We start from the raw sequence: 57,671 nt of genomic DNA on the forward strand, positions 1-57,671 counted from the left end.
AGACGATTTTGCATCAAATTTTCAAGGTTATGACTAGTCTTGCAGGAAATGGACGATTTGCTCATTTACGCTTTCCTGATGCATGGAATGCCCGAGGCCTTCGGTAGGGATCAAAACACTGTCCTGCCAGGCATTATGTACTTTTTGTGATGCGTGAAAAGGTGCGATCGTATCCAGTTTATCATGCAGGAGAAGGCCTTTTTTAGGGCTTCCCTCTATAAAACGAGAGGTGGAGAATTCATGAATGTGAAAGCCAAAATTTTCAAAGATAAACTGGTCAAACCCCCGCATTACACGCTGGTTAAATCCCAATAATTGCTGATACGATTCAGCTATCTCCTCAAATTCGGAGGGGGAACCTATGGTGACAATTTTTTCTACGGAATCATCGGGATGTTTATGGGCGTAGTAGAGGGCCGTCATTCCACCAACTGAATGCCCAACGGCGTATTTGGGTTCAAATTTATGCGTCATGTGAGCAACACATTCGGTGTAAAGGGGAACGTGCAGGTAGGTGCCGGAGGAGTACCCGTGGGCAGGGGCATCAAAGGCGATAATATGAAACCCGGCATCAGACAGGTGGCCTATCAGGTTCCGCCATCGGAACGTATTGCTCTCCCAACCGTGTATGAGTAAGACTTTAGGGCCGGTGCCTGGCCATTGATAGGTCTGTATATCATGGTTGGCTACGCGCTCCACGCTGTGTTTTGCACTTTTCAAATAAGGTGCCTGCTGAGGTTTCACCCGACCCTTGCGAACTTTGCAAAAAGTATGGAATGCCTGTTTGCCAGCCCATTGGATGCTGAAAAAAGCCAGGATATTGAAATAGACTCCATAACCTTTAATGATCACAGGGCGCAGAAGGTTCGAAAATTTTTGCATGCTTGGGGTGGTAGCGGTATTGGGCTTGAAAGTTTCCCTCAAAAATAGGAAATTAAAATGCCCAAAAGAACAATTCTTCTTTAAGAGGTTGTGGGTTGGATTGTTGATTCAGTCGGGCTTGCGGCCTTGTTCCTGCAGATTTTAATAAAGTCCGGAAATAATCATTCCCAGCCTACCATCATATATTTTATTTTGGCAGCATCCGGAATCTGCACCTCTTCAATAGAGCCCGTGGTGTATCTCAGGTCTTCAGGCAATTCACTCCGGGAGATCGTAAAATACAGATCACTCCCTTTGAGAAGGATCAGGATATTGTTCATGGAGGTTATCACCTTCCGGATTTCATAATGCTTCCGGATTTCCCCGTACGTGCTTTGCAGCCCGACACCTTTCTCCGTTTTAAAACGGGGGTCCAGAATACGGATATTTTCCACAACCGGCAGGCTGTCTGTTGTGGCACTAAGGCTTAACAGGGCTTTCCCTCCTTTTTCGTAAATCTCTATACTCCCTCCGCTGCCCATTTTAAGGCGGGAGGTATCGCGGATAATTGAATCATTCGCGAAAATACTGTCCAGCTGGGATACGGGTGTTTTTTTATGTAACCTCCCAACATGACCCGGGCCAATTTCAAAAGGATTTGCCTTATCGGTTTTACATTGAACCAAAATTAAGGCAGTAATAATTAACCAGAACGTTACAGGTCTCATACAGTATTAATCTTACAAAATTGAAATAAAATATTAGCGAATAACTTTTTTAAGGACCCCGAGAACACCCCTTATAAAGGTTGCGGAAGTGAGTACCTTCACCACGGGGTTTTGCCGCTGATAACTTCTGCGACTGGAAGAGCGGGTGGAAGAGCTTGTTTTTTCCCTTTCTGCAGCTTGCTTTTCCTTTTCAGCCGCCGCCTCCGCCTTTTCAATTTTTTCGTTCAGGATCTCATAGGCGCTCTCCCTGTCAACCACTTCCCCGTATTTGGGGACCAGGCTTGATTTTTTAATTAAGGCTTTCAGTTCTGCTTCGGACAAAATGTCCATACGGCTCATTGGAGCCCTCAGCAGGGTGGCAGCCAGGGGAGTCGGCCGGCCTTTTTCATCCAGGGCGGATATCAGGGCTTCTCCAATTCCCAGGCTTGTCAGGACTTCCTTGGTATCGTAATATTCGGAAATCGGATAATTTTCAGCGGTGAGTTTGATGGCTTTCCGGTCTCTGGCTGTAAAAGCCCTAAGGGCGTGCTGTACTTTAAGGCCCAGTTGCGCGAGGACTTCATTGGGCACGTCTGTGGGGTTTTGGGTGACGAAATATAACCCGATCCCTTTGGAGCGAATAAGCTTAACGATACTTTCGATCTGGTCCAGCAGGGCCCTGGAGGCTTCTTTGAAGATCAGGTGGGCCTCGTCAATAAAAAGGATGAGCTCCGGCTGGTCACTGTCTCCCTGTTCGGGAAAGGTGGCATAGATTTCAGCCAGCAGGCTTAACATAAAAGTGGAAAACAGTTTAGGACGGTCCTGAATGTCGGTAAGCCGGATTATGTTGATATAGCCCCGGCCATCGGCGTCAATCCGTGTCAGGTCATTGACCTCAAAGGACTTCTCCCCGAAAAATAATTCAGCACCCTGTTGTTCCAGTTCGATTATCTTGCGCAAGATGGTCCCGGTTGAACTGGTACTGATTCGCCCGTAGGCTTCTTCAAATTCTTTTTTACCCTCCCCTGTGGCATATTGCAGGACTTTTTTAAAATCTTTCAGGTCCAGCAACGGTAATTTATTGTCGTCGCAGTATTTAAAGACCACGGCCACAATACCCTCCTGTACTTCTGAAAGATCCAGGATCCTTGAGAGCAGTACCGGTCCGAATTCCGAAACAGTTGCCCGCAGCTTAACCCCATCCTGTTCAGATAAGGAAAGTATTTCCACAGGAAACCGCTTGGGTTCAAAGGGCAGGCCAATTTTCTGGTGGCGTTCGTCAATTTTGGGATGCCCGGGGCTGGGCTCCGCCAGGCCGCTAAGGTCTCCCTTGAGGTCCATTAACAGCACCGGAATACCCTTGTCCGAAAGGTTCTCGGCAAGAACCTGCAGCGTTTTGGTTTTTCCGGTACCGGTCGCCCCTGCGATAAGGCCATGTCGGTTCAGCGTTTTCAGGGGTACTTTTATATGGGCCCCTGTAACAGCCTCTCCATCCAGCATGGCAGCACCCATAGTGATGTAGTCCCCCTTGAAGGTATACCCCTCCTCGATGTGTTCGCGAAATGCTTCCGTCTTGCTCATGGCCGATAATTTGGGTCAAAAATAGGGGAATTCCCCTGAATTCTAAAAAAGATGTTTTCACCGTATTACCAGACCGAAGCATGAACTGCTTTTCCTATCTTTGCCGCATGGAAACAGCAGGGGTAATGGAAAAGGTAGAAAAGGGGTTATTTCTTCCCCTTATGGAGGCTTTTTACACCATACAGGGTGAGGGATACCACAAGGGCACTGCAGCTTATTTTATCAGGGTTGGTGGTTGCGATGTGGGCTGCCACTGGTGCGACGTTAAGGAAAGCTGGAATGCAGAAACACATCCTCCCACCGATATTCAGGAAATAGTTGCGGAAGCACGGAAATATTCCGATACCATTGTAATAACAGGTGGGGAACCCCTTACCTGGGATATGGGGCCTCTAACGGAACTCTTAAAGGCCGCAGGGATGAAGATTCACATTGAAACCTCCGGGGCTTACCCGCTTACCGGCCAGTGGGACTGGATTTGTTTGTCCCCTAAAAAAAACAAATTGCCGGTAGGGCAAATTCACTCAAAGGCAGACGAACTTAAAGTAATCGTTTATAATAAACACGACCTTATTTTTGCAGCCAAGCAAGCAGAGCAGGTCAGTAGCGAATGCCTGTTATACCTGCAGCCCGAGTGGAGTGTTCGGGACAAAGTAACCCCGATGATTGTAGACTTTGTTATGAAAAACCCTCAGTGGCGTGTTTCCCTCCAAACACATAAATACCTGAACATCCCCTGATATGAGGGGTGGGAATCAGTAAAGAGGTGAATTTCCAAAAAGATTATCTGCCACCGATAGCCTGAAGGTCGTTGATGCATTCAGCATCCAATACCGGAACCTGGGCCATGCCTTTGGCCGCACGCTTTTCCATTAACCCCATCAGCCCGCCTCCGAACTCCAGTTCGGCCCGCATCAGGCATCCGTCTGTCAAGCAATGATTTTCCGCTGCAGGGTCTTCGTGAGGGTTTACCTCAGGCGTCCCAAGGTCTACCAGCCCCAGCAAGTGTCCGAATTCATGTGTCAGTGTAGCTGCTTCCACATCAGCATTTGTAATTAAGGCAGAGCGGCCGGCCAGTTGGCGGATGGTGCGTTCGTATAAAATCATGGAGGTGTTGCGGTAAACGGCTCCTAGGGTTACCAGGCCGGCATCTTCATCGTCACCGTCAGAAGGGGCATCTGCAAAGTAAATATAGATAGCCAGGGTCCGTCCGTCATTATATTGGGTCCTGTTATCGTTTTCGAGGCTGGCTACCTCCTGCAGGGTGAGGGTTTCCTCTCCAGGGGATGCCAACGCCCGATACTGATATTGCACTTCCAGCTTAAAGGTACGCTCAGCAAAAAAAGAGGTTAACAGGTCTATGGCTTCAGCGGTCGGACGAAATCCTTCTACATGGGCAATTTCTATAAGCAGCCGGTCAAAATTCTCATTGGTGAGGATGTCTGCTGCACTGTCTCCCGTACTTAAAAGGTTGGCAGAGCGATCTATGGGTTCTTCCCTTGGGATATCCCCGTCACTCGAACAATTATATAAAAATAGCGTTGCAAAGAACAATGCTGCAATGGATAGCTTCGCTTTCATCCTGAATTTTTTATAAACAACGTTTAAGATAAGGCTTTTGTTATTTTAATTTTTGCAATCGGGCCAAATAGTCAAAATGTTCGCCCTCTGCTATTAATTCTGCACTGAGGTTGGCCTTTTCCGCTTCGTCGGCCAGCGTTTTGAAGTCTACAAACAGCCACGGAAACGAACTTCCTCTGACCCCTTCATACTCCCAGTTGTATTGTATTTCACCGTAATAGGAAACGTTACCCGGAACCCAGTATCCGCCGTCTGAATCTTCCTCAAAGAGGTAAATGACGTCGCTGGAATCCAACAGGATCTGACCCTTGTCAGGGATTAATGAGCCAAGGTGCCTCAAAAAACCGGAAAGCTCAGCGAGGCTGCCCGCCAGGCCAATCCCGTTCATTAATAACAACAAAGTATCGAATTCCCCTACCTTCAGGTCAAGGATTTTCGAATGGATGCTTTTACGAACTCCGCGATTTACAGCCACCTGTAATGCCTTTTCAGAGCTATCCAGGCCGGTACATTCCAGACCCCGAGACTGCAGTTCCAGGCAGTGGCTTCCGGCCCCGCAGCCAATGTCCAGTATACGGCCCCTGCATAATTGCAGCGCCTGCTGTTCCAGTAATGGCATCTGTTCAAATGTTCTGAAGAAGTGCGAAACGGGAACCGCCTCCCTGCTCCCCAGGGAAGAGTGACTGATCAGTTTCTTTTTCCTGACGCCCTTGTAATAATCTTCAATCGCCTTTCCAAATACCTCCACAGAACGTATTTTTGGGCAAAGGTATATCCAAAACTTCAGCTTCGGAAGCAGGGGACGGGGTTTTTGATCCTAAAGGAAATGAAAGAAAATTTGGATAAGCTGCCGCAACAGGCAGCAGAGAAACAGCAGCAGAACAAGGCCTTCTTCAAAAAATTGCGAAGGAAACCCCCCAGGAAACTCGATTCGCTGATGCGGGAATTACACCAGGCTGAATTCCAACGAACCGATTGCCTGGACTGTGCCAACTGCTGCAAGACTACCGGACCGTTGTTTACTCAAAACGATATCGGGAGAATAGCTTCTCATTTAAAGTTAAAACCCAGCCAGTTCATAGCCGATTACCTGCGGGTAGACGAGGAAGGGGACCATGTGCTTCAAAGCCTTCCCTGTCCGTTTCTGGGAGCCGATAATTTTTGTCATATTTATGAAGTCCGGCCCAGGGCCTGCCGGGAGTACCCTCATACGGATCGCAGGCGGATCTATCAAATTGGGGCACTGACCGTTAAAAACACCTCTATTTGCCCGGCAGCTTTCAGGATCGTTGAAGAAATGAAAAAACGCCTGCCCGGGTATCTCTAAAGACTTGTCAAACAGCATTTCGGAATACATTGTAAATTTGTTATTTTGGATATATGGAAGACTTGTTGAATTATTTTGAAACCATTCCCTCCTTGCACCGCAGCATTATTCTGGTTTCGGGGATAACAATTTTCTGGTTATTGGAAGGGGCCGTTCCCCTTTTTCGCTTTTCTTACCGAAAGTGGCGGCACGCCCTGCCTAACTTTTTCTTTACCCTAACTACTATCATCATTAATTTTGCGCTGGCGTTTCTCCTGCTGAATACCAGTGACTGGGTGCGGGACAATGGATTCGGGATTATCAACTGGATTCCGGACCTGCCGCTATGGGCATATATACTGCTGGGGCTTTTGCTACTGGACTTTTTCGGGGCCTATCTGGCCCATTGGGTGGAGCACAAAGTTAAGCCGCTATGGATGATTCATCTGGTGCACCACACGGACCACGAAGTAGATACCACCACGGCCAACCGTCACCATCCCATGGAGAGCCTGGTCCGTTTTTCCTTTACCCTGATGGGGGTTCTTGTTGTGGGAACGCCAATCGGTATTGTGATGCTGTACCAATCGCTTTCCATCGTATTTTCACAGTTTTCCCACGCCAATATCCGTCTGCCGCACAAACTGGACAAAGCGATCAGCTGGGTGCTGGTTTCCCCCGATATGCACAAGGTGCACCATCATTACATATTGCCTTATACGGATTCTAACTACGGGAATATTTTTTCGATCTGGGACCGGCTGCTGGGCACTTATATGGAAATGGACCGGGAAGCTATCGTTTACGGGGTAGATACTTTTCCGGACCGAAAGGAAAACAACAGTATCAGGGGCCTGCTTAAACAACCCTTTCATAAATATCGCAAGCCAACTACAGGCGGGCAATAATCTAATCCTTACTCAGGGGGTAGATCAGGTATTTGCTGCGTATTTTTTCAAAGGCTCTGATTCCGGGCTCCCAGCTCTTGCGAATTTCTTCTGCTGATTCCCCTGCTTCAATCTGTTTCTGGAGTTTTGAGGTGCCTGCGTGCCTCGTAAAACCGGAGGTGATAAAAAATTCTTCCGTTCCCGAGCGGTTCTGATATGCGCTGATCAGCCATCGGAGGTCCACCGCTTCCGGGGGATCAACGGTCCTCAGGTCCATTCCGAAGCACAGTTTTCCCTCCTGCTTGGGGTATTTAGCCCCGGCATTGGGTTCGGGGGTATAGGTATATGTAAACGTGTTCGGGTCCAGAAATGGAGCTCCAAAGCACTGGAATTGGTAGGGCGTTCCCCTTCCCGCATTAACCGTTGTGCCTTCAAACAATCCCAAACTCGGATACAGGCGGATTGCCTGGTCGTTCGGGAGGTTGGGAGACGGCGGAATAGGGAGGGAATAGGGCACATCCCTTTTGTAATCTGCTATGGGGATTACCTTTAAATCGGTTTTCAAACCGCCTTCCAGCCAGCCTTCCTCATTGATCATTCCAGCATATTCCCCTATGGTCATTCCATAAACCAGTGGGATTTCAGTCAGGCCCAGGAAGGAGCGATGCTCGGCCTCCAAAATGGGCCCGTCTACAAAATGGGCATTTGGATTGGGCCGGTCCAGCACGATAAGCGGAATACCGTGGGCAGCACAGGCCTCCATTACCAGCTGCAGGGTAGCTATGTAGGTGTAAAAACGTACTCCTACATCCTGTAAGTCAAAGAGAACAGCATCCAGGTCCTTCAAATGTTCTGCTACTGGCTTGCGGTTTTTACCGTAAAGCGAGATAATAGGGAGCCCAGTTTTGGGGTCCTTACTGTCCTCGAAGGTCTCTCCGGCATCAGCAGCCCCGCGAAAACCATGTTCCGGCACAAACACCTTTTTCAGGTCAATGCCTGAATTCAGCAAGCTGTCTGCCAGGTGTTTACTTTTGTGAAGAGGGTCTGACGGATTTTTATTCAAAAAAATTACGGAAGTCTGATTGGCAACCAAGCCGATGCGTTTGTTTTTCAAAAAGGGAAAGTACTCAGCGGTGCGGTTGGCTCCCGGGATGGGCGCTGTACCTTTGTCCAGACCGGTTGCGGTTTCCATTTCAGATGAAGTCACTGCAACATCCCCCTGAGCATTTCGGCAGGTCAGCAGGCTTAAAAGAGCGAGGAATAATGTACTTTTGATCACGATTAAATGCGGTTTGGATTGAATTTAGAATTATACATCGCAAAGCGGCTTATCAAAGGTAAGGAGCATAAATTTAGTATTTCGGCACCGATCATTAAAATTGCAATTGCCGCGATCGCCCTGGGTATCCTGATGATGCTGATAGCTCTGGCTACCGGGGTAGGTCTCAAATATAAAATTCGGGAGAAGGTAGCAGCCTTCAATGGCCACATTCAGATCTACAATTACGACAACAATGTTTCTGAAGTTTCGGTACTACCCGTCTCTACACAGCAGGAGTTTTATCCCAATTTCAATCTTACGGATGGGGTAAACCACATACAAGCCGTTGCCACCAAGGCGGGAATCATCCGCACAGCAGACACCTTTGAAGGCATTATTGCCAAAGGGGTGGGGCCGGATTACAACTGGGCCCTGTTCGAGGATTTCCTCGTAAGTGGATCCCTGCCCGATTATTCAAAGGAATTAGGGACAGCTGCTTTGGTTTCCAAAATGCTTGCAGGCCGGCTGGGCCTGGAAGTGGGCAGCAATTTTAACGCCTTCTTCCTGAAAGAGGAAGACCCGTCCCGGGTACCCAATCAGCGCCGTTTTGAAGTGGTAGGTATTTACGACAGCGGTTTTGAGGAATTTGACGGCACCTATATTTTCACTGATATTCGCCATATACAGCGAATGAATAACTGGCAGGCCGATGAGGTTGGGAATTTTGAGTTGTTCCTGGACGATTTCGACCAGATAACGGAGAAGAGTGCTGATATATATGGTAAAACCCTTTCAGATCTGGACACCCAGACCGTCAACAATAAATATTACCAGATTTTTGAATGGATCGGTCTTTTTGATTTTAACATTGCCCTGATTATCGGGATCATGATACTGGTGGGTGGGATAAACATGATAACCGCCTTATTAGTGCTTATCCTGGAACGAACGCCCATGATAGGAATTCTAAAGGCGCTCGGGGCCAACAACTGGAGCATTCGTAAAATATTCCTGTACAATGCAGCTTACCTGATCGGGATTGGCCTTTTCTGGGGAAACGCCATTGGCTTAACCCTGGTATGGATACAGGACAGGTATCGAATTTTTAAATTCCCCAACCCGGAAGAGTATTATATAGATTATATCCCAGTCTATCTGAATGTGCAGACCGTTTTGCTGCTAAACACCGGAGTACTTATCCTTTGCCTGTTGATGCTGCTGATCCCCTCCCACATTATTACCCGGATTTCCCCGGTTAAGGCTATCAAATTCGATTGAAAAAACCGGGATTCCCGCTAAGACTTTCCCCTGACATTTCGATGGAGCTTGTTATCTTTGCGGCACATGGAATACGCAAATAACATATTGGAGACCATCGGGAATACTCCGCTGGTCAAAATAAACCGGTTAACAGCCGGCTTACCTTGCCTGGTGCTTGCCAAATACGAGACTTTTAACCCGGGGAACTCCACCAAAGACCGCATGGCCCTGAAGATGATAGAGGATGCCGAAGCCTCCGGACTCTTAAAGCCGGGGGGTACCATTATTGAAGGTACCTCAGGCAATACAGGAATGGGCCTGGCCCTTGCCGCGATTGTGAAAGGATATAAGATGATTTGCGTCATCAACGACAAGCAATCCAGGGAGAAGATAGATATCCTGAAAGCGGTTGGCAGTGAAGTGCATGTTTGCCCAACGGACGTGGCCCCTGAGGATCCGCGTTCCTATTACTCCACGGCCAGAAGGCTGGCAGAGGAACTCCCCAATGCCTGGTATGTAAACCAATACGATAACCCGTCTAACGCACAGGCGCATTTTGAAAGCACCGGTCCGGAGATCTGGGAACAAACCGATGGCAAAGTAACCCATTTTGTGGTTGGGGTGGGTACCGGGGGGACCATCTCAGGGGTAGGCAGGTACCTGAAGTCTCAAAACCCGGATGTGAAGGTCTGGGGGGTAGATACCTACGGCTCCGTTTTCAAAAAGTACCACGAAACCGGGATTTTTGACAAGCAGGAGATCTATCCGTACATTACGGAAGGCATTGGGGAGGACATCCTTCCCGAAAATGTCGATTTTGACATCATTGACGGTTTTACCAAGGTCACAGACAAGGATGCTGCCGTTTATACCCGACGGCTGGCAAGGGAAGAGGGCATGTTCCTGGGGAATTCTGCCGGTGCTGCCATCAAAGGGGTGCTGCAGCTTAAAGATAAATTTAAACCGGATGATGTGGTCGTAGTCCTTTTTCACGATCACGGAAGCCGGTATGTGGGTAAGATCTACAACGACAGCTGGATGGAACAACAGGGCTTTTTGGAGGCCGATCAGAAAGCGGATACAATAAAAACAACAAACAAATGAAATTTATAACAGGACTTTTTTGCCTGCTGATGGCAATTACTTTGCAGGCGCAAAAATTAAGCCGTACCGAAAGAAAGATTGTTGCCTCGGTAAGTGAAAATGCACCCGAAGCCATCCGCTTTTTAGAGAAAGTGGTGAATATCAATAGTGGAACCCTCAATCTGGAAGGGGTCCGTGAGGTTGGAAGTGTTTTCGGGGATGCCTTTGAAGCCATAGGATTTGAAAGCCGATGGATTGAAATGCCCGAGGAAATGAACCGGGCAGGCCATCTTTTTGCTGAAATCAATGGAAATAAAGGAAAAAAATTATTGCTCATCGGGCATCTCGATACGGTTTTCGAGGAGGACAGCCCTTTCCAGAAATTTGAAAAGATTAACGACAGTACTGCCCATGCCCCCGGGGGGAATGATATGAAGGGTGGAGACGTAATTGTATTATACGCCCTGAAAGCGCTTCAGCAGAATGGCCTGCTGGATGACGCTCAAATTATTGTGGCCTTTACCGGAGATGAAGAAAGTACCGGAAAACCGCTCTCGGTAAGCCGGGAAGAACTTATTAAGGCTGCCCGGCGCAGTGATATCGCTTTGGGTTTTGAAACATCCACGGGCTTTGATATGGCCACAGTTGCCCGCCGCGGGGCTTCGGGATGGGTAGTAGAAGTTGAGGGCCGGCGAGCGCATTCTTCAGGGGTTTTCAGTGAGCGCACGGGCGCGGGGGCCATATTTGAAATATCCCGCATCCTCAATGCTTTTTACGAAGAAGTACGGGGGGAGGAATTCCTCACCTTCAACCCCGGAATCCTGATGGGCGGAACCTTTACGGATTACGATCCCAAAAGCGGAAAGGCCTCGGTTTTTGGCAAAAGCAATGTGGTGGCACAAACGGCCAGTGTCAGGGGAGGTCTGAGGTTTATCTCGGAAGAGCAAAAAGAAAGCGCAAGGGAAAAAATGAGGGAGATCGTTTCCCAAAACCTGCCACAAACCTCTGCCAGTATTTCTTTTACAGATGCCTATCCGGCCATGGGCCCGAAGGAAGCAAACCTGGAGCTGCTCGGACTGCTCAGTAAGGTCAGTCAGGATTTGGGGCAGGGCCCTGTGGAGGCATATGATCCCGGACGCCGGGGAGCTGCAGACGTGTCTTTTGTAGCCGAATACGTAGCCTGCCTGGACGGTCTCGGGACCATGGGTTCAGGAGCACATACCCCTGAGGAAACCGTAAACCTGAACACTATTGAGGCCCTGACCAAGCGCACAGCTCTGATGATTTACCGGCTTATTAACCAGCCTGCAAAATAGTTCTGATGGATGTAAAGCCCGAAAAAATACAGGAACTCCATGCGGGCCATTGGAAATCAGTAATCCACCAGGGAGAACTGATCAGCCTGGAATACCAGGGACACCAGTTTATGCACCCAGCAGAGGAGCCGGGATGGAATCACTCAGACACGGAGATGTTTCCCATCATTGGCCCTACCGCAGAGACAAATTACCGCGTACAGGTACCAAAAGGAAATGCAGTGCAGGATCAGCATGGGCTCCTGAGGGAGTTGCATTATGAGGCTGTCAGCATTTCTGCCCGGAAAGGAGTTTACCGGAAAGAATACAAGGCCGGAACCCTTGTAAAAAATTCAAAGTATCCGGACCGTTCCCGGATTCCTCAGCTGATATGGCCCTTTTCTTTTCGATTTACGAAAACCGTTGAGCTGGGAGCAAACGGCTTGGCAGTCAGCTTTACCATAGAAGGGGATCAGGATATGCCCTATATGCTGGGGTACCATCCGGCCTTCAAAATTTACGGGGGAGAAAACCGGGTAAAGGGCAAGGATCTCGATCTCGGGTTAACTGAGATCTTGGCAGCAGGAGACCGGGCCCTGCAGGTGGCAGACTGCAAAGAATTGATATTGACAGGGAAATACCCATTAAAGCTTGAAACGGAAGGGTTTTCACATTTTATGTTATGGAGCCCGGATGCAGGCATGCTCTGTATCGAACCTATTACCTATTACCCTTATTCGGCCGGCCAGTCCCTTTTGCATGAAGGTTTTGACCATCTGGGCAGGGATAAGGTTACTTATAAACTAAGGCTGGGCCTGGCCCGATAAACTACTTACGGAGGAAAGCCTTATTTTTGAACTAAGAAGAACCGCTTATGAAAATTGAACAAATCTATACAGGTTGCCTGGCCCAGGGAGCTTATTATATTGAAAGCAAAGGAGAAGTGGCCATCATAGACCCCTTGCGGGAAGTGGGTCCTTATCTCAAAAGAGCCAGGGAAGACAAGGCCGAGATCCGTTACATTTTCGAAACGCATTTTCATGCAGACTTCGTTAGTGGCCACCTGACACTGGCCAAAGAAACAGGGGCCCCTATTGTTTACGGACCCATGGCCAATCCCAGTTTTGAAGCTACCATCGCAAAAGACGGGCAGCGTTTTCCACTGGGGGAGATTAGTTTCGAGGTATTGCATACTCCGGGGCATACCATGGAAAGCACCACCTATCTGCTGCGGGATGCTTCCGGAAAACCACATGCTATTTTCTCAGGAGACACCTTATTTCTGGGGGATGTCGGACGCCCCGACCTGGCCCAGAAAGCTGCAGATATGACACAGGAGGAACTGGCGGGTATTTTGTTTGACAGCCTGAGGGAGAAGATCATGCCCCTGCCGAATGAAGTAATTGTATATCCGGCCCATGGAGCCGGTTCGGCCTGCGGCAAGAACATGATGAAGGAAACGGTGGATACCCTCGGGAATCAGAAAAAAGTTAATTACGCCCTGCGGGCAGACATGACCCGGGAAGAGTTTATAAAAGAGGTCACAGAAGGCCTTCAGGCCCCGCCAAAATATTTCCCCTTAAATGTGCAAATGAACCGGGAAGGGTATGAAGATATAGATGAGGTGCTCAAAAGGGGCAGCCGGGCCCTGGACCCCGACGCCTTTGAGGCAGCAGCCAATAAAACAGGAGCGGTTGTGCTGGATGTGCGGCATCAGGAAGAATTTGTAAAGGGACATATTCCGCGTTCAATATTTATAGGGCTCAACGGAGATTTTGCGCCCTGGGTAGGGGCCATGATTGCGGATGTTCGGCAACCCATCCTGTTAATCACACCTGAGGGCAAAGAAAAAGAAACCATTACGCGTTTATCGCGCGTGGGCTTTGACAATACCCTGGGATATCTCAAAGGGGGTTTCGAGGCCTGGGCAGCAGCCGGGAAGGATACAGACCGCATAGTATCTGAGCGTCCTGAGAAACTCAAAGAAAGCCTGATGGCCCATCCGGAGCGGGTCTTTGATGTGCGTAAGGAGGGTGAATACCAGGGGGAACATTTGGAGAGTGCCCATAACACGCCCCTGTCTGAGATTAATGATCACCTGGCGAGTTTTCCGAAGTCGGAGCCATTCTATGTACACTGTGCGGGCGGTTATCGCTCTGTAATTGCAGCCTCAATCTTAAAAAGCCGGGGATACCATAACCTGGTGGACATAGCCGGAGGGTATAAAGCGCTGAAGGAGTCCGGCATTCCGGTTACTGATTTTGTGTGTCCTTCCAAGTCCGGGGGTTAGATATTCCAGTAGTTTTCAGATGCTGAGAAATACATGCGATCTTGCCACTGTGGCTGTATATTTTAGTAATTTCGAAATTGTTAAGAAAATCTAAAATCCTTTTTCAAGAATACACAGCATAATCTTTATCTTTAACAAGAAATAGCATACAAAACATGTTCAAACATTTTTTGGAACGTCTTGGATGGGCCAATATCCTAATGCTTCTGGTAGTCCTTTCCATTATTGTTGTCGCTGAATACCGCTTTTTGAAAGGGGATCAGCTTGAGGCCATATTTATTGGTCTCTGGGCACCCACTATTCTGGGCTTTATGAACTATTTAAAATACAAGGAGTAATCATGGATTTTGTGCTTACCTATTCCATATTTGTCGGGGTCATTTTTGTGCTCTGGCTGCTTTTTGTAATTCGTATGTATTATAAATTAAAGGGCAAGTAAGCAAATCAGTTCAGGGTTGACTCTTTACGGTCCAAGGTTCCCAGTTCGATAATTTCCAGCGAATCCCTTAAAAGGTAAGATTGTAAAATCCGATCCGTTTCAGACGAATGCGTTTGCCATTGGATCCGGGCTTCCAGATCGTCAAGATTGGCCAGGGTGTCGGTTTTGGGAATAAAGGCGTACCCACGGTACCTGTTGTTTCGCACCCAGATTATTGCTTCTTCGTCCCTGTTCCGTCCTTTTTCCCTAATCAGGAATTCTTTGTTTTCCTCTCTGAGGTCTTCCAGGGCAGCTTCCACTTTTTGGTTGTAATCCTCCGGTGACTCTGTTCCCCTGCAAACTCCATTGCATTGCGGGACCCTGAAATGATTACAGACCCGTGCCCCTTCCTGCAGATGGCAGTATTTGGCACAAAGCCCGAAGCGAATACTAAGGGCTTCCAAAAATAAACGGGCCTCGGTTTGGTTGTAAAATACTTTGGGGCTTTGCTGTCCTTTTTGCAGGCGGTTGATGGCCAGATGGTGCACGCCGTCCCGGTCTGCATAACTGAAGAGACCGTAAAGGGGCCTTTGTTTTTTCTGTGCCCGGTTGTATTTGGGGAAATTTGTTTTTATGGCGATGGACTCCATGAGCAGCGCCATAAGTTCGGAACCGGATTGTTCAAAATCTATGCTATGGGTTTCCCGGCACATGAGCTGTTCCCTTTCAGTGCGATCGTAAAAGTGACCCAGCACCCTTTTTTTAAGATTGATGGCCTTACCCACATAAATAATTTCACCATTTTTATCCCTGAAATAATAAATACCGGCCGTTGCGGGAATTTTCAGATAGGATTCCTTTGGCAGGTTAGGCGGCAGGGTAGTTTCCTGGGAACGGGCATTTAAAAAGTGCTGGACCAGGGCAGGGCCTTCTGTTTGCGAGAGCATTTTCTGAAAGAGCAGGGCAGTGGCTCTGGCATCGCCGGCAGCCCGGTGCCGGTCGGTTAGCGGAATATTAAGGCTGGAACAGAGTTTCCCGAGACTGTAGGATTTATATCCCGGAAAGATCCGTCGCGAGAGCCTTACAGTACAGAGTTTTTTACGGATAAAAACCTCACCACACCTTTCAAATTCTTTTTTAACAATAGGATAATCGAAATTAACCGAGTGGGCAATAAAAACCCGGTCCTGGGTAAATTCCATAATAGTCGGGGCCAAACTCTTAAAATCAGGGGCATTCCGGACCATTGCTGTGGTTATCCCTGTCAGCCCGGTTATAAAAGGAGGAATCTCACAGCCCGGATTCACCAGACTGCTGAAAGAATCTGTGATTTGCCCATCGTCAATATTAAACAAGGCAATCTCCGTAATTCGGTTTCCATGGATGCCATTGCCTGTGGTTTCTATATCTACTACTGTGTACACTCCTGAATTTTTCGCTGAAGGGAGTACTAAGTTACAAACATTAACGAGCTGCAACAATTATTCAGGCTGCTTTCCCGCCCGGGAATTTCAGCTAATTTTAATACCTTAACCTTGCCATGCGGAACACCCAGAAAATTTTATTTGATCCGGCCTATCCCAGTATTGAATCACTGCAAGAGGCTGCCAGGCGGCGTATTCCGCCCTTCGTTTTTGACTACCTCGAGGGTGGGTGCAACCGGGAAGTCAACCTCAGGCGAAACCGGGAAGATCTTCAGGCTGTAAAACTAGCCCCCAAATACCTCGCAGATTTCAAAGGCGCCCAACTGCAAACAAGGCTATTCGGTCAGCAGTACAGTGCCCCTTTTGGAGTGGCTCCCATTGGCCTGCAGGGAATGATCTGGCCCAACGCCCCTGAAATACTGGCCAGGGCCTGTTATAAACACAACCTCCCCTATATTCTCAGTACGGTTAGCACCTCGAGTATAGAGCGGATCTCTGAGCTCACCGAGGGCTCTGCCTGGTTTCAGTTTTACCATCCCGCGGACCCGGCAATCCGGGATAATCTTCTGGACCGGGTTGAAGCATCTGGTTGCAAAGTACTTGTCTTACTTTGCGATACGCCAACCTTTGGCTACCGGCCCAAAGAAATACGAAATGGCCTTTCCATGCCTCCCAGGATGACACTCAGCAATATTATCCAGATGGTATCCAAACCACCCTGGCTCCTTGAAACGCTCCGAACCGGACTGCCCCATTTTGCAAACCTGAAGGCCTATATGCCAGCTGGCCTGAACCTCCACCAACTTGGAAATTTTATGGACAGCTTTTTCGAAAAGCGGATGAACCCCGAAAAAATAGCCTATATCAGGGATCGCTGGAAAGGGAAACTGCTGATCAAAGGTGTGAGCACTGTTGAAGATGCCGCAGTGGCTGTAGAATTAGGCCTGGACGGGATTATCGTCTCTAATCACGGCGGCAGGCAGCTGGACGCAGGACCTTCAAGCATAGAAGCCTTTGAACGTATTGCCAGGGAATACGGGGGTAAAATAAGTCTGATGATTGATAGCGGAGTCCGCACGGGCCCGGACGTTGCCCGATGCCTGGCAAAAGGTGCAGCTTTCACCTTCCTGGGCCGAAGTTTTATGTATGGGGTAGGGGCCCTAGGAAACAGGGGAGGGGAGCACACCATCAGCCTGCTAAAAACGCAATTGCGGCAAATTATGGAGCAGATTGGATGTGAGAAGGTAGGGGATTTGCCGGGGTTTTTGTGGCGGGAATAGGCCCATTATGCGGCCGTCTGAAATATGAAAGAAGGGTAATTATCACTCCCTTTATTTTTGTTTTAAAAAATATTTTCTTAATGTTAACCTCTCCCCCGTCTTATTCACCAATGCATAAACATATTCAAATGAAACCACACATGTATTATCTAATCGTATTGTTATCATTCCTGGTGTCGTGCACCCAGGAAGCGGAGGAAACCCCATTAAAATCAGTAAATGCCAGTGCAACTATTGTTGACTCTAGTGAGATTTCCTATGAATTAAACCTGAACAAATGGTATGTTCAAAAAGGCCTGATGGCTTTACAGGAAGAAAAAGAGGTTCTACAGCTCAGGATTGAAAACGGTGAAGACCAGTGGATTGCAAGGATGGAAGAACTACAACAAGAGGAAGCAGCACTGAAAATAGATTTCGAAGCCATCCATGAGAACATCTGTAATTTAATGGAGCAGCAACGCCAGGCCCTTATGGAACGCATGGGAAATGGGGAAGAAGGGCTGGAAGAGGCTATTCAGGATCTTGAGGAGGACATGGTAAATTGTGGAAACCCACCTTATTACGGGGCAACCTTAGCGCTTTTATCTCTCAGACCAAAAAAACCGGGTACAACAGGAGCATGTGACCGGGATGATCCCCGCAACAATTGCATGCCGCCTATCCTTCAGGAGGGCTCCTTTGTCATTACGGCTGAGGAAAGTACCACCCTTGAGATCCGATTTGTGGGAGCAGAGGGAGAAATACTTGCAACTGCGGATCCAATAGGGGAAAACCCTGATTTCCAGGGCATGGTGGATTATCAAATGGCAGTACCCGCTGGGAATGGCTTCCTGGAAGTGGAAAAGGTCTATCAGCATTCCGGTGAAACCGTGGTTCACCGTACCGAAGTTATGGTTGAATAGGACTGAAACAAGAACTTAAGGATCCCGGACTTCTGGTAGTTCGGGATTTTTTTATAGTTCTTGTATTGATACCGATTAAAACAGCTGAATGTATACTACTCTTTGTTTAAGAAGTCTGCTTATATTTCTTTTTCTATCCTTTGTGCTCCAGGCCCAGCAGCCCCCGGAAGCGATGATTGAAACCTATATTGACAAAGGTTACATGTCAATGGAACGTTCCAAGGACAGCGCCTACAGCTACTTCAATAAGGCACTGGAGTTGGCTAAGCAAACAGGAAATAGTACAGCGCAGTTGGATACGTATCTATGGTTACAGTACGCCAACAGCATGTTCTACGATTTGCTGGAGTATGAGAAGAACCTATCGGCCTATAAAAGCATCCTGGATTCCCGGGCCGATTCTATTCAGGCGTTTGAAGAATACCTTGAGCAGTATCTCTACAATAGTGGGCGTTATTTCTATAACTCCAAAAGGTATGGGAAAGCCAAGGAATTTTTTAATGAACTGGAAAAACAGCTGCAGGGGCAAGCAACTACCACCACAGATTCTTACCAGGCAACTTTTTACGTAAATGTATTAAGCTACCTGGGCTCCATATACCGGCATGCCGGAAAGTACGAACTGGCCGAATACGAGTATCAAAAAGGGATATCTTTTGCCAGGGAACACGACGAAATTGTCCCGGGCCATCGCATCCCGACCATCGAACAATTATTGGCTGCCCTGTACAGTGAGCAAAATAATACCACCAGAGCAGATGCCTTGTTGCGCAAGGCATTGAAGAGCTATCAGGATTTTTACAGGGACTCGGACCGGTTCAGGAATAATGTGATAAACATACAACTGAAATTGGGCAGAAATGGACTGAGACAAAAAAATACTCAAATGGCGCTTGAATGGGCAGAGAAGACTTCCCGATACTTGTCAGGCGAAGATCCATTTCACAAAGATGTGCTGCTACTTAAGGCAGATGCCCTGATGGCTGCAGGATCCCACCGGGAGGCATCCCTGATCTATGAGGAGGTTTTAAACCTCACAAGAGATATATATAATTCCCGAAAGCATCAGGACATTGCATCCATATACATTAAGATGGCCGACAATTCTATGGCAGCAGGAACTCATGAAACAGCCCTGGAATACCTGCAGCTGGCTATGAGTCAATTGGATGATGACCCCACAGACGATCTTGTTATTGCTAATCCGGACCAGCTGCTCTCTAAAAAGGTGTACATGAACTTATTGCACAGTCACCTCTCATATTTGGAGTCTGATAGACAAAATGGAGCAACTTCAACCTCCCATATAACCCTGTTCGAAACAATTGATGCGTTGTTGCGGACCTTTGATTCCTTGCGTAAGGAATTTGAAAGTAAACTGGACAAAAGTTTCCTTCTCGAGGAAGTGTATCCGATATTCACAAAAATGATGGGCCTGTGCCATAGCGCTTTTTTAACCGACGGGGATAAACAAAGGTTTTTTGAGCTGGCTCTTCGGGTATCTGAAAGCTATAAGGATATCTTTTTTCTGGATGCCTTGCGTACGGCAAATGCTTCTGATTTTGATGGGGTTCCCAGGTCTGTAACCAATAGGGAAACCGCCTTCAGGTATCGAATAAACGAGCTGGAAAAGGAGTGGTTCACGGAAGGCCAAAACCATCAGAACGCAGAATTACGGGATAGTATCTATGCTTTGAAAGAAGCCTATGACCGCTACCTGGATTCCATTTCTGTTGCCTATCCCAAATATTATAACCTCAAATACAAGCCCTTTAAAGTTTCCTTGTATGCTTTAAGACAGAAAATGACCGGCAATAATCAGATGCTGATCAGCTATACGGTTGCCGGTAATTATTTATACCTGCAATGGGTCAATTCTAAAGGGTTTGATTTTTTAAAAATCCCCTATGGAAGAGACGAAACAGAACTGATCAGTTCTTTTTACAGGGCAATGGAACGGCCCCAACTCAATCAACTCGATAAGCTTGAAAAGATGGGGAAAGAACTTTATAATTTGGTGCTTGCCAATGTTCCCCTAAAGAAAGAAGAACACTTGCTGATAGTCCCGGACGGGGCTCTTTTTTACCTGCCTTTTGAGGCCCTGAGGGATCAGAGAGGCTCCTATTTGTTGGAATCCTGTACGATCAGTTATTCCAACTCCATAAATGGACTTTTTGAAATTGCCAAAAGGGATTCCCTGGATAACCTAAAACTATTAGCCGTAGCTCCTGAATTTTCACAAGAAGGGGCGGGGTTAGCCCCATTGAAATACAATGGGGAAGAGGTTCGTTTGATCTCGGAATATTTTGATTCCCAAAGCCTGACAGGAGAGGAGGGAACTTTGACTCGTTTTCTTGAACAGGTAAAAAACCATAAACTAATCCACCTCGCAACCCATGCATCGGCAAACGATGCATTTCCGGATTATTCGAACCTCGCTTTTTATGGGGATAATAAAAACTTACTGTATGTAAAGGATCTATACAATCTTGAACTGAACGCCACCATGGTTACCCTGAGTGCCTGCCAAACAGGAATAGGGCAGTTGCGTAAAGGAGAAGGAATGCTGAGCTTATCTAAGGGGTTTTTTTACGCAGGGGCACGGTCCTTAATCAATTCCCTTTGGAAAATAAACGATAAATCAACGTCACGACTCATGTCCTACTTTTATGAGAACCTGAGCAAGGGAAAACCAAAAGACGTGGCGTTGAGGGAAGCAAAACTAAAATACCTCAGGACTACTGAAGACCCTTACCTCAGGCATCCTTACTACTGGGCTTCATTTGTAATATCAGGAAATACGGATGCCCTGCTGCAGGATTGGAAACTGCTCTATTGGGTATCGGGCCTTTTGTTGCTTGCAGGATTTGCCTTTTGGAGGTATAACCGCCGAAAGGAGCAAGCAGCTTAATCCAATAAATTTAATATTCGCCTGGCTTCTTCAGACTTATAGTCCGCGGTGTCTGCAAGTGGTTTCAAAGCTTTTTTCGCAGCTTCCGGATTATCGGTTTTCAGATAGGATAAGCCCAGGTACCATAAGGCCCTGTTTTTTAATTCCCCTCCCTCCCGGATATAAGTCTGGAGCATTTCTTGCGCTTCTAAATGCTGATCAAGTGCCATAAGGCCAATTCCCTGATAGAATGCCAAATACGGATCCTGATTCTGCTCCTTCAGGTTTTCAAAGAGGCGGACTGCAGTGGCATAGTCTTCCTTCTCATAAGCGGCAAAAGCCTGGTCTGTCAGGTCTTGCATCTGACTGGCACGTTCGATGGGGTGTACCACATTTTCATAGGGTTCGTAATACTGCACATAGAGTTGCTGCAAATCGGTTTCGGAACTAGTAGTTCCGTCATAGATCCACCAGGCCAGACCCAATAAGACAATGGTTGAAGCGGCAATTAACCAAACTCCAAACGGATTTTTCTTCTTTGGCAAAGGATTATCCGAACGAAGCGAATGTAAATATTCGGCGGCTTCGTTCAGTTCTTTTTTCTGCAGTGCTTGCTGCAACTCTTTCCGAAAAAGGTACTCCTCTCTAAAAGCTGTATCTCCCTCCAGAAGTGCATTAAATTCCTGGAATTCAGATTTTGAAAGGGTAGCCTGAAAATAGCCCAATAGTAACTCTTCCTTAGTCTTTTTGCTCATGAATATGGGCTTTTAAAGTTTTGAGGCATCTTGATTTCTGGCTTTTCACCACATTTTTATTGGGGTATTCCAGGTGCTCCATAATTTCTTCTATGGTAAAACCCCTGTAATAAAAGAGCTTTAGGACCTCCTGGCATTTTGCCCCGAGCCGGGCAAAACCGGCTAATATCCTCTTCTGGAGCGGGTTGATATCTGAACGATGCTGAACCATATTAAACGCTGTGTTATCAGCCTTATCAAAAATATAGTCTTCAGGACTATCTACTTTTTTTTTGTCCTTTCGGTATTGTTCAAATACCATGTATTTTCCGATACTGAACAAATAGGTTTTTAAGCTGCTCTTTATTTGGTCGAGCTTTCCGGAAGATGCTTTTTGGTACAAGACTAAAATGGCATCCTGAAAAATATCTTCCAATCTGTGAAGGGGAACCTCATACCGGTTTAAAAACCTGAAGAAGTCCCCTTTATAGTTTTCATAAATCAATTTTAAAGGGGCTTTATCGCCATTTTTTAAACCCTCTATAAGCTCCTTATCACTCATTTATGTTTGCCTTATGCAAATGTTAACTTCTTAAAAATAAAATTTTGTACCGGATAATGTTTACCTGGGTGTGATTCTTTCACCAATGCATAACTATTAATTCAAAAAGAGATGAAAAGAAGCACTTTGGTAACCGTATTATTCCTACTTCTGTCTGTTTGTACCTCAAACGCACAGTTCTGGAAGAAAGTTAAAAAGAAAGTAGAAAAGGCAGCGGAAGAAACCGTCTTGGATAAATCCGATCAAAAAACCCGAGAGAAAACAGGGCAAGTCCTTGACTCGATTCTGGAAGGCAAGGACAGGAATAAAAGGCGAGGCAAAAACGGGCAAGGAGGGCAAACCGACTTTCCTATGGAAGATGAAAGCCTGGAAGGGGTTTCAGACCAGGATGTTTTTTCTTATTACAGCCGGTTTGATTTTGTGCCTGGAGAAGAAATTAAAGCGTTCGATGATTTCTCAAGGGATGCCCTTGGAGATTTGCCGGCCCGGTGGAATACGTCGAACTCGGCAGAAGTGGTTTCGCTCTCCAACCAGGAAGGGAAATGGGTACAGTTAGGTCTTGGAAAAGGTTCATTTGTACCTGATTTTATGGAGCCTTTGCCGGAAAACTTCACCCTGGAATACGATCTGGTTATTGATTATGATACCAGTCTGGGGGGGTTCAAGCCTGTTGTAATAATGAACATTTCGGACATTGAAAACCCAAATTATGACCTGAATGACCAGACTCCGGGAGACAACGGGGCGTCCTTTATTATATACGGCGGCGTTGGGGATAAAGGGAAGCTGGAATTCTATAAATATGCTGAGGATAACAATCTGGATTCCAGGACACCCAAGGATTTCTCCGATTTGCAATACCAGACCTGGGAACGGGGCAAACTAATGCACATTTCTGTCTGGAAACAGGGGAAACGCCTCAGGGTTTATCTGGATGAGGAAAAGGTGTTTGATCTGCCCAGGGCTTTTGAAGCTTCGGAACTGGCCAGGAATTTCAGGTTCTTTACAAATATTCCCAAGGAGGATACCAACTATTTTATCAGCAATGTTCGTTTTGCAGAAGGCGCCTCCGATATCCGGAGCAAGTTGTTGAACGAGGGCCGCCTGGTTACCTACGGAATAACCTTTGACAAAGGAAGCGCCCGCCTGAAACCCGAATCCCTGGGGGTATTGAAAAAGGTAGGGCAGGTATTAAATGACACCCCGGATATTTCCCTCGAAATTATTGGCCATACGGATGCAGACGGCAGCGATGAGTTGAACATGGAGTTGTCTGAACAGCGGGCAAACGCAGTACTCAACACGCTGGTTAACACTTTTGATGTTAACCCCGAACAACTATTGGCAACAGGCAAAGGCGAGACGGAATTACTCTCTTTTGACGATACCCCGGATGCCCACGCCAAAAACCGAAGGGTTGAATTTCAAATTTTCAGGTAATCGTTATGAAAAAAGGTTTAGTACTCTGTAAACTGTTCTTGGTTTTTACCTTTTTAGTTGCGGGGGCACAGGTCCTTTCAGGCCAAAGGGGTTCCCAACAGGATGTATCAAAAGTTGCTGGGCTTTGGACTCGTGTAGACGGTAATAACAGCCGGGCCGATGGCATGGTTGTGGAAATTAACGCCAAAGGCGGAACCATAATAGATGCGGCCAGGACCAGCCTTAAAAAAGGTGACCTGAAATGGAAAGATATCTCGGCTGCGGGCAAGAATCAATTCAGGCACAGGGAACTAGGAAGCAATTACAGCTATTACGATGCCCGAATGAACTGGAATGGGTCCGATACGCTGTATGTTTCTGTCGGGGCGAGCGGGAGAGGTAACCAGCAAGTTTGGATCAGGAAGGGATTACAATACGAGCTTGCCCCGTTAAAACCCACCACCAATGGAGTTTCTTTTGAAACCATAGAGAGCGAAGGAGTTGTACAACCCCCGGTGTTTGCCTATGGCTTTAAGGGTGAGGCAATCCTTTTGCAGGCCAACAGGACATATCTGGCAAATAACCGGGTGCCAGAGGAATTGAAACAGGTGTTGTTTACCTATCTGCAGAAAGGGCACCTCATTTTGGACATTGAATTCAACCCTTCCGGGGGCTGGATTATTGCCTCCGACAAACAACTGTTTGTCAGAAATACAGGTGGGACGTTCCTGAATAAGGCATCAAAGGTCTATGAAGGCGGTGGGTATGTGGATGATGTTGAATTCAATCCGGAAAACTGGAGTTCAAAAAGGGGCTATCGGTTTACAGATAATAAAGGGCGGCTGTATTCGGATAAGCAGGCGGGTCTTTCCGTTAACCGCAATGAAGAAATTCAGGTTGCACCCGGCCAAAATGAGGATGTTTCAGAAACAGATCCCCCCTTGCAGGGGTCCCGGATCAAATATACCTTCAGATATGACTGGCTGGTTGTATATGAATCCAACGACAGGGGTATACCGGGCATGGCCCTGGACCTTTACGGGCATGGCGATCTCGAATTCTGGGTGTCGCATGGTGGGATAACGGCCCGCCTGGATCGTATGGCTGACTTCAGTTCAGGGACCGATGACCGGTTTAAAGGTGAGGTGTTTAATATTGAACGTGATAATACCGTGTCTTTAAAGTCAGGGGAAGGTATATCCCTGGCACAGAATGAGGTCGTATTGACGATTGACCTTGAGGAAGATTTCAATGGGATTTCCCTGCGGGAATTCGAGGCAGGGGCCTATCTGGATCTTGAAATACGCATGGTGGAAAGTGATCCTCACCCCACACCTTTACGGGTTATTAACCCGGACAAGGACGATGACCGCTTTCCGGTCATCAAAAAGCGCCTATACCTGAACGAAGCAGATATTTTGCCCTATTCCTCTGTAAATGAGGTAAGACGTGCATCCAGCCGGTCGGCAGGAACTGCCAATATATTTGAAACAAGATACCGCGATGACAGGGTTGGTGTATCCTATAGCCTGATCCGTGAAATCTTAGAAGATTGATTGCGGGCCTGGATTTATTACTAACAAGGCCTACCATACACGTAGATTATCATAAATATTAAACGATTCAAAACAATACCTATGAGACTTATATTAATAATACTAGCAGCATCCATAGTTGGATGTCAATCAGAAAAAAAATCAAAACTGGAGGAGGTTCAATCGATCATGTCCAACACCATGTCTGCAGTTGAGCACGCTCAGGATGCCAGGAAGGTTGCAGATCAATTAAAAGATTTAACGCCTCTGACAAATGAAAACCTGAAGGAATGGTTGCCAGAAGAAATCCTCGGGATGAAGCGAACGGGTTTTAAGGTGGGAAATCCGGGTTATATGAACGTTAGTTCCCTCTCAGGCACCTATAAAAAGGACTCCAGGCAATTTAAAGTAGAGGTGATCGATGGTGCAGGAGAGTCAGGAAGTATGCTCCTTTCCGGAATCCATATGGCAAACAGGATGGAAGTAGAGGAGGAAGATGAAAACAAACACATGCAAACAGTGGAGCACAAGGGTATTCGTGCCCAGCAGACCTATTTCAAAAAAAGGGGGGATACCAAGCTACAGTTTGTATTTATGGATCGTTTCGGAGTGATCGTAAACACCAAAGATATTGCTCCGGAGGAGTGCTGGGACCTGGTGGAGGCCCTTTCACTGGAGTCCCTGAACCCATAGTGCTCTGGTATATCCTTTGTTGACCAGAGACTAATTTTATATTTTGCTTATAATTAAAAAACCCGGAATTTCCGGGTTTTTTTATGGATGCTTGTATGGAGGCCTATTCGCTTTCAGTACCCGGCGTATAAATACAATTTCCACCATGCCAGGCACAATCTTTGGATTATTCTTGCCCCCGAATTGTTCCTAATCTTCTTCAGATCTTACACGCGTACCAGCTAACAAGAAGCAATAGAAATTCTTCCCTGAGGGCTGCTCACCTGTTGTCAGTTGTATTGAAAATGGAGGGGCTGGAGGTGTCTAATGACTGCATCTTGAGTGAATTTAACCAAACGTTGGGTAGATGACATTCTGAAAGTCTGAAATGCTTTTGTCGTTATTTGTCACTGATAATACCTCCCTGCCTTTACTTATTAAAAGAAAAAATATCTATAGAAGTCTTTAAGCTGTATAGAATGATGCGCACAGCTGCAGATAATAAATCAGAAAGCCCTGACAGGACCTTTATTCCTGTCAGGGCTTTGAGCTTGACACCTTATGTTTTACGGGGTTGGGATAGGGAGCTAGCGGACTCCATTGGTATCTACCACCCTTTTCTGGTTCTGGTCATAGATATACTCTACGGTATGCTTATAAAAGCGTATCCTGCCGTGGAAAAGGACTGCGCCGTCCAGATTGTCGGGGACCCCCTTAAAGTAGTTGCGGATATACCCGTCGCTCAGGACTTTTCCGGCCTTTGGCATATACTTGTAGTATTTGTTTCCCTTAAAAAACCAGATAAAACTTCCCTGGAAAAAAGCGGCATCCACATTATAGGGTACCCCGGAAAAACCTTCCCGACCGATTGCCCCTACTTTTTTAACCCGGTTGAGATGGTTATCGAAAATATAGAAGCGGTTTTGCTTAAAGAACAACGTTTCATTAGCTCTGTCGTCAACGCACACGGCATCTATACCTGGCGGAACCCCGGGGTATTTTTCATATCCGATTCGGAATTTTTTTAGTTCCTGTACAGGTTCGGGAACTTTGGGAGCACTCTGAATAAAAATGGGGAGCCTAGTAAACCAATTGCCTTCTTTTTCTTTTCTCGAAGGCCATCTGTCTGCAGACAGGTAAACATGCTTATCCTTGACTATATCAATTTTCTGGTTTCGTATTGCATACTGTGACTTTAGCCCGGCATCAAAAGCGGCATCCAGGCTAGGGTATACGCCCGGCCACTCATCTTTTCCAATTCGACCCCTTTTGTCAGTCCTTTTTTTAGTACTGTCGTAACGATAGTACATATCCCCTTTAAAAAAGTATTCTTTTCCATTGGGATGCCTGATGGCGGCATCAACATTTTTGGGCACGCCTTTAAAATATTTTTCACCAATCTTTCCTCTTTGGATAATCCTTCTGGTCGTGGAATTCCATAACAAAAATTCATCCCCTTGGAATATAAAGGCATTTTCGCCCCCACTGACCCAATAAGCGGCATCAATCGGGCCGGTAACCCCCTGGAAATAGTCCCTGCCGATGATCCCTTTTTGTACAACCCGACGCTGTCCAAAGGAGTACCTGTAAAAGATATTTCCCTTGAAAAGAAAAGCCTGGTTCCGCTTTTTATCCGTCATTGCGGCATCCAGATAAATGTCCGTTCCTGCCCAGCTGGGTTTCCCGATTCTGTTTAATTCCAGCAATTCTTTTTTTCCAAAATCATAAGCGTGGTAAAAGACCCTGCGGAAAAAATAGATTTTCCCATTCGGATGGACAAGGCCAGCCTGCAGGTAGTCGATGTCGTTTGCTCCCGGATTGGAATAGTCTTTCACGGTTGAGGTGTCAGCAGCCAAAATGGGGATGGTAAAAAATAAGGCCCAAACCAGGCACACAAAATTCATTGTACAAACCCAGGCATCAGTCTTAGGCGAGTTAAAGCTATCCACAAGGGTGAAGTTTCTTTTTTTCAAAGCTCTCATATGTTAATCTTTTATGGTTACAACCATTTGTGTGAAAGATGTACCCTGGTTAACATATAATTCCAAAAATTAGTTGGGGTTCAGTGTTCTCCTGAACTGCAGTCCTGCGAATACGACTTAATGCCCGGCATAGGTCTTTGGTAGTGAGGAGCGAGGGGGTGCGCTGGCCTTTGAGTAAGTTGGACATGGAAAGTTTTCCAAACAAATATTACATCAAATGGCTTCGCTAGATATGGATTATCAATACTTTATATTTGATCGGAAACATGGTAAGAGTGCAGTTTCCCCTATTTTTTACGAAGACTCCATGTTTTAGATATTCAAGCCAAGTTTCTAAAGTTATCCGGTTATCTGAATATTATTTCGTTAAACCCATAAAATTATAAGGTCAAAATATATTTAGTATATTTTCCCTCAATAACAAACCACTCTGCTCTATTTTGATTGCATATAAAATGAAAAATCACCTATTCCTAATCCTTTTAATACTTTTTAGTTTAACGCTTTCAGGTCAAGATGATCAAATACTCCCGGAAATTGAATATCCGTTTGGTCCTCCCGGATCGGAAGTTAGTAGAGGGGTATTTGGAAGAGATGATCGTAAGGAAGCCAAGGATGTTGAGGGCTATGAAGGTTTTGTACAGGCTACAGCCGCAATGATTCCAAAATCATTAATAAAGAATGATAGGATTTACGGGTTTACCCTGAGGGAACGACTTCAGAAAAAATTTGGTAGCAATAGATTTAGTCGCAATGTAAAATTTCTGGATCAACCATCAATTGCTTCCTGCTCAGGTTTTTTGATAGCTCCCGATATCCTTATAACAGCAGGTCATTGCATTAAGAATCTTGAACAAGCCCGGCAATTTGTATGGGTTTTTGATTATACTAATGATTTGCCGTATGACCCAAGATCCAAATCAATTCCTGCCATCAGTAGAAACATCTACGAGGTAAAAGAGGTACTTGATACCAGACTTGATAAGGATCTGAAGGGTTATGATTACGCCGTAATTCGACTCTCGCGTAAATCGGACAGGCAACCTTATTCCTTTCGTACAAGTGGAAATATCCTAGAGAAAACCCCCGTAAATACTATCGGATCGCCGACAGGGTTACCCCTAAAATTCTCTGAAAATGGCCGTGTTATTGATACCAGTCCTTCGTTGTGGTTCAAATCTAATATGGATACCTTCCCCGGTAATTCGGGAGGCCCCGTTTTCGATAAGTATGGCTTCATAGAAGGAATTTTGGTTCGCGGAGCAATACAATACAATGATGGTGAATATACAGGAGACTTTTATTTCGATAAAAACTGTGAGTGTATTCGAACGGTAGGCTGGTATTCTGCCTATCTCACAGCCGGTGCTCAGGTACACAGAATTACAAAGATCCCTGCTGCATTGGTACTCCTTGCTCTGTATGAAAATATTGACTACTCCATCCAGAATAAATCCATGGAACGTCTTCAATTCTGGAACCGTTATCAATGGATGTACACCCATGATTACACAATAAAAAGAGGTAGGTTCGAAATACAATCATTAAGGATAGGAAATATGGAGGCCTTGGATTTTCTTCTTCAAACTACTAGCGAAAAATTAGAAGACCCCTATGTTGGCCAGATGCTCCATGAGGCTGTTGATAGCAAAAATGCTTTAGCACTTGGAATACTATTGGAGAATGATTTGTACCCAGATGCAGGGGATGCTTCGTACACCCCACTAGTTAAGGCCGTAGAGAACAACTGGTTGCTCGGAACAAAGGTATTATTGAACTATGGGGCACAGGCAAATATTTTACTTACCGGAGACAATAACCTGTTGCACCTCGCTGCGCGAAATGGTAACAAGGAACTTGCCGATCTTCTCATTGATAATGGCGTGTCCCTTCGTAAAAATAATAGAAACCGACAAAGACCTGAAAAAGTAGCCAAAAAGAGCGGTTTCAAAAACCTCTCCAGATATTTGAAAAAGCAACGAAAGAAAAGACGTTAAAAGACTATTCACCAAAAGTAGATCAGCGAAAAATAACACACCAAGTAAGATGAAAGAGTTGTCTAAGGATGAAATCCATGAGCCGATAAGCATAAAGTATACCCTTCTTAAGTTAGTAATGACAGTTAGTCTTGGTCTTAGCCTTGGTTTTGCTGGAGCTCAGGAACGCTATAGAGTAACCTATGATTACGCCTCCGACAATATCCAGTACCTATTATTAGACAAAAATAATAGAGTTACAGACACCTTAGCTAAACCACGCCTTAAACGCCATAGCCTGATCGAAATAAAACTCACTAATATCAATCCTTTCGCCGTACAAGTCGAAACTGACGTAAAGGAGGAGAACCTGGTGAGTACCAAACAGGGGTTTAATTTCAGTTCGCTCCTTGGGGGGATACAGTCCTTCACTGGAAACAATCTTAATTTAAATGTGACGGACCTTCCTGATAATAGCGTATTTAAGAGCTCAAGAGGGGAGAGCCGTGGTGCTGCGGTAAATTCTGATTTCAGGGAGATTAGCAATACGATTACAACTATTTCTGCTATGCGGTCTTCCTTTGTAGCAGACCTGCTTAACCCAAAGCTTGGTAAAAATGCAATTGAGAAGAGACTAATTGACTTGACAAATACCCAGGTAGATGCCAGACTTCCTGATCCGAACCAAAACTTTCATCTCTACCTGGCTCAGTTGGAAAAGACCTTACTTCAGGATAAATCAGCCTTGGAAGCGACTGTAGGTCAGGTTACTCAGGAATTAGAATCGGAAGCGGATACAGTTGTCGATGTTTCGCGAGGTGCCTTAACAAAGCGCCGTACAGCCATTGGAAATCTTGAAAAAGTCTTGTCAAACCTTTCCGCGTCTACCCAGAATAGTACCCGAAACATTGATGAGATAAAATCCCTTTACACGCTTCTGGAAGCCACAGATTTCGAACAGACGTATGATTATGCCATAGAAGCAGACGAGGTAAACATTGAACTAAAGTTTGTTCAAAGTGATTTTTCAGATGAAATGGATAAAGATGGAGAAAAAAATACACTTAAGACTCGCAACATAAAACTCTACTCCAAAGGAGGCTTTAAAATCAACAGCAGTATTGCACTTACCCTCAATAATTTCGGAACCAAGTCTAAAGACTATTTTGTTGATGAAGAAGGTACGATAGGCGCGGACAATAATGATTATTTTGTCCCCAACCTTAGCACCATGATCAATTTTTATCCCTTTTTGGGACAATCCTTTAATATAGGTGGAAGCTTTGGACTTTCGATTCCTATTGGCGGAGAGGACGCCGTAAAAGGAGTCAATTTCCTCTTGGGGCCTTCCCTTTTCTTTGGCAGCAAAAGCCGCCTTGCACTCTCGGGTGGAGTAGCCTATGGTCCGGTTCAGAAACTCACCAATGGGCTTCAAGTTGGTGACACCACCTCTTTTGGAAGCGTCGAAAACTTTACAAAAACCGTCTACGATTTTGGATATTATTTTGGTATATCCTTTAGTCTGTTTGATATTAAATAGAATTTAAAATATGAGAGTTAAATTCATTACCCTTCTTATTACCCTGCTTCTCATCACTTCTGCTAGGGCAGAGAAATACGGACTTATTATCGCAGTGGGCGACTATCCCCAGAAATCCGGTTGGTCCGACATCAGTTCTGGCAACGACGTGCCCTTGATTAAACAGGCGCTTTTGCTTCAGGACTTTAAGGAAGAGCATATCCAGGTTATTACCGATACCGAGGCTACACGTGCCGGTATATTATCAGCCCTGAATGAGCTTAAGTCCAAAGTTAAGCCTGGAGATATCGTTGTGGTGCATTACTCGGGCCACGGACAGCAGATATTCGATGACAATGGGGAGGAAATAGACGACAAGGATGAAGCCCTGGTACCATATGACGCTTTGGTTAGGTATACTTCTAACTATAAAGGGGAAAATCACATACGGGACGACGAATGGGGTAATATTATTGCCCAGTTTCGGAATACATTAGGAAAGCAGGGACAGTTGCTTATTTTGCTGGACAGCTGCCATTCCGGCTCCAGCACACGCGGTGCCAAAGCCCGGGGCGGAGAAGCCACTTTTGCCCCGCCAGACTGGACCCCATCAAAGCAACAGCACAATTCAGGAAGTGGTTTATTCGAGCGAATACCGCTAAAAGATGATGCAGCACCCTTTGTGCTGATATCCGGAGCTTCTGCCGATGAACTGAACTATGAATACAAGGGTACGGGTTCGCTTAGCTATGCCTTTAATCAAGCCATGTCAGAACTCGGATCCGATTTCACTTACAGGCAGTTGTTCTCCAAGATTGCAGCAACCATGAATGTTATTTCCCCACGGCAGAACCCAACCCTGGAAGGGGATGCAGACTTCCTGGTTTTTAATGGGGAATATGTGCGCCAACAACCCTACTATGAGGTTAAACAGATTCCCCGTACGAAGGTGCTTCGTTTGGCTGCAGGCAAACTCCAGAATCTTTTTGACGAAACTACGGTACTGGTCCTTCCAGCCGGTACGCGTGAAGTTACTGAGGATGCCGTTATCTCTAAGGGCGTTATTACCATGGCCAATTATAATGATGCCATTGTCCAGCTCGAAACCCCTCTTAAAAGTAATAACCCAAAGGATTTCTGGGTTTTTGTTGATACTCCATCCTATGGGGATATGTCATTGAACGTCTATCTGGACCAGAGTCTTAAACGTGGGAAAATCAGCAGTAGACTTCAAGAGGTATTTAAGGAATATGGAGTAATTAATACGGTTACAGATAGTCTTCAGGCAGATGTATTTGTTGAGCTTCGGGGGCAGAAAGTTAATGTTGCTACCATAGGGGGGGTTGAGCCCTTTGTGGAAATCTCTGCATTTGATCAACAATTACCCTATGAGGTTAGCGAGAAAATTGCCGACTTTGCACAGGGTTATTACCTTAAAAACCTGAGTCTTAAAAATTATGACTACGAGTTCGAATTTACCCTATTACCCGTGGAATACGATCCTGCGAATAATAAGGTAGGCGAGTTGCTTGATCCCTTCGATTACATAAAGGACTCTGGTGTATTTGAAGTAGTACCAGGAATGGATCATGTAATGTTACAGGTAACCAATAAAGGCAGCCGTCCCCTGTATTTTAGTATTGTGGAAATCAATACACTGGGACAAATAACTCCTTTTATGCCTAGTAATAAATGTACGCTAAATAATGATGAACGTAAACTTCTACCGGGGAAGTCTATGACTTTCAGCTGTGTCTATAGTTTTGGACCACCCTATGAGACTTTGATTCTCAAAGGGTTTGCTACCGCTGCACCCATCAATTTCAAACCCACTGTTGAAACCAGGGGACAGGCGGCTACAAGAGCTGGGGGTAACCCGCTGGATAAGTTTATCGGAAACACTTACGCCCAATCTCGTGGTTCAGAAGGAACGGCAGTGACGGGTAAGATAGATGGCTTTAGTACTGAGTTTGTTTATAAGATTGTAGCAGAATAAGAGCTTAAAATGAGATTTATACTTCTACTTGTATTGATTTGCCTGTCAATTAATGCAAAAGCAACGATTGAAGGTGGTAGTAGTAAGCTTAAACAAAAAGCAGATATTTATCTAATTTCCATAGGTATAGATGAATACGGAGCTCCTTTTGGTAATTTGATGTCCTGCAAAAAGGATGCACAGAGTTTTAGTGAATTTGTAGGTAGTACATATAAAAAATTTCCAAACATCTCAGAGGCTCGGCAAAAGTTCAGAGCCAGTCTTTTTGACACAATTTATAGATCAGTTCTGCTGGACAAGCAGGCAACTTTAGCAAATATTCGCTCTTCGTTTAAGAATATTATAAAGAAGGCACGTCCTCGGGATATATTTATTTTTCAATATGCCGGATACAGTGTTGAAATTAATGGTTTGACCTATGTTGTGCCGTTTGACTTCAAAAGTAATTCGAATGGGCAACTCCTCAAATATGAAAATAGGCCTGAATCTCTTAATAGATCCAGCTTACTTTCTATTTCAGAAGTCGCTGCGTTGATGGAACAAATACAGGCGGAAAGGCAAATTGTCATTTCGGAGGCCGGAGATGGTCCTGATTTTGCGAAGAATCTGTTAGCCTCGCTCTTTGAATCTAACCCTTATGTAGCGGCTGGAACGCAACGGGAGCGGATTATTTTTACTACCAAGACCTATGGAGTGGAGGGTTACCAATGTCCGGGTAATGAACGCTCGAATGGTGGTTTGTTAATGCACTATGTGCAGGGAAGTGGGAATATTTTACAAGCGTTTTATGAATACGACGCCTATGAATATGCGCTTTGGAAGCAGCAGCTGGGCTGTCCGGATAAAAAAAATTATTTAGCAATTTACAGGGAATCAGATTTCAGGAATATATTGGTCAAAAGTTCGGGGTCTTCGCGAGGTTCCAGCTCAAACTCAATTAAAGAAACATCTGAATCGGTTAATAAGGATAAACAAGGAAAGGTCTATGCCTACTGCTTTGCAACAAACCAGTACGACCACAATAGGGAATGGGCCAATCTAAAGAATCCAATCCCGGATGTAAACGCAATTTCACAGGAACTAAGAAGTCGCTATGGGGCAGAGGTTCAAATATTTCTAAATAGTGACCGCAATTCCATTCTTCGGGAATTGTTTGCCATCAAAAATCAGGTAAACCCTCAGGACAAGGTTATTATTCTTTTTGCCGGCCATGGGTACTTCAGCGAGCAATATTCTGACGGTTTTATCGTGGCAAAAGACAGCAAACCGCTCACTGAAGATTTTACTATGGATTCCTATGTTCAAATGGCGGCAATAAACAGAATGTTAGATAATTTATCGTCCAACCAGATATTGGTCCTTTTTGATGTCTGTTTTGGAGCTTCCTTTGATCTCAACGCTCCGGATATAGGCCTGTCTAATTATTCTAATCTGAAAAGGGATGTTTCTCTGGAAGAGTTTTTGAAAAGAAAATCAGAAAAAAAATCCCGGATCTTCCTGGCCAGTGGCCGGTATGAAGTGCCGGACTACTGGAGGGATTCCTGGGATCATTCTCCATTTGCGGATAAGATTATTACCTATTTGAAAACCGAATCTGAATTCATGTCGCCGGGAAAAATATTTTCTCAATTAGAGGGGAATGCAACTGCTCCTATCTTGAAGCAGTTTGGTTCGCATGAGGAGCAGGCAGATTTTTTAGTTCAGGTAAAGGAAGCAACAAGATGAAGTAAAAATGAGGAATCTCTTAATTATGCATGTTGATTTTCGAGGGATACTCAAGGGTAAAATTCTATTGCTGTTGTGCTTACCACTAATCAGTAATGGTCAAGTCTCTGGAAGAGGTTCTGAAGGAACAGATATTAGTAATACAACTGAGGGGGTCAAAAGGGCATTAGTTATTGGTATTTCCGACTACACAGCCGATGCCCTGAAATTGAATTATGCTGATAACGATGCTGCATTCTTCAGGGAATACCTCGCTAAGGTGGAGCAAATCCCTGAAGACCGTTTGGCCTATCTGGAGGATGAAGAAGCTATTTCCATTAATGTCATGCGGGAGTTCAAGAACCTCATGACGCAGAGCGAGGAGGGCGATACCGTTTTTATTTTCTTCGCCGGTCACGGAGATGTGGTGGATGACTTTGGTGGAGAGGAAGGGTTCCTCTTAGCAGCAGATGCCAATGAACATCAGGAGTATTATGGCACTCAGGGAGTAGTGCCCTTATCTATCCTGAACAGGGTTGTAGACAAGATTACAGGTAATGGAGCACGTGTTATACTTGTACTCGATGCCTGCCGATCCGGGTTTCTCTATAAAGAGGGGGCCCAGAAAAATCTTCAGACACTGAACAATAACTTCCAGAATTCCATCAAGTTCCTAAGCTGTGGCCCGGATCAATTGTCTTATGAAAGCGAGGAAATCGAGCACGGTTTCTTTACTTATTACCTGGTATTGGGGATGATGGGTGCAGCGGATAACCTGGTACAGGACAATAACCTTCAGTATTTCGAATTGGAAACTTTCCTGGATAATAGCGTTAAGAACGAAACCAATCAGCGGCAGATCCCTGTGGTATGGAATCAGAAAGCTACTGATGTATTTAAAGCTGTGGACCCTAGAGATAAAAAATTGGCCATGGAACAGATCGGTTCATCCGCAAGCATAAAAGACCTGCTAGCATCACGTGGAGGAACTGAAAATACCAAGACCATGTACCGATCTATTCCGATAGTACAAGAATTCAACCAGGCTTTAAAAAGTAAGAATTGGATTGGTAAAGAGGGAAGTGCGCATAAGATTTTTCTGAGGGCTTTGAGTGACCCAGCTATTTCTAAAGAAGTTAAGGAAAAAATGAAGTACAGCCTTGTACAGCAACTTTCCTTAAGTGCCCAGCTATTGATAAATACCTATTTGGACGAAGAAGAAATTCTTCCCTCCTCTGATTATTTCGTTCAAAATGCAGCTTACCTGGATATCTGCCTGGAATTGTTGACCCCTGAGGATTTCATTTACGATCGCCTGAAGGTGAGTAAATTATTTCTGGAAGGATACGCCCCTATTCGGAGCAGGAATTACTCTGCCTATCCGGAGGCCAAGCGGAAACTGGAGGAAGCCCTGGCCCTGGAGGACAATGCGGCCTATATTCATAACGCACTGGGGATTCTCTATAATTACGAAGAACGATTCAAGGATGCAGAGAAGCATTACCGAAGGGCCATGGAATTGATCCCGAGTTGGTCCTATCCCGTTAATAATTTGGGCAGTAATTACTACAATCAATATCGTTATGAAGAGGCAGGAGATTTATATAATCAGGCGCTGAAGCTGCAGCTAAAAAACGGATCGGCATTAAACAATCTTGGGGCGATCAGCAAGGGTCAGGGTAAATACGCCCTGGCAGAAAGATTTTTTCATAAGGTGAAAGAAACAACGGGTAAGTATAGTTCTACTACCCTCCGTAACCTCGGCAACCTATACAGGGATAAGGGAGACATTGGAAAAGCCCTGGCTTTTCTGGAAGAGGCTCTGGAAAAACACCCCCGTGATGTATACAACTATTACAGCCTGAGTGATCTGCTTCATGATGAAAAAGTTGATACGGACAGAGCTACGAAGTTGTTAGTCGATGCTATTAAACTTGAGCCCTTTTATTCAAGGGGCTTTGCCAAATACGCTGATCTTTTAAGACGCTATCCAAAAGATGAATCCAGTCTGAAAAAGGCAGATAGCCTATACAGGTTTGCAATTTCCAATGATCCTCATTATGAATGGGCCTATGCTGGCAGAGGCTGGTTATATCATAAACAGCAAAAACCAGAAGCCGCCCTCGCCTCTTTTCAAGAAGGTATTAAAACCAATAATCAAAAGGCCAGGCCCTATTATTATCTGGCTAACTTCTACAAAGATGGGTTAAAGAAGTCTCCAGAGGCCGAAAAGTACTACAAGGAAGCCATTGCCAGGGATTCCTTCTATCTGCCAGCCTATAAAAGCCTTATAGGTCTTTACAATGGTAATAATCAGGAAAATCTTTCGCTGGATTTATTAAAGGGATTGTTGAAATGGCAGTCTGATGCACCGGATATATGGAAGTTGCTGGGAGATACCTACTTTGCTCAGGGAGAACAAAGTCAGGCCATTTTATACTACGGTAAGGCACTGGAGGTAGATTCTACTTATGCCCGAGGTTATGTAAATCTCGCCTACAGCCAGCTTCAAGCCGGTAAAACCATGGAGGCTGTAAAATCCTATGGATCGGCTATCAGGTATAATCCGTTTAACAATAAACCGGAAACCTTTGCTTCTCTTCTGCTAACGGAAAGCAGAAAGCAAAAAAGGGCCGGTAACTTAGACATCCACATTGATATTTTAGAGGCAGCTTACAAATTTGACTCTTCAAATGAAACGGGTCATGCCCTTGCTAATGCCTATTACCAGTCTGAACAGACCCTGGCCGCTCTAGAATTAGCAGAAGAATTCCTCGAAGGTGAAATATCCAAAAGCTGGCAAATCAAATGGATGGAGCTAGCCATAAAAGCTGCAATCGAATTATCACAAAAAGATATAGTAAAACAATATTGGACAACTCTCTTGCATATAGATCCAATAGAGAAACCTATTCTCAGGGCATTGGTGTCTTACAGTCAGGGAGATATAACTCAAGCCAAAGAAATACTGAAAACGGCGAATCCCTTAACCCTGCGTCCCCGATTCCTGCAATCCAGATTTAGTAAAACAACCATAGGGATACTTGAAAACTTGAAACAATGAAACATAAAATACTGATATATGTCCTGGCTATATGCTGTCTAGGACCATTGAAAGCTGGAGTTAACCTGAAAAATGGAAATTTCTATGTGTCATATACAGACATCAAAATGGAATTTTATCAGACGGCATTTAAGTCCATTACCAGGACCTACAATTCACGGGCAAGTGAAATTGGCTACTTTGGATATGGCTGGGGTTCTAACCTCGAGGACCGGATCCATGCTTACCCTGATGGAACCCTCAAAGTAAAGGAAAATGGTGCAGGGAGCTCTACTTATTTCACATCAACATTTGCGACGGAAGAATTGCTCCAATACATGATGGATACTATGGTTGAAGTGGCAATAGAACAAGGGAAAATTAGTAATAACCCGGAGGCTATCCTGAAATATCGCAATGAACTCAGGAATTTGGAGTATCGCACCAGTCGTTGGGATTCATTTGTTTCTCAGGGAGTCCTGGAATTTGAACGTGATTTTCCCGAGGGTATGGAATGGGAGAATAATTCCAGCGGAAATCAAAAGATCGTACGTACGGCAAGTGGGTATCAGCGCACTTATGGTTCGAATCGAAAAACAGAGGACTACGATTTGCTGGGCAGGCTTATACGGCTGGATATGGGAGACGGTAATTACAGCAGCTTGTCCTATGAGGAAGGTAACCTCTCTGAGATTGTCAATGCTGATGGATCGCGTATGAAAATCTGGGTTAACAATGAGGGTTTTATTACTAAGATCAAATCAGATAATGGCACGGCAACTTACGAGTACGATGGTAAAAAGCTTATTAAGGCTACAGATGCTTCCGGATGGTATGCCCTGCACGAATATAATTCTGCTTATGATATGACCCGATTTGAATATTCCACAGGAAAATGGCAGAACATGGAGTACGACACTAAACTGAGTCGGATTAAACGAATTGAAACCAGTGGGGGAGATGAAACGCTATACGGCTATCCTGTATTTTATAAAGAAGATGGTAGCGTGGACGATGACCACTACGGTACCACAGTAACCAAGATGGGGTTCAACGGTCGCGAGGTTACAAATTCCTATGAATGGGTAATTGGCACTAATGCACGCGGAAAGCGTTACAGCAAGATTATTGCCACCACCATCAACGGAATACGGACTTCTACCGAGTACGACGAGGTGTGTAACATGCCACTGGTAATTGAGAGGGGGAGGTCTAAAACAACCTTCAAGTACAACAACCGCTGCCTGATGATTGAAAAACTCTCAGCAAGGGGAGATTCGGTTTACCTGCGTTATGATGACAAATGGGATAAAATCAGCTATGTCAAAAACAACCAGGGTGAGACCGAATTCCAGTATGATGCCAAAGGAAACCTGGTTTTTGCCCAAAAAAAAGGAGGACCCTGGGTGCGCCTTAGCTATAATCCCGATGGAAAGATCAGCAGTATGGAACAGGAAGACAAGACCTTGCTGTTTTCATACAACAGCATCAACAAGCCGGCCAGCATTACCATGGAAGGGGTTGGCTCCATTGAGGTGGCCTATGACAGGAACGGGGACATCAAAAATGTCCAAAGCGCAGAAGGACATTCCATGGCCCTGAAGGTTACCCAGGCGTTTCAATCTTTACTTAGCCTTGTTAAGCCAGCGGGTGTAAATTTAAATATGTAGAAGTCCATATTCAAATAATCCTCAATTAACCAACGTCTTGATAAAACAGGTAAAAATAGGCCTAAAGTGGTCACGGGTTATCAGGCGTTTCTTTCTTTTGCTATTCGGGCTTTCGGCATTATATGGGTATTCACAGCAGGATGTGGAGAATTGGGAAAGCTTGCTGAAGGAAGGAAAAACCCTCATGATGGATGGGGAATACCGAAAGGCTACGGAGCGGTTTTTTACAAGCTATAAGTTATTGGAGCCCAATCTGGATCAGGAGCGAACCAAGGCAACCACTTCTCTGTATTTTATGGGTAAGGCCTTTGCGCTTCTAGGAGAATTTGGGCAGGCGCTTAACTATCTTCATGGGGCTATTGAAAATATTTTGATTGAAAAAAAAGGAAAAAGTCATCCTCATTACGGGGAAATATTAAAAGAATATATTCAAATCTACAAGACTATTGGGGATCACAGAAATGCCCTTTCTACGATTATACTCTCAGAATTCAAAATTCCAGGGCTCTCCCCAGATCAACAAAAAGCTATTAATCTGAGCTATACCTATGCCTGGTATAAGCAGGTTAGATGGGGACTACTGGGCAATGCCGGAAATGATTTTGAAAGCATTTTAAAATGGAAGGAAGAGAACTACAAGCAGTTCATTCAAACATATAGAGCATCATCAAGGGTGGAACGAAATAGGATAGAAGGTATAATGAAACCCATCGCAATGGCAGCACAAAAAGCCACAGAATTAAGTAGGCTTAACCAGATGGAGATAAACGACTATTACAGTCCTTTTCAACCTAGGCACTTTTCAAATTCTTGGAGTGTTAATCGTGAAATGTCCGATATCCAAGAAAAATATCCAGATTTTCCATTTCGCCTAAGTCTATTAGTATTTGAAAACCTTTTCAAAATTGAATCTCAAAAGAGAAAGTATCCATATGATCTCTATTCATTAGATCAGATCAAACAGGAATTTATTTCACGTTTCGGTGAAAAACATAGCTTGGTTTCGGAGTTTTTATATTTAGAGGGCCTGGGAAATTTCTATTGCGGAAGTACTCAAAAAGCCGAAGCAAAGTTTCGGGAGGTCCTCACTAAGGTAAGGTCAAAGGAGTCGAAAAACATTCATTTGGAAGCGAAGACGCTGGCCAAATTGGCCGAATGCCTAATTCTGAATAAAAAAGAAAAAGAGGCTTCCCAGATAGGCCTGGAGGCACTAGAGAAATTAGATATTTCCGAAAGCAAACTCTTTCCAAATTATCATCAACAATCCTTTAAAATCCTTATAGAAACAGCATTGCTTGGCTTGAAACATTCTTGGAATGGTAAGAAAATGGATCAGGACCAAAACCAAGATGTGCTACTTGAGTACATTGACGCTGAACGAGAACGAATACATGAGCTTAAAGCATCGGTTCCAAGGGATGTTATTGGAGAAGAGAGCCATATACGATTTGAAAAAGCTTTTGAAAAACTTGAAGCACGGGTTGCAGCTTTTTCGAATAATCAATCAATAAAGAATCACCTTCCCTTGACAAAGGAAGATAATAGAATTATGGCACCTCCTATTGCTTCCCTGCCTCCCATAAGGGTGCCTCTGCCCGACTCAACAAACGTTTCCGATGCTGCAATGAAGGTGAAATCCTGGAAGGAGGGAATGAAACAAGGAGAAAAGTTGATGGATTCTGAAGATTACCCAGGCGCTGCAGATGCATTTTACAAGTCCTATAGAAGCCTGGATAATGACCAGCCCGATTTTACTGAAAAAGCGGTTCCTGCCCTATATCAGCTAAGCAAATCGGTTTCAGAGCAGTGGAAATATGATATGGCCCTTACCTATTTGCATGAGGCTACTCGATTGTTGATTCTCAAAGGAAACGCAAGAATGAACCCCTACTATGATCGTATCATGAAACATTATATAAATCTTTATAAAGTTTTAGGTGATATACATGAGGATTTTGAAAATCTCCTTTTGTCTGTGGTTTCAGCCACTGATTTACGATCTCCGTTCCTGAGTCAGCAGGAACAAAATCGAATTGACGATAGTTTCCTGTATCTCTTCCTTCTACTAATACAGGATCAAAAAAAACTTGCCTTGGATTATCTTAAGAAATTACATATTCCGTCGGAGTTTTTTATTGAAAGAGATGAAGAGCGCTGGCAAAACAGGATATTCAAAATGGGAATAGAACCCTTGGATATGAAAAAACAGGCACTTGAAACTATTTCAAATTATGTTTTTGGTATGGAAATGGAATACTCCTTAGGGGATCCTATAATTGCTAAGGCTCGGGAATTGTTTCCTTTTTTTGAACCGTATTATGAATTTTATCATCATAAGGAAGCAATGATGGCATTGGATAGAAATGTCAATGATGATATAGCCCCACCCTGGGAAATAGTTTTCAATCTAGAAGATAAACGAAAGGGCTTTATTCCAAAAATTGGCCAGAACCATGATTTGAATATTCGCTCCTTAAATTCTTTAGGGAATGTGTATTCAATAATTGGGATGAATGATAAAGCGCTTTCGCTTTATGAAGAAGCCTTACAATTACTTGAGGGAAGTGGATCGCAGAATTTTACTCTGCTTGAGGAACTCAATTTAAATATTGCTAGCCATTTACTTGATTACCGTAGGTTTGAAGAAGTAGGAGCCCTGTTGAAAAAGGTACAGTCCAATTTAATTGACAAAATGGTTAATTCTAGCCCACTTTATGAGGAATATTACACATCTCTTCTGTCGAGGACACAAAGGCTCGAATCGAGATTAAAGAGCGAATTGGGAAAAACTAATAATGTTGAAATGTCGCTTGGTTATTACAATTTCGAAAATCAGAAGGAATATTCGGAAGAAGAAAGAAAAAAGCAGTATGAGTTGTACCAGGAAGAGCAATATGATTGGTCAAGAGGCTATCCTCATCCAATTAACAGAAATCTACATGCACGGGCGGCAGTTTTAATGGGTGTTAAAAGCTACAGCCCGGAATTAGAAGAACGAAAAGAAGAATACATGAAGGCATTGGAAAAGTCGCGTTTGATGGATTTGAGTTGGGCACGGAAAGATTTTGACAAATTGTTACGGTATCTACCTTTTGAAATAAGAAAAGAGTATTTGGAATTACTATTAGAGACAGAAGAGGTCTATGAATACAACTTATCCAAAAGCGATCCGGAACTTGGCAATCTATATAGTATTCTAGCAGAAACCTACGAACGAATCGGTAGCCTTGAACTGGCTCTCCAATACTATCTCAAAGTTAATGACAACCTGATCGCCCAGGTAAAGGAGATTTTTACTTTCAGCAATGAGGAAGAGAAAAAGGACTTTATCGAGAAGCTGTCGGGCAATTTCAACTATCTCAAAGCCGCAGGCTACCGGGAGCAGAAGGACCTCTCACTCAATGAGATCAATCTAAACAATGAGTTGTTATTGAAAAACCTGTTGCTTAATACTTCCCGGGATCTACTAACATCACTTAAAGGACTTAAGGAAGTAGATGTTGAAAAAAAATTAGCTCATTTTGAACAAGTACGTGAATTATGGAGTTCTCAAATGACCTTGCCTAAAGCGGTTCGACAAATCGACACGGACAGTCTGGCGGAAGTGAAAGTCTCCCTTGAAAAATCCCTGGTTAAGATTTATTCTGAACGATTTGGGGAAAGTGTGGATTATACCCGCAATTGGAGACTCATCCAAGATGAACTTGGTCCAGAGGAGCTGGCCATTGAATTCAGCCACTATACCACCAACAAGAAGAAAGAGGCGAGAACGTTTTACCAGGCTTACCTGATCCATAAGGACTGGGAGACCCCCAAACGAATACCCCTGTTTGAAGCCAATAAATTAAAAGAACTGCTGGCCGGAAGTACTCCCAATACCCTCTACAAGGTGCGGGGTTCGGTGGGCCAAAGCATAAAAGTAAACCAGGCCTCCGTGTATGAGCTTATCTGGAAACCCATAGAGGACTACTTGCAGGATATCGAGACAGTTTACTACGCCCCCAGCGGTATGCTGCACCAAATTCCCCTGGCAGCCCTGTCCAGAACAGAATCGGAGATCCTGGGCAACCAGTACGACCTCGTACAACTGAGCAGCACCTCTTTGGTTGGCAGCCTTACCCAAGAGGTACAAACCAATACCTCTTTGCTGGTTGGAGGCGTACAGTACGATTACATGCCAACATCAAAACAAAAAAGCACTGACGCTTCAGAAGGCCTGAGCGTCTTGCTCGAGAGCAAGGCAGGAGCCAACCGCAGCCGAGGGGAAAGCTGGAATTACCTGCCGGGGACAGATACAGAAGTGGAAAACCTTAAAGCGCTTTACGAGCAACGGCAACTTAATTATTCCGCACTATCCGGCCCGCAAGCCTCAGAGACTAACTTTAAAGCATTGAGCGGAAACAGCCCCAATATCCTGCACATCGCTACCCACGGCTTCTTTTTTGAGAACCGGGAAAACACTCTGACCGATCCCGGTAGTTTGGGCAGTTCAGTCTACAAATATGCTAATGATCCACTGATCCGCTCCGGCCTGGTGCTCTCAGGAGCCAATTATGCCTGGAAAAACGGTAACAACCCCTACCAGGAAGAGGATGGGATCCTGACCGCCCTGGAGATCTCTAACCTGGACCTCTCACAGACCGATATGGTTATCTTAAGCGCATGCGAAACCGGTCTTGGAGACATCGAAGGCAATGAAGGGGTTTACGGCCTGCAGCGGTCCTTTAAAATGGCGGGAGTAGACATTTTGGTGATGAGCCTTTGGGAAGTGCCCGACCAGGAAACGGCAGAGTTTATGGGCTTGTTTTACACGCAATGGCTGCAGGACAAAAACGTTAGAGCTGCCTTTTTAGACACCCAAAGACAAATGGCCAAAAAATATCAGGACACCCCTGAAAAATGGGCCGCATTTGTATTGGTGGAGTAGAATATTACAGGCTTTTCATAAGGTAATATCGCACTGCTAAAATGACATTAGAATTTCTCAGATTATATCCAGATTTCCTTCCTGCATCCTGCATACTTTCTTTATAAATGATGTTTTTAGCATTATCCAAAGTAAATAATTGAGTTGTATTGGGAATAACCCTTGTGAAGTAGAAAAAGATATCCGTCCAGTCCTGAATTATCTATATTTCTCTCAGAAACGGTAGCCTTTGTCGTGAAGCCCAGTTAGTTCAGAAGGTTATCTAGAATTGAATAACACTGTTTTAGTCTGATGTCTTTAGCGACAATCTTTTTCTCCTTATCCAGAATAAAATTTTTCTTATTTCTAAGGAAATTTCGCATTGAGTAGTATTCATCTTTTTTTAGAAATACTATAAATTCAGGAATTTTGATCTTGCGCCCATACCTCTCAACAACATTTCTTGGACTGCCATCCGGTAATTGAGGATATAGGGTAACGATTTGTACTCCTCGGTCTTCATAACTATCCTGAATTTCCCCTAAGTGATGCATATCCAATACGTCAAAATTTTCCAAAGAGTCCGATACAGGTAAGTGCAGCAATATGATCTCGCCTTTTAGTGAAAATAATGAACCCGCTGTCCCCATTAGGGTTTTAAATTTGAAGTTTCTCATTTCCTTTCCTATCAGGATGGGTTCGAGTTTGTTTGCAGTGTCAATCATCTTATTCAGCGTTTCTTCAGCTACCCATGGGGCTTCCCCACTTTCATAATACTTTTTTACGATATGCACATAAATAGCATCAAATCCTACGTATTTGGACTCAGCGTATTTGTTTACCTGCATGATGATAAAATTTTTGTAAGCCTCGGTATTGGACTTCATGAATCCGGCGAGCTTATCAATTTCCTTAATTAAGGAATCTGGTTGCTGAGATACCATATTCTCCAGATAGGTACTGATTGTACTGTGCCATTTAGGTGTCCGGAGCATTCTGGTATCCGTTAGGTCAATATTGTCGAAATAATGAGCTTTGCTATAACGGTATCGAAACAGCTTACATTCTTCATCCGAAAGATTTTCGCAAGGGGGTATTTTCACAAATGAGGATGATTTCAATAATTTAGAAACAAATAGTTCGTTATGCCTTTTAAGGATGCTGTTCCTGTATTCTTCAATATTGGATTCGATTATTTTTTTTTCATCTTCTATAGTTTCCTTTTTACTTCCAGATGTGTCCTTTAAAGATTCATCCAGATCTTTTATACTGTAACGTTTTCTTTTCAGGTAATTGATCCAATCCCAAAAAACTCGGTTTTCTTCAGATTTATTGATTACAATGTCTGTTTCTCCTCCCTGATGGAAAGCTTCAAATTCCACTTTTTCTTCATTATTGAGGATGATCTGAAAACTATTTTGATTATTATCAAAGGTTATTAAATACAATCCATCCGGATATTCCCCCTTAAAGGTAAATGACCCATCTACTGCTGTAATGGTTGAGTCCCTGATATAAGTCTTATCCAAGAAATAATAGGCAAGCCTTATCTTATCTCGTTCTCGTTTTAAACCGCTAATTTTACCTTTTATGGTTGTTTCTATAGGTTCTTCTTGATTTTGCTCATTAATTTCTTCCCTCTTTTCAATTTCTATTTCTGAATTTGAATCTGATTTGGTTGAAGATTCTGGTGTTTGCGTAAGCTTAGCCGAAGATTTTTGCCCGGAATTACAACTTACGGTGAGAAGAATAAGGAACAAGGCGTAAATCATTTTCATAAGTCAAGAATTGAATGTTGAAGGTTAATTCGTCTTATCGACCGTAATATACTTTTCCGGGAACCATATAACTGGTTCCTTATGGGATTTCCCATACATGGTAAACCCCAATTTATTTATTTCTTTATCAGTTGCATTTAATATAGTGTAATCTGCCGGGATAGTCTGATTGTGGAAGACCTGGGTCCAGATCAATTGCAGAGCTTCTTCCTCATGATATGCACTTACACCAAATTGGTGACAGGCAAAGAGATTGGGATCAAGCTCAATAATATAATTTTGTAGTTTTTTGGATGCCATATTTGTTTTATTTCAGTACCCAGTCCCATTCAACATTCTCTTGTCTTGCTGTTGGTTTTTGTTTCCCTCCTGTAAGTTCGGTTACGTTTTGATAAATATATTCCCTCAGTTTAGAAATACGTAAATCCCCTAATTCATAAAGGGCATTTAAAAAACTGTAGGTAAACACGCCATTGCCCCAGGCCTCGCTTTCAAATGCAAATTCCCGCCCCCCTGCAGCTGAAATGATATATGAGCCATTCCCCCGGCTGAGGTCATAGAATAACGACTGCATTAATTCAAAACTATTTTGAAGCCCGGCTTTCTTGTTTGATTTGACAACTACTGAACCCTTGGCTCCTTCAGGCAGGTGTTGTTTTATATTTTCATTGGTGAGAGCTACGGTTTCCAGTTCCTCCTCCGAATCGATTTCCCCGCTGTTACAGGCATCTAAGAGCAATAATTTTCGTCGAGCAGGGATACCATCTAGTAATGATTGAATTTCTTCGTAGGAAAACCCTCTTTTTTCAGGATCTTCAAAATTCACGTCGTGGGTTGCGAAATAGAAATTGCCTGCTTCATTAACTAGGCCGTGCCCTGAAAAAGAAAGGATAACAATGTCGTTTATGCTTGTTTGCATCAGTTTGCCCTTCAATTGCCGCAGGGACTCACGTGTAACAGCCTCGTTCAGCAGGGTATCTATAATATCAAGACGGTCAGTAAAGCGATAGGAGAGTTCCGCGCTTGTGCGCCGTACATCTTTATCGGCATAGCGAAGATTCATGGTAGAATCTGCATAGCGGGATACCCCAATGCCGGCATAATGAATACGGCTGGGTGATACCGCGGCGGTATTGGTGATTTTAAAGGCAACCGGATCACTTTCAATCCCGTTTTCGCCGATCCCAACTATGGTTACCGTATTTTCGCCTGAATTGAGTTCGATGGATTTCGTGGTCTGGGACTCATTGGGCTTCGGCTCATGCGATGCTACAGGAACACCATTGATAAATACCTGTAGGCTCTTTAATTTCGAAGAAAAACTCAGGTTAAGGTCGAGTCTCGGATTATTGGTAGCCAAAGGGATGTCCGTACGATTGGTCAAGGTTACCTCCGGCTGTTTCAAAGCCAGGTAATCTGTATGTTCCTCGAAACCGTTGCGTCTAAGGCGTTTCAAATAAGCTTCCCGGTACAGGGCTACCCTGTCCTTTGGTGCAAACCCCAATTTGTCCAGGATGATATCCGGCCGGTTGAGGAACAGTTCATAGTTCAATAAGGGAAATGCCTGCGTGCCTCTTACAAAATGGTATTTGCGAATGTCTTTTTTCGCAGCTTTAAAATAACCTTCCGGCGTAAGCCAGACCAGTGCGGTATTTTCCTCCGCATCTTCAGAAAAGTTTATGGATACATCGAGTTGAAGAGAGGGAATATCCATCACCTTTACTTCGGAGTTGGCCATAAGCACATACAGCTTATTCCCCAGGCGCTCGAAGGACCGGATTTCGGATCTCCCTAATCGGATTTTCTTGATGGGGGATTGTATTTGCGGGTCCCAAATAAAAAGGGAACCTGAAAGGCTTCCCGCCAGGAAGAGGTTCTCGTCTTGCAGGTAAAATGCCCGGCTGAGCCATTCCCGGGCGTAATAATGGGTTTTTTCACCCGTAGAGGCATCAACCTTTATCAAATCATCATTTTTCACAGCCAGATATTCCTTTTCGCTGACAATAACCTCCACGCGTCCTGAGAGTGTGTGCAACAATTCCATGGAGGGGATTTCGTAAATACGGGTTTTGGCATTGTTTCCCAGTAGTGAATCCTGCTCATAAAGGGCCAGCCGATCTTCGGATCCCATAAAGTACGCCTCATCAACGATATGATCCATGGTTTTCTTTTCTGCCCTTCCATTAGGAATGTCTATCAGGTACAGGTCTACTCCGGCCTTTCTTAGAATATCCCACTTATAAGCCAGGGCATAGGTGCCCTGCGGAGAGCGAATGGTCTTGTTAGGTCCGGGGAAACCTGGTTCCTTCGGGAGCTCAAATGCCTGACTGGTCCATACAGGATTCTCCAGGTCGCCTGGATCACAAATTGAAAAGTCTACGTATGGCCGCTCCCGGTTTTCAAAGTACATATTTGTTTTGGTGAGCAATACCTTGTCGTTGAAAGGCCCCTTGAGTATTACACTATTGTAGAAGGATGGGATTTCTCTCAGGGTTTCAAGCGTACTCTGGTCGATGACGTATTGATTGCGGAATAATAATCTCCCAGAATCGGAAAGGGATAGATCTGCTTTTTCAGTAAACTTACTTTTAATAAGGTTCCAGGATAGGTGTTCTTTAAGATTAGGGTCATAGGTCTTGAGGAATTCTCCATCGGCATAAGTGATTCCTTCAGCTGTATGAAAAAGAAAGGATTCACGGGGTAGCTGAAAGCGGTCTTTAATTTTTCCCTCCCGGTAATGAAAAGCCGCCACCTCCGCGCTATCGGCAAAAGAGTTGGCTTTCCAGGAGATCAAATAGGCTTCGTCAGCCCCCGTTAAAATTTGGATCTCCTGTTCGCTGTCATATTCCAGAATCCTTTTGGAGAGTCCTCTACGGCCCATAATGTTAAGGCTTTGATCCGACTTATAGGCGACCTTTCCAGATCCTAGCGAGATGTACCAGGGGATCTCCTCAGAGCCAGGTATCTGATCAATCTTTCCGGTTTTTGGATCCCAAAATTGGATGGGGCCATACCGCCTGTCGTATTCTTCATAATTTGGTTTGAGGTTATAATCTGTCTGGTTAAAAGTAATAGTGCCAGTATTGGAGTCGTATTGAAAGTTAATAAGATCGCTGGCGTAAAATTCTGCTGAATTGTTATTGTATTCTTCCTTGAATTCCCAACCTCCATTTTTTGAATACGAAATCCTCCAGATGCGGGCCTCTCCATCATTGCAAATCCAATCTTTATTCGCTAACTGAAAACATCGAACGGTACTGCCAAATTCGGCAGTCCCGATATCTATATTTTCCCCATCTCCAAAACCCTCTCTGAACGCTTTGCTGTGCATTTGACCACTTTCAATATCCAGTAGATGGATATTGAAATCAGAATATGATTTTTGGCTGAAACTTTCAAAAATTAATACATCTTTTTCAAGACCTGGAAAGGCTGCTATAATTTCGTTTTGGAAAGGGTAGGCATGCAGTTTGGAACGGCTTGGCAGATCCCACCAGCTTAACCATTTCCCCGAATTTACCAGCATGGTTTTCTTATCCTGGAATAGTTTTATTCTGCCTCCTTCCAGGCGATTGTTCTGGATAAAGATCTCTTCCGGGTTAAACAGGGTGTCCTGTTCCCGGAAATCTTCAATTCCAGAATATGTGACCATATCCTTTAACGAGTATTTATAAAATCCGTTTTTGCTATTAGGATTCAGTCCAATGTCAGATTTCGGGCCATAAACTATTATGTCGTTGTCGTTTATTCTGAAAAAGCCCTGAATTCGGTCAAAGGGGGTAAGGTTAGACCAGATCTGTGTATTTAGGATCTCCTTTCCATATACTCTTTCTTCAATCTGCCGGTTTGAATTGCTCCAAACGCGATCACCAATTATGCGGTGTCCAATTTCGAGATCCTTCGGCAGGCTCTCGGCTTCGGCTAATGGTTTGACCTTAAAAATGGAAATAGTTTCATTTGGCATTTTAGAAAACCTTCCATCGAAAGTAAGGGCAAGATAGGTGCCTTCTGAATTGAATTCCAAATCTTTTGGAACTCCTTTCAGTAAGCATGTTTCCTGTATTGCCATATCTGGTAGGTTACGTATCTCCAGGCTATATCGAAGGCTGTCTGGTCCCTTTGGTGAATGGTGGTAGTACACCAGGGCTGCTAGATTATTGGAGGGAGCTACTTGTATTTTTCGTATAATTCCTGAGGCAGGTTTTGAAATGTTTTCAGGGTAATAGGTGATTTCCCCTTTCATGGGTATAGGATATTGATGCTGTACCTGATTATTATTGGGAATAAACCATTGGTTGTATCCGTAGAGATAGTGTTTTTGATCGGTGGCAAAACTGAGATAAACATTACCAGGAAGCTTATTTGGCATAGGTTGCTTTGCCTTGAGGTCGTATACGATAATAGAGTCTTGGGGATATTCGTTGGAGTCGAAACTTAACCGAAAAGAGCCTTCATAAAAGGAAAACTCTTTATACTTAGCTAAGAGTGAATTTGGATTTGATTCCACGTATTTAAGAGATTCAATCCCAAAATTTTCCATCTGAGCCACAGGTAGACTATCCTTGATTTGGAATTGATCTACGTCAAGGAGATAGATGTATTTATTATCAGTAAAAGCAATCTCCTTTTTGTCTGCTCTTAATACTGCAGCGGAGATCGAATTAGTAGTTTCAATAAAATCTTCCTGACCATGAATGACAAGGCCGGATGCCAAAAGAATCAGGAAAAGTCCCTTTTTAAAGACAGAGTCCATAGGTTTCACAAAGAATTTTTTCGATTTCCGATTCGTTTAGACCCAGTGACTTTAAATCTGTTTCTAGAGGCTTCATATCCTCTTTATATTCATGGTAGATATTGCGATCAATGAGGTTAAAATTCCAATGGTTGATATTCTTGAAATTGGGATAGGCTTCTTGGGTAATAGCCCATTTATACTGCTCACCCTCTTTAAGCAGGGTACTTTGCCTGAATAGATTAATTTGAGTTCCTGAAACTTCTGCTTTCAGAATCAGATTATCTGATGAATCCCACAAAAAAAAGAAAGATGTTTCCACTACCTGAATTTTCCAGCGAAAATTAATTTTTGCTGATGCGATGCTCGCGCTATCTGGGGGAAAAAGCATTGGAATGTCTCCTCTGAATACCCCACCTATTATTGCTGCATTTTCACCATTTCTAATAAACTCTTGCCAGAGGTACCTGAAGTACTTTGTGGTAAGTCCTGACTTAGGTTTTTGTAGGGGTAAGTCCAGTATCTTCTGTAAGTTAAATCGGCCTGGATTATCCACCTTGTAGGCAGCACCTTTCTTATCTATCGCAGTTAGTTCCGCTCCCTTCTCAAGTACCAAAGCGTCCATTTTCCTTATAAATTTTCCCTTTTCGGCTCGTATGATTGAGCCTTGAATGCTGGAAAACATAACATTGCCCTGGGTTTTGAAAATGAGCAGACTATCCTGAGGTTTAACTGAGAACACACTGCCTAACAAAAGCATTAATGTTATAACATACTGCTTTTCCATCCGAATTTCTTGTTTAAATATTCAACCAGATAAACATAGAAGTCAATGAACTCAATACCAAATACCGCAAGAATTACAACCGGTAAGGTAACCAGGTATACATTGATGTTTAGAAGCAATAATCCAATATAGACTATGACAGCTGAAACGCCCAATTGGATGACCTTTACCGTGATGTCGTAAGCGAGATTACTTCTTCTGTAAATACGCATTCCAATATAAACTGTAAAATAGGTAATTATAAACGCGAGAATATAGGTCCAAAAAGGGGAAACATGCTTTATCTGTAAGTGGTTTTTAAGCATGTTCAAAATATTAGCATGTATAACTACACCAAACATATCCGGTACGGAACGCCCAATAAATATTGGGTTCAAAGGAGTGAAGTGCTTGTCTTCAATATCAAATTGCGAACGTTTTTGAGGTCCAAGATATCCAAGGATAACTATGGATTCCTCCATGGTGTTGATCTTTGGATTTTCGATGATTTCTTCTAATGTGTAGTTCATAAAAGAATCCTGATTTCCTATCCATTTAATAGGCATAGGCCTTTTTAGTTCTTTCTCAGGGTAGGCCTGGTCTATCCAACCAGCTTCCATCGCTAGCCTTACTGCGAATGAAAACTCGGTACTATCATCTGTTTTTCTTACTCCTTGAAACTCCCGGATTACGCGAGAGTATTCGGTGCTCAGCTCTAGGTTGATATAACCCGATTCCATTAATGGAGTTTCAAAATATGGATGATTCTGTACTACGCTATCGCTTTCCCTGTAATAGGAGTGAACTATGGGTATATCCCCAGAGAAGGAGTCTTTGAGCAGTGAATCTAATAAGGAGGATCGCCTTTCTTTGAATATGATATCAAGACCAATAGCAGCAGGCTTCAAAGCCTTGATTTTATCTATGCCTGCTGCGATTTCAAACCTGTTGGCCTGATCGATATTAACCAAAACGATTTTGGGATTGTATTCTTTCTTGTTCATCCCCTTTGCATAATATATGTCTGTGAAACGGAAATCCTTGAAAGTGGCTTCAAAGGGATCCAGTATAGAAAAATTCACAAAAAGAATGTATAGGAGACCTGTAAGTATAAAGGTGAACACAGTGGCGAAAAATGCGTCCTTAGATAGTATGGGTAAACGCAAGGACCTCATAGTCTAATCATTAGACAATTTTTCTATAACTGAAGAACCATTGCTGATGATGGCATCTTTGTTATCACTGAGTATCCCGGGCAATTTATCAATGTATTTGCTTTTACCGTTTTCGAATTCCTGCAATTGAACATGAATTTCCATCAAACCAAATTTGGATTCATCTGAAATGTCAGATTCTATGGGTAGGTCGTAATACCAGGGAGAAAGAATAGGTTGCTCAATTTGATTTTTCAAACCGTATTCCAGGTCTGTAAAAGTGTATTCCTGTTCGATCAATTTCTGTCTCACAGGGCTACCATCCCTATCTCTCCATTGGCCTTCTATGGATATGGCAATACGGACGTTCAAATCTCCTTTGCCGTATATTTTTGTTTTGCTAAAGAGTACATTTAGCTCATTGAAGCTCAACCGTGAGACCCCCGGGTTTTCCGGATCACTTATGATTTCAATAACAGCGTGGAAATTCATCAGATCGTCTTCGGGCATCCTTTTAAAATCTTCAAACGTGTATGCTTTGGCAGATCCTCTAGATTTTGGAAGTTCGTCTATATCTGCTCGAATAACCTGCTCCAGACGGTTCAATGTGGCGGTCTCTTCGGGCCGGCTGTACTTTTTTAGGTGGATTTCACTATAGGTTTTTTCCACATAGCCCAGGTCTTTATTATAATAGTCAGGTATAGAAATGGATTGTGTATAGTTGGAGTTCAAGGATTTGGCAGTGCTTTCCGCTAGCAGGGTTGCACCGTAAAAAAGACCTTCCAGTGCGGTTTCTATTAGACCACCCCTGGTTTCCGGTTGGGTCATTTCTATTGTGAAGCTTTCTTCGGCCTGAATGTTTGAGCGCTTGTTCACCGAACAGGATGCCAGAAAAAACAGACCATACAAAGCAATGATAATTCTTTGCATGAATATGAAAATTTTTATGGGAATATAGCATTAATATATCAAAATAACTTTTGTGCAATAATTTTGCAAGTGAGCGGTACCAAAGTCTGATACTCCAATTGCACGTTTTATTTAGCCCAGCAATTACTACCCCTTCCTAGGATAGAACCCACTAGCTGCTAATATTTTATTCATTCGCAGGTAATACTATTAATAAAACTTTTGTATTTACATCGTATATTGAAGCCTTACAGATCCTAATAAGTTTTTATGCGCTGTTGGAATTGCAGTATACTTATTTCTGAACCATGTAACTTTTGTCCGAATTGCGGTGCGGCTTTAGAACTGCAAAAGTCCCAGGAAAGTGGTAGGGTTCCAGGTAAACAATACAAAACAGGTAATAAGGTCTGGATTTTAGCACTAAAATTATTTCTTGTTAATTTATTCATGATCGCGGTACTGGTTTGGATACTTTTTATAGCCATCGATTATGAGGTTATTGATTTATATTTTGTACTATTTGTTTTTTCCGCTGTAATTATTCGAATTGTTGCCGTTAGGTATATTAAACGACAAACCTTGCATTTCGATAAGAAAAAGTCCAAATGGATATTTTTTGCGGCCATTCTACCTTTTACCTCTCTCTTTCTAGTTGGATTGCAGCAAGATCGAAATAAGCGTGTATAGGTCGGGATGACATACAATCAATGATGATAGTGTTGTCCTATTTCTACGTGGTGCTGGTGTTCCTTGGAAGACTACTTATTCTAATAAATACAGGGCTTCTTTTTCCCTATCCCAAACGTAGTATTTTGGCTGGCAATAATTAAAAAGTTATGATCCTGGTAAATTGTATCCTTGCATGTAACTATTAGCACTGAAAAGGCAAATAGAAATACAATTATCGAGAAATAACGTACCATCTCACCTTAAGTTGAGGTAAATTATTCGGCAGATAACAAATATGTGTATTCTCTTTTTGTTAGTCTTCACAACCAACAAAGAATATTTGATTTTCTCCGAATTCTCTATTCTCATTCAGGACTCTTAGTGCAGGTTGACCCGTTGAACAATTGACGTCTTCAACAGTTACAAAATACTCCCCTTGAACAGTGCTGCCCCTGTAAAGTCCATTACACAGACAACCTTCTTCTTCTGAACAAGAAATAAAAGTAAGGCCTACCGTGATTAAGAAAATTAGTGAAAATTTAATTCGTGCCATGGGCAAAAAGATCATTCAGTTTAAATCCTAAGAAGCTGAAAGATAAAAATAAGCAGATTAATAGGTTTTTAATGATCTTGAGAAGTAGAATTTCGAGAAGGATATTGGTGCGATTCTCTACTATTGATTTTTTTGAAAAGGAGATTACTCCGCTTCGCTCCGTGATCTCCTTAACTTCAGTCCTGCGAATACAAACCCCGGTCGAACGTTCGGCAAAGGTCCGGTTGACCTTTGGCAGTGAGGAGCGAGGGGGTGCGCTGGCCTTTCAATTTTACATGGGAGATTACCTCACTACGTTCGGTGATCTCCTGAGTTCCAGTACTGCGAATACAAACCCAGCCTTGCCGAAGGCAAGGCGGTTTTGTGTTTCCCATTCGCTCGCTTGTGCAAGCACAGACTCGCTTATGGAAACACAAAACCCCGCCGGATTCCCGGCGGGGTTTGTATTCGATCGTGGAGCCGGGGAGATTCGAACTCCCGTCCAAACAAGCAATAACGATGCCTTCTACATGCTTATTTCCTGATTGATTGTCGGTGTGCAACTGACCAGAAACCGCCTATTACACACTTAGCTTCTTTGGTTTTATGCCCCTGCCGAAGCTACAGAGGCACTATGTTGACTTTTATGGTGCCCCCGGAAGGGTCGCCGTCAACAAGGGCTACCCGGGGACATTTAGCATTCCCGCCTTGCGGGACTAGGCCAAGACTTACTGTAATTCAGTCTTTTAGGCAGCTAAAGCGTAGTTAGACTCGCCATTTAAAAATGGTGAAATATGAGATTTACGAGCTGTATCCCAGCGCTCGGCATGCTTACATAGCCATTGGTCTCGCTGTCAAAACCAGTCGGCCCCATATGTTAAAGAACGTTTTAAGAAGGGCAAAGTTACGCATTTATCCTGGTATGCCACGGGCTTTAAATCCCTTTGTTTAATGTTTGCGTACCCTCACAATTCCTCTTAATTTTGAGCAAAATTCATACCAAATAAACTTTATGAAAATCGGCCTCATCCAGGAACGCAAAACTCCCCCGGACCACCGGACAGTGCTCTCTCCGGCTACCTGTCAAAAAGTCCTGAAACAATTTCCTGAATTAGAAATTTTGGTAGAACCTTCCCCAATCCGGGTATTTAAAGATGAGGAATACGAAGCACTTGGAATCTCAGTTACCCCGGACATGCAGCAATGTGATGTGCTTTTAGGTGTAAAAGAAGTACCTGTGGAAGCCCTGATTCCCGGGAAGAAATATTTCTTTTTCTCCCATACCATCAAAAAGCAGCCCTACAACCGCGGTCTCCTCCAGGCCATTCTGAAAAAGAATATCGAACTCTACGATCATGAGGTGCTCACCAATAAATCTGGCGTTCGCTTGGTTGCCTTCGGTCGATATGCCGGAATCGTTGGCGCGTATAACGGGTTCAGGGCTTTTGGGCTAAAATACGGTACTTTCTCACTGCCCAAGGCGGAAGCGCTTAAAGATCAACAAGACCTTATTTCCCATCTGAAAAATCTGAAACTCCCGCCCGTGAAAATATTACTTACCGGAAGAGGCCGGGTAGGTAGTGGGGCAAAAGAAATGCTGGATGGGATGGGCCTAAAGCAGGTAAACGTACAAGATTACCTGGAAAAGGAGTTTGAGGTCCCGGTTTACTGTCAGATCGATGCTTCCTATTACAACAAACGCAAGGATGGGGTACGCGGGAGTAAAGCAGACTTTATTGCAAACCCGGAAGCCTATAAGTCAAACTTTTTCAGATTCGCCAGGGTCACAGACCTTTACATTGCCGGGCATTTTCATGCCGATGGGGCCCCCTATCTGTTTACACGGGAAGACGCCAAACACCCGGAGTTCAAAATACGGGTGGTCGCAGATATCAGTTGTGATATTGATGGCCCCGTAGCTTCTACCATCCGGCCTTCCACTATTGAAGATCCTGTCTATGGGTATGACCCCATAACAGAATCGGAAGGAGATTATAAAAAATCAGGGGTGATCGCCGTAATGGCGGTTGATAACCTGCCTGCTGAACTCCCAAGGGATGCCAGTGAAGGCTTTGGGTCAGCCTTTGTAAAACACGTTATCCCGGCTTTCTTTAATGGAGATGCAGATGGGATCCTCCAAAGGGCCCGGATGACTTCGCAGGGCGAGCTCTGCCCGGACTATAGCTATCTTCAGGCTTACGTGGATGGGAAAGAATAACCTGCTTATTAAAGCTTTACACTCCATTCGATAACCGGATGTTTTTTCGGGGCGCTAAAGGCTCCCAGGGCTCTGAGTCTCAACTGCAGGGTCTCTGTCTTTTCAAGGGTTTTTATATTGAGTGTATACTGTTCTCCCGCGGGAATTGTAAATACGGGTGAACTGCTGT

40 protein-coding genes and 1 other RNA gene (1 of these 41 cut by a window edge) are annotated in these 57,671 nt (G+C 44.2%); 23 read left to right on the forward strand and 18 right to left on the reverse strand.

Annotated elements, in window-relative coordinates:
- Window positions 1-33 precede the first annotated feature (33 nt).
- The 3 genes from ACT6NV_RS10040 to ACT6NV_RS10050 form a co-directional block, all read right to left on the reverse strand.
- Window positions 34-882: an alpha/beta fold hydrolase gene (locus ACT6NV_RS10040; RefSeq protein WP_445384318.1), complete on the reverse strand. Its 849-nt coding sequence runs from the start codon at window positions 880-882 to the stop codon at window positions 34-36.
- 161 nt (window positions 883-1,043) lie between these two features.
- A complete protein-coding gene (locus ACT6NV_RS10045) occupies window positions 1,044-1,589 on the reverse strand; it encodes a hypothetical protein (protein WP_445384319.1) in 546 nt (181 codons plus the stop codon).
- Between the two features lie 33 nt (window positions 1,590-1,622).
- Window positions 1,623-3,149: a helicase HerA-like domain-containing protein gene (locus ACT6NV_RS10050; protein WP_445384320.1), complete on the reverse strand. Its 1,527-nt coding sequence runs from the start codon at window positions 3,147-3,149 to the stop codon at window positions 1,623-1,625.
- A gap of 107 nt (window positions 3,150-3,256) precedes the next feature.
- Between ACT6NV_RS10050 and ACT6NV_RS10055 the strand changes: the two genes are divergently transcribed.
- Complete coding sequence (locus tag ACT6NV_RS10055; protein ID WP_445384321.1) at window positions 3,257-3,889, forward strand: 7-carboxy-7-deazaguanine synthase QueE; 633 nt, start codon at window positions 3,257-3,259, stop codon at window positions 3,887-3,889.
- Window positions 3,890-3,932: 43 nt separating this feature from the next.
- Here the strand turns inward: ACT6NV_RS10055 and ACT6NV_RS10060 are convergent, their stop codons facing one another.
- On the reverse strand, window positions 3,933-4,730 hold the full coding sequence (locus tag ACT6NV_RS10060; RefSeq protein WP_445384322.1) for a hypothetical protein: 798 nt from the start codon (window positions 4,728-4,730) through the stop codon (window positions 3,933-3,935).
- A 40-nt stretch (window positions 4,731-4,770) separates the two neighbouring features.
- Window positions 4,771-5,478, reverse strand: coding sequence for a class I SAM-dependent methyltransferase (locus ACT6NV_RS10065; protein WP_445384323.1), 708 nt, complete (start codon window positions 5,476-5,478; stop codon window positions 4,771-4,773).
- A 78-nt stretch (window positions 5,479-5,556) separates the two neighbouring features.
- Here ACT6NV_RS10065 and ACT6NV_RS10070 point away from each other — a divergent pair, with 78 nt between their 5' ends.
- Complete coding sequence (locus tag ACT6NV_RS10070; RefSeq protein WP_445384324.1) at window positions 5,557-6,057, forward strand: YkgJ family cysteine cluster protein; 501 nt, start codon at window positions 5,557-5,559, stop codon at window positions 6,055-6,057.
- A gap of 53 nt (window positions 6,058-6,110) precedes the next feature.
- A complete protein-coding gene (locus ACT6NV_RS10075) occupies window positions 6,111-6,944 on the forward strand; it encodes a sterol desaturase family protein (protein WP_445384325.1) in 834 nt (277 codons plus the stop codon).
- Between the two features lies 1 nt (window position 6,945).
- Here ACT6NV_RS10075 and ACT6NV_RS10080 read toward each other — a convergent pair whose 3' ends face one another.
- Complete coding sequence (locus ACT6NV_RS10080) at window positions 6,946-8,202, reverse strand: exo-beta-N-acetylmuramidase NamZ family protein (RefSeq protein ID WP_445384326.1); 1,257 nt, start codon at window positions 8,200-8,202, stop codon at window positions 6,946-6,948.
- 18 nt (window positions 8,203-8,220) lie between these two features.
- On the opposite strand from ACT6NV_RS10080, the gene ACT6NV_RS10085 reads away from it, so the two are divergent.
- The 6 genes from ACT6NV_RS10085 to ACT6NV_RS10110 all read left to right on the forward strand — a co-directional run bounded on the left by ACT6NV_RS10085 (window position 8,221) and on the right by ACT6NV_RS10110 (window position 14,450).
- The gene (locus tag ACT6NV_RS10085) at window positions 8,221-9,462 is read left to right on the forward strand and encodes an ABC transporter permease (RefSeq protein WP_445384327.1); all 1,242 of its coding nucleotides are present in this window, start codon (window positions 8,221-8,223) and stop codon (window positions 9,460-9,462) included.
- Between the two features lie 66 nt (window positions 9,463-9,528).
- A complete protein-coding gene (locus ACT6NV_RS10090) occupies window positions 9,529-10,548 on the forward strand; it encodes a PLP-dependent cysteine synthase family protein (RefSeq protein WP_445384328.1) in 1,020 nt (339 codons plus the stop codon).
- Complete coding sequence (locus tag ACT6NV_RS10095) at window positions 10,545-11,843, forward strand: M20/M25/M40 family metallo-hydrolase (protein ID WP_445384329.1); 1,299 nt, start codon at window positions 10,545-10,547, stop codon at window positions 11,841-11,843. Before ACT6NV_RS10090 ends, ACT6NV_RS10095 begins: the two co-directional genes overlap by 4 nt.
- 5 nt (window positions 11,844-11,848) lie before the next feature.
- Window positions 11,849-12,649 (forward strand): aldose epimerase family protein, encoded by an 801-nt coding sequence (locus tag ACT6NV_RS10100; RefSeq protein WP_445384330.1) that lies wholly within the window; start codon window positions 11,849-11,851, stop codon window positions 12,647-12,649.
- 47 nt (window positions 12,650-12,696) lie between these two features.
- Entirely contained in the window at window positions 12,697-14,112 is a 1,416-nt protein-coding gene (locus ACT6NV_RS10105) for an MBL fold metallo-hydrolase (protein ID WP_445384331.1), read from the forward strand.
- Between the two features lie 155 nt (window positions 14,113-14,267).
- Entirely contained in the window at window positions 14,268-14,450 is a 183-nt protein-coding gene (locus ACT6NV_RS10110; protein WP_445384332.1) for a hypothetical protein, read from the forward strand.
- Window positions 14,451-14,556: 106 nt separating this feature from the next.
- On the opposite strand, the gene ACT6NV_RS10115 is transcribed toward ACT6NV_RS10110, so the two are convergent.
- Window positions 14,557-15,954 (reverse strand): exonuclease domain-containing protein, encoded by a 1,398-nt coding sequence (locus tag ACT6NV_RS10115; protein WP_445384333.1) that lies wholly within the window; start codon window positions 15,952-15,954, stop codon window positions 14,557-14,559.
- A gap of 116 nt (window positions 15,955-16,070) precedes the next feature.
- Between ACT6NV_RS10115 and ACT6NV_RS10120 the strand changes: the two genes are divergently transcribed.
- The 3 genes from ACT6NV_RS10120 (at window position 16,071) to ACT6NV_RS10130 (ending at window position 21,047) form a co-directional block, all read left to right on the forward strand.
- A complete protein-coding gene (locus ACT6NV_RS10120) occupies window positions 16,071-17,234 on the forward strand; it encodes an alpha-hydroxy acid oxidase (RefSeq protein ID WP_445384334.1) in 1,164 nt (387 codons plus the stop codon).
- 128 nt (window positions 17,235-17,362) lie between these two features.
- On the forward strand, window positions 17,363-18,136 hold the full coding sequence (locus tag ACT6NV_RS10125) for a hypothetical protein (RefSeq protein ID WP_445384335.1): 774 nt from the start codon (window positions 17,363-17,365) through the stop codon (window positions 18,134-18,136).
- Between the two features lie 88 nt (window positions 18,137-18,224).
- Window positions 18,225-21,047: a CHAT domain-containing protein gene (locus ACT6NV_RS10130; RefSeq protein ID WP_445384336.1), complete on the forward strand. Its 2,823-nt coding sequence runs from the start codon at window positions 18,225-18,227 to the stop codon at window positions 21,045-21,047.
- Here the strand turns inward: ACT6NV_RS10130 and ACT6NV_RS10135 are convergent.
- Both ACT6NV_RS10135 and ACT6NV_RS10140 read right to left on the reverse strand, forming a co-directional pair.
- Window positions 21,044-21,781, reverse strand: a complete 738-nt coding sequence (locus ACT6NV_RS10135; protein ID WP_445384337.1) for a tetratricopeptide repeat protein — start codon at window positions 21,779-21,781, stop codon at window positions 21,044-21,046. The two genes, ACT6NV_RS10130 and ACT6NV_RS10135, sit on opposite strands and share 4 nt — an antisense overlap.
- Window positions 21,765-22,322, reverse strand: a complete 558-nt coding sequence (locus ACT6NV_RS10140; protein WP_445384338.1) for an RNA polymerase sigma factor — start codon at window positions 22,320-22,322, stop codon at window positions 21,765-21,767. Before ACT6NV_RS10140 ends, ACT6NV_RS10135 begins: the two co-directional genes overlap by 17 nt.
- 111 nt (window positions 22,323-22,433) lie before the next feature.
- Between ACT6NV_RS10140 and ACT6NV_RS10145 the strand changes: the two genes are divergently transcribed.
- From ACT6NV_RS10145 to ACT6NV_RS10155, 3 genes are all read left to right on the forward strand, one after another.
- On the forward strand, window positions 22,434-23,762 hold the full coding sequence (locus ACT6NV_RS10145) for an OmpA family protein (protein ID WP_445384339.1): 1,329 nt from the start codon (window positions 22,434-22,436) through the stop codon (window positions 23,760-23,762).
- A 5-nt stretch (window positions 23,763-23,767) separates the two neighbouring features.
- Window positions 23,768-25,297 carry a hypothetical protein gene (locus tag ACT6NV_RS10150; RefSeq protein WP_445384340.1) on the forward strand — a complete coding sequence of 510 codons (1,530 nt, stop codon included), beginning with the start codon at window positions 23,768-23,770 and terminating at the stop codon, window positions 25,295-25,297.
- Between the two features lie 81 nt (window positions 25,298-25,378).
- A complete protein-coding gene (locus ACT6NV_RS10155; protein ID WP_445384341.1) occupies window positions 25,379-25,969 on the forward strand; it encodes a hypothetical protein in 591 nt (196 codons plus the stop codon).
- Between the two features lie 566 nt (window positions 25,970-26,535).
- Here the strand turns inward: ACT6NV_RS10155 and ACT6NV_RS10160 are convergent.
- The gene (locus ACT6NV_RS10160) at window positions 26,536-27,930 is read right to left on the reverse strand and encodes a hemopexin repeat-containing protein (protein ID WP_445384342.1); all 1,395 of its coding nucleotides are present in this window, start codon (window positions 27,928-27,930) and stop codon (window positions 26,536-26,538) included.
- 440 nt (window positions 27,931-28,370) lie between these two features.
- Between ACT6NV_RS10160 and ACT6NV_RS10165 the strand changes: the two genes are divergently transcribed.
- Genes ACT6NV_RS10165 through ACT6NV_RS10195 form a run of 7 tightly spaced genes read left to right on the forward strand, consistent with a single transcriptional unit; the run spans window position 28,371 to window position 44,765 of the window.
- Window positions 28,371-29,927, forward strand: a complete 1,557-nt coding sequence (locus tag ACT6NV_RS10165) for a trypsin-like peptidase domain-containing protein (RefSeq protein WP_445384343.1) — start codon at window positions 28,371-28,373, stop codon at window positions 29,925-29,927.
- A 49-nt stretch (window positions 29,928-29,976) separates the two neighbouring features.
- A complete protein-coding gene (locus ACT6NV_RS10170) occupies window positions 29,977-31,446 on the forward strand; it encodes a hypothetical protein (protein ID WP_445384344.1) in 1,470 nt (489 codons plus the stop codon).
- 10 nt (window positions 31,447-31,456) lie between these two features.
- Window positions 31,457-33,421: a caspase family protein gene (locus ACT6NV_RS10175; RefSeq protein ID WP_445384345.1), complete on the forward strand. Its 1,965-nt coding sequence runs from the start codon at window positions 31,457-31,459 to the stop codon at window positions 33,419-33,421.
- A gap of 9 nt (window positions 33,422-33,430) precedes the next feature.
- Window positions 33,431-35,146 (forward strand): caspase family protein, encoded by a 1,716-nt coding sequence (locus ACT6NV_RS10180; RefSeq protein WP_445384346.1) that lies wholly within the window; start codon window positions 33,431-33,433, stop codon window positions 35,144-35,146.
- Window positions 35,147-35,153: 7 nt separating this feature from the next.
- Window positions 35,154-38,189, forward strand: a complete 3,036-nt coding sequence (locus ACT6NV_RS10185) for a tetratricopeptide repeat protein (protein ID WP_445384347.1) — start codon at window positions 35,154-35,156, stop codon at window positions 38,187-38,189.
- Entirely contained in the window at window positions 38,186-39,838 is a 1,653-nt protein-coding gene (locus ACT6NV_RS10190; protein ID WP_445384348.1) for a DUF6531 domain-containing protein, read from the forward strand. Before ACT6NV_RS10185 ends, ACT6NV_RS10190 begins: the two co-directional genes overlap by 4 nt.
- 37 nt (window positions 39,839-39,875) lie before the next feature.
- A complete protein-coding gene (locus ACT6NV_RS10195; RefSeq protein WP_445384349.1) occupies window positions 39,876-44,765 on the forward strand; it encodes a CHAT domain-containing protein in 4,890 nt (1,629 codons plus the stop codon).
- 245 nt (window positions 44,766-45,010) lie between these two features.
- Here the strand turns inward: ACT6NV_RS10195 and ACT6NV_RS10200 are convergent, their stop codons facing one another.
- The 7 genes from ACT6NV_RS10200 to ssrA form a co-directional block, all read right to left on the reverse strand.
- Window positions 45,011-46,522: a DUF5106 domain-containing protein gene (locus ACT6NV_RS10200; protein WP_445384350.1), complete on the reverse strand. Its 1,512-nt coding sequence runs from the start codon at window positions 46,520-46,522 to the stop codon at window positions 45,011-45,013.
- Window positions 46,523-46,546: 24 nt separating this feature from the next.
- Entirely contained in the window at window positions 46,547-46,822 is a 276-nt protein-coding gene (locus tag ACT6NV_RS10205) for a hypothetical protein (RefSeq protein ID WP_445384351.1), read from the reverse strand.
- A gap of 7 nt (window positions 46,823-46,829) precedes the next feature.
- A complete protein-coding gene (locus ACT6NV_RS10210; protein ID WP_445386688.1) occupies window positions 46,830-51,275 on the reverse strand; it encodes a caspase family protein in 4,446 nt (1,481 codons plus the stop codon).
- Window positions 51,259-52,041, reverse strand: coding sequence for a hypothetical protein (locus tag ACT6NV_RS10215; protein ID WP_445384352.1), 783 nt, complete (start codon window positions 52,039-52,041; stop codon window positions 51,259-51,261). Before ACT6NV_RS10215 ends, ACT6NV_RS10210 begins: the two co-directional genes overlap by 17 nt.
- Window positions 52,020-53,195 carry a CHASE2 domain-containing protein gene (locus ACT6NV_RS10220; protein ID WP_445384353.1) on the reverse strand — a complete coding sequence of 392 codons (1,176 nt, stop codon included), beginning with the start codon at window positions 53,193-53,195 and terminating at the stop codon, window positions 52,020-52,022. Before ACT6NV_RS10220 ends, ACT6NV_RS10215 begins: the two co-directional genes overlap by 22 nt.
- A gap of 3 nt (window positions 53,196-53,198) precedes the next feature.
- Window positions 53,199-54,104, reverse strand: a complete 906-nt coding sequence (locus ACT6NV_RS10225) for a hypothetical protein (RefSeq protein WP_445384354.1) — start codon at window positions 54,102-54,104, stop codon at window positions 53,199-53,201.
- A gap of 1,652 nt (window positions 54,105-55,756) precedes the next feature.
- Window positions 55,757-56,156, reverse strand: a transfer-messenger RNA (tmRNA) gene (ssrA, locus tag ACT6NV_RS10230).
- 140 nt (window positions 56,157-56,296) lie between these two features.
- On the opposite strand from ssrA, the gene ACT6NV_RS10235 reads away from it, so the two are divergent.
- Complete coding sequence (locus tag ACT6NV_RS10235; RefSeq protein WP_445384355.1) at window positions 56,297-57,502, forward strand: NAD(P)-dependent oxidoreductase; 1,206 nt, start codon at window positions 56,297-56,299, stop codon at window positions 57,500-57,502.
- An 8-nt stretch (window positions 57,503-57,510) separates the two neighbouring features.
- Here the strand turns inward: ACT6NV_RS10235 and ACT6NV_RS10240 are convergent, their stop codons facing one another.
- Window positions 57,511-57,671: the 3' portion of an Sb-PDE family phosphodiesterase gene (locus ACT6NV_RS10240; protein WP_445384356.1), read on the reverse strand. It continues 955 nt past the right edge of the window; only the last 161 of its 1,116 coding nucleotides appear in the window; its start codon lies beyond the right edge, outside the window; its stop codon occupies window positions 57,511-57,513.

The organism is Robiginitalea insularis (assembly GCF_052497835.1).

Excerpts from the sequence above, each read along its gene's own strand:
- ACT6NV_RS10040 (WP_445384318.1), bottom strand. The coding sequence starts at position 882 with ATGCAAAAATTTTCGAACCTTCTGCGCCCTGTGATCATTAAAGGTTAT.
- ACT6NV_RS10045 (WP_445384319.1), bottom strand. The coding sequence starts at position 1,589 with ATGAGACCTGTAACGTTCTGGTTAATTATTACTGCCTTAATTTTGGTT.
- ACT6NV_RS10050 (WP_445384320.1), bottom strand. The coding sequence starts at position 3,149 with ATGAGCAAGACGGAAGCATTTCGCGAACACATCGAGGAGGGGTATACC.
- ACT6NV_RS10055 (WP_445384321.1), top strand. The coding sequence starts at position 3,257 with ATGGAAACAGCAGGGGTAATGGAAAAGGTAGAAAAGGGGTTATTTCTT.
- ACT6NV_RS10060 (WP_445384322.1), bottom strand. The coding sequence starts at position 4,730 with ATGAAAGCGAAGCTATCCATTGCAGCATTGTTCTTTGCAACGCTATTT.
- ACT6NV_RS10070 (WP_445384324.1), top strand. The coding sequence starts at position 5,557 with ATGAAAGAAAATTTGGATAAGCTGCCGCAACAGGCAGCAGAGAAACAG.
- ACT6NV_RS10075 (WP_445384325.1), top strand. The coding sequence starts at position 6,111 with ATGGAAGACTTGTTGAATTATTTTGAAACCATTCCCTCCTTGCACCGC.
- ACT6NV_RS10090 (WP_445384328.1), top strand. The coding sequence starts at position 9,529 with ATGGAATACGCAAATAACATATTGGAGACCATCGGGAATACTCCGCTG.
- ACT6NV_RS10095 (WP_445384329.1), top strand. The coding sequence starts at position 10,545 with ATGAAATTTATAACAGGACTTTTTTGCCTGCTGATGGCAATTACTTTG.
- ACT6NV_RS10100 (WP_445384330.1), top strand. The coding sequence starts at position 11,849 with ATGGATGTAAAGCCCGAAAAAATACAGGAACTCCATGCGGGCCATTGG.
- ACT6NV_RS10105 (WP_445384331.1), top strand. The coding sequence starts at position 12,697 with ATGAAAATTGAACAAATCTATACAGGTTGCCTGGCCCAGGGAGCTTAT.
- ACT6NV_RS10110 (WP_445384332.1), top strand. The coding sequence starts at position 14,268 with ATGTTCAAACATTTTTTGGAACGTCTTGGATGGGCCAATATCCTAATG.
- ACT6NV_RS10120 (WP_445384334.1), top strand. The coding sequence starts at position 16,071 with ATGCGGAACACCCAGAAAATTTTATTTGATCCGGCCTATCCCAGTATT.
- ACT6NV_RS10125 (WP_445384335.1), top strand. The coding sequence starts at position 17,363 with ATGAAACCACACATGTATTATCTAATCGTATTGTTATCATTCCTGGTG.
- ACT6NV_RS10130 (WP_445384336.1), top strand. The coding sequence starts at position 18,225 with ATGTATACTACTCTTTGTTTAAGAAGTCTGCTTATATTTCTTTTTCTA.
- ACT6NV_RS10135 (WP_445384337.1), bottom strand. The coding sequence starts at position 21,781 with ATGAGCAAAAAGACTAAGGAAGAGTTACTATTGGGCTATTTTCAGGCT.
- ACT6NV_RS10140 (WP_445384338.1), bottom strand. The coding sequence starts at position 22,322 with ATGAGTGATAAGGAGCTTATAGAGGGTTTAAAAAATGGCGATAAAGCC.
- ACT6NV_RS10145 (WP_445384339.1), top strand. The coding sequence starts at position 22,434 with ATGAAAAGAAGCACTTTGGTAACCGTATTATTCCTACTTCTGTCTGTT.
- ACT6NV_RS10150 (WP_445384340.1), top strand. The coding sequence starts at position 23,768 with ATGAAAAAAGGTTTAGTACTCTGTAAACTGTTCTTGGTTTTTACCTTT.
- ACT6NV_RS10155 (WP_445384341.1), top strand. The coding sequence starts at position 25,379 with ATGAGACTTATATTAATAATACTAGCAGCATCCATAGTTGGATGTCAA.
- ACT6NV_RS10160 (WP_445384342.1), bottom strand. The coding sequence starts at position 27,930 with ATGAGAGCTTTGAAAAAAAGAAACTTCACCCTTGTGGATAGCTTTAAC.
- ACT6NV_RS10170 (WP_445384344.1), top strand. The coding sequence starts at position 29,977 with ATGAAAGAGTTGTCTAAGGATGAAATCCATGAGCCGATAAGCATAAAG.
- ACT6NV_RS10175 (WP_445384345.1), top strand. The coding sequence starts at position 31,457 with ATGAGAGTTAAATTCATTACCCTTCTTATTACCCTGCTTCTCATCACT.
- ACT6NV_RS10180 (WP_445384346.1), top strand. The coding sequence starts at position 33,431 with ATGAGATTTATACTTCTACTTGTATTGATTTGCCTGTCAATTAATGCA.
- ACT6NV_RS10185 (WP_445384347.1), top strand. The coding sequence starts at position 35,154 with ATGAGGAATCTCTTAATTATGCATGTTGATTTTCGAGGGATACTCAAG.
- ACT6NV_RS10190 (WP_445384348.1), top strand. The coding sequence starts at position 38,186 with ATGAAACATAAAATACTGATATATGTCCTGGCTATATGCTGTCTAGGA.
- ACT6NV_RS10200 (WP_445384350.1), bottom strand. The coding sequence starts at position 46,522 with ATGAAAATGATTTACGCCTTGTTCCTTATTCTTCTCACCGTAAGTTGT.
- ACT6NV_RS10205 (WP_445384351.1), bottom strand. The coding sequence starts at position 46,822 with ATGGCATCCAAAAAACTACAAAATTATATTATTGAGCTTGATCCCAAT.
- ACT6NV_RS10210 (WP_445386688.1), bottom strand. The coding sequence starts at position 51,275 with ATGGACTCTGTCTTTAAAAAGGGACTTTTCCTGATTCTTTTGGCATCC.
- ACT6NV_RS10215 (WP_445384352.1), bottom strand. The coding sequence starts at position 52,041 with ATGGAAAAGCAGTATGTTATAACATTAATGCTTTTGTTAGGCAGTGTG.
- ACT6NV_RS10220 (WP_445384353.1), bottom strand. The coding sequence starts at position 53,195 with ATGAGGTCCTTGCGTTTACCCATACTATCTAAGGACGCATTTTTCGCC.
- ACT6NV_RS10225 (WP_445384354.1), bottom strand. The coding sequence starts at position 54,104 with ATGCAAAGAATTATCATTGCTTTGTATGGTCTGTTTTTTCTGGCATCC.
- ACT6NV_RS10235 (WP_445384355.1), top strand. The coding sequence starts at position 56,297 with ATGAAAATCGGCCTCATCCAGGAACGCAAAACTCCCCCGGACCACCGG.